This window comes from Nonomuraea roseola (assembly GCF_039535395.1).
Taxonomy (GTDB): domain Bacteria; phylum Actinomycetota; class Actinomycetes; order Streptosporangiales; family Streptosporangiaceae; genus Nonomuraea; species Nonomuraea roseola.
In genome coordinates this window covers 1-54900 of the sequence record NZ_BAAAXC010000001.1, presented here as the reverse complement: position 1 = coordinate 54900, position 54900 = coordinate 1, and the positions used below count along the sequence as shown (strand labels likewise).

Sequence of the window (54900 nt, the reverse complement as noted above, 5' to 3'; positions counted from 1 at the left end):
CGCCGCCTCGGAGTACGTCTGGGCGGCAGGCGCCTCGCTCAACCGGATGCCGGGAGGCAGGTTCGCCCACAACGACCTGGCCAGGTCCTTCGCCACCAAGGTCATCCTCGCCCAGCCTCTCGACTATCTGCGCGAGGTGGTCAAGGACACCTCCCTGGCCTTCACCTGGACACCGGTCGCCCACCCCAAGCGGGTCTCACCCGCGCTGACCTTTCCCCAGGGGGCGTGGGACCTGCCGTGGCACTTCCCCCTCGTCAACAAGGTGCGCGCCGAGTACGACAACGACATCCGCGGCATGGCCTCCGTCGAGCCGTACGGCACGATCCTGTCCCACTACCGCTACCCGTGGTTCCTGCACGGCACGCTGTTCGGGCTGCTCCTGCTGGCCGGCGGCCTCAGCGCCGCGCTGTGGCGCAGGGCCGCGCTGCTGCCGTGGGCGATGTCGATGTTCCTGCTGGTCGGGCCCGTGGCCGCGCTCGACTTCGACCATCGCTACGTGCTGCCCGCCATACCTCTGGCCTGCCTGGCCGCCGCGATGGGACTGCACGGCATGCTCACCGCCCTGCGAGCGGCTCGCCTGCTTCACAGGGAACGGCCATGATGAGCGTCCCGCGCTCCGCCGAAACGACGGTCGCGGCCGTATCGTCGCCATGTGACGCACCAGCATGAGACCTGGGGCCGCCGGAGACGCCTACGAGGCCTACGTCGGGCGATGGAGCCGCCCCGTCGCGGATGCCTTCCTGCGCCGGCTGGAGGTGCCGGCGGGCGGGCGCTGGCTGGATGTGGGTTGCGGCACCGGCGCGACCTGCTGCGGGCCCGGCTGCCGTCGGACCCGGACGGCTCCATCCCCCTCACCGCCAGGTGCTGGGCGCTACGAGGCGTGGAGCTACGGTGACCGCTTCGCCGTCCCGGTACTCCCTCGGGGGGTGAGACCGGCGGCCACGTCCTGAACGTCCTGGACCTGCTCACCCGCGATCAGCGACAAGAGCATCTGCGCAGCGTGGGCGCCATGGGCGGGAATGTCGCGGCCCACCGCGGACAGCGGCGGACGCACCACCTGCGACAGGGGCGAATCGTCCCACGCCACGATGGACAGCTCACCGGGAACGTCCATCCCGAGCTCCTGCGCGACGGACAGCCCGGCCACGGCCATGATGTCGTTGTCGTAGACGATCGCCGAAGGACGGCCGGGCGCGCTCAGCAGCCGCCGGGTCGCCTGCGCTCCCTGCTCGCCGGTGTAGTTCGTGTGCTCGATGACGTGATGGTCGAGGGCGAGCTCCGCGCAGGTCCGGGTGAAGGCCTGGTCTCGCTGGACGGTGTGGACCAGCTCGGGCAGCCCGGCGATCCTGGCGATGCGCCGATGGCCGAGCGCGGCCAGGTACTGGACCGTCTCCCTGACGGCCGCGCTGTCGTCGGACCAGATCGAGGTGAGCGACCCCGCCGCCGATGGATGGCCGATCACGACGACCGGCATGCCGAGCTCCTGCATGACCGCCACGCGCGGGTCGCTCAGATGCAGGTCGACGAGGATCGCGCCGTCGATGCGCCGCTCGCCCCACCAGCGCCGGTGGATCTCGATCTCCTCGGCGTGGTCTTTGACGACCTGCAGCATCAGGGCGTAGGACCGGGCGGACAGCTCGTCCTGGATGCCGCTGATGAGCTCCATGAAGAACGGCTCCATGCCGAGGACCCGCGCAGGACGGCACAGGACCAGGCCGATGGAGCGGGCATGCGCGCCGTTCAGCGCGCGGGCGGCGCTGTTCGGTCGCCAGCCGATCTCCTCGGCGATGGCGATGACCCTGGCCCGGGTCGTCTCCGACACCCCGGACCGGCCGTTCAGCGCGTAGGAGACCGCCACCTTCGACACCCCGGCCCGCCGGGCGATGTCCGCAATCGTCGGTCGCTTCACCGGGCCCTCTGACTGAACCAGTTATCCGCAATGCCTTGCGCCGCGAAAGCTACCACGCCTGCGCGCCGCTGGACGTGCGCCTTCCAGGCCAAGGATGCTCGCCTCGCTGACGCGACGTTGCCACACCGAACGTCGTCAGATGGGCGGCGAGGAGCAGAGAACCCGCCACCGGACGGCCCGGCCGGGCTCGGCGCCGTGAGCCAGTGAGCCGGGAGTCGGTGGCCGGAGGGTCGGTGGCCGGGGGGTCAGGGGCTGCCGGACAGCTCGCCGGACAGGGTGCCGTGCATGCGAGCGCTGGGCTCGTTGAGGCCGACGATCTCCACCGTCTTGCCGCGGGCGGCGTACTTGGCCTGCACGGCGTCCAGCGCGGCGACGCTGGAGGCGTCCCAGATGTGAGCCTCGGACAGGTCGATGACGACGTGGTCGGGATCGCCGGCGTAGTCGAACCGGGAGACCAGATCGTTGCTGGAGGCGAAGAACAGCTGCCCGGTGACGGCGTACAGGGCCTGGCCGCCGTCGGGGTCGACGACGGCGGAGACCTGCGCCAGATGAGCGACCCTGCGGGCGAAGATGACCAGGCCGGTCAGCGAGCCGACGACGACGCCGATGGCCAGGTTGTGGGTGGCGACCACGACGGCGACGGTGACGACCATGACGGTGATCTCGCCGGCGGGCATGCGCCTCAGGGTGGCCGGGGCGATGGAATGCCAGTCGAAGGTGCCGACCGAAACCAGGATCATGACGGCGACCAGCGCGGCCATCGGGATCTGGGAGACCAGCGGGCCGAAGACGATGCAGAGCACCATGAGGAAGGCGCCGGCCAGGAAGGTCGACAGCCGGGTGCGGGCGCCGTTCTTCACGTTGATCATCGTCTGGCCGATCATGGCGCAGCCGCCCATGCCGCCGAACAGGCCGGTGACGATGTTGGCGATGCCCTGGCCGATGGACTCGCGGGTCTTGCTGGAGCGGGTGTCGGTCAGGTCGTCGACAAGCTTGGCGGTCATCAGCGATTCCATCAGCCCGACCAGCGCGAAGGCCAGGGCGTACGGGGCGATGAGGGACAGGGTGTCGAAGGTGAACGGCACCCCGGGCAGGCCGGGGACGGGCAGCGAGGACGGCAGCGCGCCGCGGTCGCCGACCGTCGGCACGGCCAGGTGGGCGCCGACGGTCAGGGCGGTCAACGCGGCGATGGAGATCAGCGGGGCCGGGATCGCCCTGGTCAACCGCGGCAGGAACACCATCAGCGCCAGCGCGCCGCCCGCCAGCGGGTAGACCACCCACGGCACGTCGACCAGCTCGGGCACCTGCGCCATGAAGATCAGGACGGCGAGGGCGTTGACGAAGCCGACCATCACCGAGCGGGGCACGAAGCGCATCAGCTTGGCCACCCCCAGCGCGCCGAGCACCACCTGGATGAGGCCGCCGAGGATGACGGTGGCGATCAGGTAGCCCAGGCCGTGCTCGCGCACCAGCGGCGCCACGACCAGGGCGATGGCGCCGGTGGCTGCCGAGATCATCGCGGGGCGCCCGCCGACGACGGCGATGACCACGGCCATGGTGAAGGAGGCGAACAGGCCGACGCTCGGATCGACTCCCGCGATGATCGAAAAGGAGATCGCCTCGGGGATGAGGGCGAGCGCGACCACCAGCCCGGCCAGGATCTCGGTGCGGGCGACCTTCGGCGACAGCCAGGCGGGGCGGCCCGGCCGCAGACGCGTGGCCAGGGCGGCGGGCGGGCGGGCGGGCGTGGGGGAACTGGGCAACACGACATCCTTCAACATGAGCGGGCAACGTGAGCAGGCGGCAACCCGTGCTGGTGGGCGCGACGACGGCGCGCCGCGCAGGCAGAGGCCTGAGAAGGCGGCTCGACGGGGGCGCGAGGCGCCAGGCGGGCGCCCGACAGCAGCGGGGCGGCAGGCCGGCGGCGGTGCCGGGCTACCGCGAGGAGGTCACGGCGGGCAGCAGGCGGTGGCGGTCAGGGGCATGCGCGCGTCGATGGCCCGTACCTCGTGTTCGTTTCGTCCCGCCGTCAGTCGCCGCCGTGCTGCTTGAGGACCTTGTGCCTGTGGTCCGGTCCTGCCCGAACCCGTCGGCGGCGTGGCCGGGGCCTGCACGGCCGGTCATGGGGGGACGACACCGTTGGCGTCCCGGCCTTCGGCAACTCTACCTTCGATCGATTCTTGAACGCAGCGGGGGGCCGAGACCGTCAGCTCGCATGCTTCTGACGGCATGCTTCGATGGACGCGGGTCCGAGGGCCGTGTGGCGAGAGCATCGCCGGAGACGTGCCCTCGACGGTGCCCTTGGCGATGAGGAGCCCGGGGAGGCGGTGACCCGGCCGACGTCGACGCGGCGGTGGCTAGGCGTCTCGGACGGGCCGGTAGGTGAGGAAGGCCGCTGCGGGACGACCACCGGCTGGCGAACCACTCGTAGCTCCGCCCACCCAGCAGCAGCGCCTCGGTGCCCAGCGCCTCCTCGAACTCGACCCTGGCCCACGCTTCGCGGTCCTTGTCCCCCATCCGGCCGAACCAGCCGCCGAAGCTGAAGCCCTCCTCGCCGGTCGGGTCCTGGATGACTCCATCGAGCGAGATGTTCTCGCTGATGACAAGCTCTCCCATTGCGGTTCTCCCTTGCCGTGGTGTCAGCTACCACTGGTGTAGACGCCGCGACGTCGGGAAAGGGGGCGCCCATCGACCGCCCCCTCCGCCCCTCGGCCGGCGTCCGTACAGGACGGAAGCGCGAGAGGCGGGAAGGGTGGAGTCGGTGAGCGCCGACCTGATCAGCAGGGCGAGGGCAGGCGACGGCGAGGCGTTCCGAGCGCTGACCGAGCCGCACCGCCGCGAGCTCCAGGTGCACTGCTATCGGATGCTCGGATCGCTCCCGGACGCCGAGGACGCCCTCCAGGACACCCTGCTGGCCGCCTGGCGGGGTCTCGGAGGGTTCGACGGTCGCGCCTCGCTGCGCACCTGGCTCTACCGGATCGCCACCAACCGGTGCCTCAGCGCGCTGCGCGCGGCCAGCCGCCGCCCGGCCAAGGAGTGGGACATCCCCGGAGTCGAACCGCCCGAACCGACCCGTATCGGCGATGTCGTCTGGCTCGAGCCGTATCCCGACGCCCTCCTCGAAGGCCCGAGCACTCTGCCGCTCGGCCCGGAGGCCCGCTACGAGCGGACCGAATCCATCTCTCTGGCCTTCGTGACCGCCCTTCAGCTCCTGCCGCCTCGCCAGCTCGCCGTCCTCATCCTGCGCGACGTCCTCGGATTCCACGCCAACGAGGTGGCCGACATGCTGGACACGACCGTGGGATCGGTCAAGAGCGCCCTCAAAAGGGCGCGCGCCGGCCTGCGACACCGGCGGACGGTCGCCGACCGCGAACCGCCTCCCGCCGCCGACTCACCCGCCGAGGATGCGATCGTGGCGAAGTTCGTCCGCGCGTACGAGTCCGCCGACATCGACGCGCTGGTGGCCCTTCTGACCGACGACGTCTTCGTGTCCATGCCGCCGATGCCCCTCGAATACGAGGGCCGAGACGTCGTGGCCCGTTTCTGCGCCGGCATCTTCGGCTCGGGCCGGAGGTTCGACCTCGTGCCGACGCGAGCCAACGGTCAGCCGGCGTTCGGGGCCTACCTGCGCGCTCACACCGGCATCCGCCACGGGACCGGGCTGTTCGTCCTCACCCTCGCAGGCGACCGGATCTGCGCCATGACCCGCTTCGAGAACAGCGTGCTCCCCTCGTTCGGGCTGCCGCGCTCGCTGCCTTGACCCCGGATCGCCTGCTCGACCACGCCGCCGTCCACGGCCGGCAGCACCGCACCCGCCTTTTGAAGGTACATCCTCGTCAGCAGCTGGAAATGCCGCCAAAGCTTACACAGGCGGTTCAACGATACCGTTGAAGGAATGACGACCTCGCTCCGGGACGCCGCCCGTCGCTTCACCGGCGGCGCCCTCACCGCGTTCCTGTCTCCCTCCACCCGCCTGCTCGGCCTCGGCGAGCCCACCCACGGTGTCGAGGCCTTCCTCGAGCTGCGCAACGAGGTCTTCCGGCACCTCGTCGAGCACGAGGGCTACCGCTCCATCGCCATCGAGAGCGACTGCCTGGCGGCCCTGGCCGTCGACGCGTACGTCACCGACGGCACCGGGACCCTCGACGGGGTGATGAGCGGCGGCTTCAGCCACGGCTTCGGCGCCTCTCCCGCCAACCGGGAGCTCATCGGCTGGATGCGGGCCTACAACCAGCAGCGGCCCCCGCACGAGCGGCTCCGCTTCTACGGCTTCGACGGGCCCCTGGAGATGACCGGCCCCGCCGGCCCCCGCCCCGCACTGACCGCGCCGCACCACTACCTCGCCGCCCACCTCGACCTGGCCTGGAGTCGCGAGAGCCTCGACGAGCTGTTCGGCTCCGACGAGCGCTGGACCAACCCGGCCGCCATGATGGATCCCACCCAGTCCCTCGGCCGCACCCCCGAGGCCAAGGAGCTGCGCCTGGTCGCCGACGACCTGCGCGCGCTGCTCACCGCGCACGCCCCCCACCTGACGGCCGCCACCTCCCCCGACGAGTGGTGGCGCGCCGACCTGCACGCCCGCACCGCCGCCGGGCTCCTGCGCTACCACGCCGGCATGGCCGACACCGCGCCCACCCGCATCGGGACGCTCATGTGCCTGCGCGAGGCGATGATGGCCGACAACCTCGACGCCATCGTCGGCCGCGAGGCCCGCCGCGGACCCACCCTCGCCTTCGCCCACAACCGCCACCTGCAGCGGGACAAGAGTCACATGCACTTCGCCGGCCTGCCGCTCCAGTGGTGGAGCGCGGGCGCCATCATCGGCACCCACCTCGGCGACCGGTACGCCTTCGCCGCCACCACCTTCGGCGCCCGCGGCTCCGACGTCCCCCCTTCCGACACCCTCGAAGGGCTCCTGTCGACGCTCCCCCACGCCCGCGCCGTCATCGATCCCGCCCGCCTCGCCGCGGCCCTCGACCGGAAGCTGACGCCCCGCCTCCCGGCCGACCACACCTACTTCTCCCTCGACCCGGCCACCACCGACCAGACCGACGCCATCGTCTTCGTCAAGGACATCTGAACCGCCCACGGCTCAGGAAAGCGTTCAGGGCCTCAGGACGGACCGCAGGTCGCGGGGCAGAACCTGACCTCGGGGTAGCGTGGCGACGGCCTGTCCAGCAAGGGCTGCCGCTGCGACTTCAGGTGCTGGTCGAGGAAGGCCGCCACGTACGTGCGGGTGAGTTCGGCGGAGCGCGCCCCGGACAGGACGCCGTGGGGAGGCTTGACGCCGAGGGCGCCCGCCAGCAGCGAGCCGTCGGTGAAGGACTGGTGTTCCGCGCCCGACAGCACGATCCAGCGCTTCCATCCGGTCAGCAGCTTCCAGTCGCGCTCCCACGAACCGTCGCGGCCGCCGGGGACGTGGTTCGGCGACCCCATGAACATGAAAGGCCGGGTGAACCCGCTCTTGGGGATGCGGGCGTAGGTGGTGCCGTCCATGTCGATTCCGGCGCGCACCCGGGGGTCCTTCAGCATGGCCGCCACGCTGCTGGCCCCGCCGATCGACTGGCCTGCCATCGCGATTCTGGAGCGGTCGATCAGGTCGGAACCGTCCCACTTCGAGGTCAGCTGGTCGAGCACGAAGGAGACGTCGGCCGCCCGGCCCTGGACCACGCCCGTGCCGAAGCCCGGGTCGGTGTCGCTGTCGCATGCCAGGCACTCCGCGACCCGCCCGTCGGGAAAGGTCGTGGCGTAGCTCTCGTAGGTGTGGTCGATGCCGGCCACGACGTACCCCCGGCTGGCCAGGTCCTCGGCCAGGGACGTCAGGGTGCTGATCGGCTTGGTGAAGCCCGGGGAGAGGACCACCAGGGGAAGCCTGCGGCCGGCGGGTTCGGCGTCTTCGACGGCGTTCGTTCGCGTCCTGCTCAGCGTGTCGTAGGGCACGTTGGCGATCCTCGCGCCCTTCATGGTGAGCTCCGATTCCTTCGGCGTCATGTACGGCGCCCGCTGCCCGTCCCGCTGCTCGGTCGGGTACCACAGGGTGACCTTGAGGTGCCTGGCGGCGACGTCGAGGTCCCAGGGATCGGGGCGGGAGGTGTCGGTCAGATACAGGGCGGTGGTGCCGACCGGATGGGGGCCGGTGGGGGCAGGCAGGGTGACGGGGCCGGTCGGTGTGGGCGAGGAGTTGGCAGCCGTCCGTGGCGGCGCGGGTGCGGAGCAGCCGGACACGGCGAGGACGGCCAGTCCTGCGGCGAGCGCCAGGATCTGTCTCATGGAGCGGTCCCTTCACTTGTCCAGCAGGGTCAGGGCCTTGGCCAGGGCGGGGTCGCGCCCGGCAGCCGCGTCCTTCGGCGTCAGGGGCACGTGGTGGTCGGGCGGCACCCCGATCCGGTTGATCTCCTGGCGACGGGGCCCCAGGCCGTGCCTCGAAGGGAAGGCCAGGACGGTGTTGTTGCTGAGCAGGTACGGCTGCGACGGGCCGGACATGAGCCCGGCGGTCCTGGTGCCGACCAGCCGGCCGACGCGCAGGTCCTTGACCGCGGAGCTGAAGTGCTCGCACGCCGAGGCGCAGCCGCGGTCGGTGAGCACGATCAGCGGCAGGTTGAGCAGTTCGACGGTGTCGTCGGTCCGCAGGCCTTCGCATCTGTCGTCCGCGGTGCACAGGTAGTGGGTGACCTTGCCGTGGACGAAGGCGCTCAGCAGCCGGGTCGACTCCTCGATGCGGCCGCCGCCGTTGCCGCGCAGGTCCAGCACGACGCCGGTGAGGGTCCGGCCGGTGCGCAGCCTGGCGATCGCCTTGAGTACCCTGTTCGCGGAGTCGGGAGCGAATCCGCGCATCCGCACAAGGGCGACGTCGTCGTCCAGCAGCTTCGACTGCACCACTTGCAGGGCGGCCAGATCCCGCTGGTAGAGGCCGGGCTTGAGCGTCACGCTCCAGCGGCGGCCGGTGCTCTGCCGCAGGAGCCGCAGCCGGATCGGGCGGGCCTGCGGGTATCGCGGGTGGAGGGCGGCGATCGCGGGGGTGGGCTTGCCGCCGACGAAGGGCGCCGATCCGTTGATCGATTCGATGATGTCGCCGGGGCGCAGTCCGGAGGCCTGCGCGGCGCCGCCCTGCACGGTGGTGACGAACAGCGGGGGGAGGGCGACGCCGGGGTTGCCGGTGGCCTGCGAGCCGGTGACGTTCGCCTGGAGACCCAGGCCGTAGCCGTCGCCGTCGTAGTAGTCGGCAGGTCGCGTGATGTCGTGGGCCCAGCTGGCGTGGTTGTCGTCGAGGCCGGCCACGATGGCCTCGAGGGTGGCGACGGCCAGTTTGTCGCGCAGGTCGGGGACCTGATCGGTGGTCGTGCGGTAGACAGCCTCGAACGCGGCCCAGTCGGCTCTGCGGTCACCGGTCAGCGCAGGCATGCTCGCCTCGGGCACGTCGCGTCCGTTGCGGTTGAGCTCCTGCGTCAGGGCGATGAATCCGGCCGTCAGCAGCGAACCGGCGTCCAGCGTGGCGCCGCTGTAGTAGTTGCCGAGGATGCAGAAGTACGCCTGCTCGATGACGTCGATCGTGGTGGGCGTCTCCGCCCCGGGAGCTTTCTGGGGCGCCGCGCAGACCGTGGCGGCTGCCGAGCTCGACTGGCTGCGCGGCGGCGTCGGCGCGGTGCAGGCCGCGGCCAGGAGGAGGGCGAGCCCGGCGCTCACGGTCCTGATGGCGGTCATGACAGGCGTCTCCGGATCCACCAGAAGCACAGCCAGATGAGGCCGAGGGTGAGCAGGGCGTAGATCCCGGTCTCGATCCACTGGAAGGGCCAGAAGCGCTCGAGGGGCTGGAAGGTCGCCTGCTGCCGGTAGCCGAGCCGGTTGATCTCGACCATGCAGCCGTCCCCGCCGCCCGCCGACGGTGCGCAGGGGCCCGCCGTCGTGGAGACCTTGATGTCGCCTTCGTCGCCGCCGGGGGCCATGGCTCCGGACGGGTCGAGGAGGTTGCTGGACAGGACCCAGGCGCCCGGGTGGCCGGGGACGGCCGACTTCAGAACGATCCGCGGCGTTCCGCCGCCGTCCTGGGGAAGGCCCAGGCTGTCCACGTTCGCCTTGCCGAGCTCGAAGGTCGAGGTGATCGGGGGCATGAGATGGGGACGGACCAGCAGCGGCATGGCCAGCTGGATGGCGGCGAAGACGGCCAGGGTGAGGGCCATGGCGGGCAGCGTGCGGCGTACCAGCATGCCCACGGTCACGCCGAGGACGAAGGCGAAGGCCGCATATCCCATCGGGGCGATGCCGCGCGCGCCGAACACCAGAGGCGCCATCAGGGCCAAGCCCTCGGCGGCCGACTTGTCCAGGGGATCGGACCACCAGGTCACCATGAGGCCGCACAGACCGGCGAAGGCCACGGCGGTCAGGCCGGTGAGCCCGAGCTTGACCGCCAGCCAGCGGCCGCGGGTGACGCTCTGGTTCCACACCAGCAGGTGCGTGCCCGTCTCCAGCTCGCGGGTGATCAACGGTGCTCCCCAGAAGAGCCCGGCGAGGGCGGGCAGGAGCAGCACGACGAGGGTCAGGGCCATGAACGGGGTCTGGTGCGCGTCGAAGAAGCGGTCGTAGAAGCCGTCGCAGCTGTTGTCCGGGATGCAGTCGGCGATCCCGGTGGAGTAGCCGGAGGCCAGGCCGGGGCCGGTCAGGGCCAGGACGACGGCGAGCAGGACGAGCAGGGCGGCCATCATCGCGGCCGAGCCGCGGAACTGGCGCCAGGTCAGCCAGATCATCGCTGCACCTCCAGGGCGACTCGCCGGCCGTCGGCGGTGTTCTTGTCCATGTAGGCCAGGACGAGGTCTTCCAGGTTGAGCTGGGTGACCGTCCAGGCGGGGTCGTGGATCGGGGCGTCGGTGCGGATCACGAACGTGCTCTGCCGGTCGGTATGGCGTGCGGAGATCACCTGCTGGTCGGCGGGCAGCCGGTCGGGATCGCGGCGCGGACCGGTCAGCCGGTGATGGGTGGCCAGCAGCTGGTCGACCTCTCCCGCCACCTGGACGCGCGAGTCGACGAGCACGATCAGGAAGTCGCACGTGCGTTCCAGGTCGGAGACCAGGTGGGAGGAGAGCACCACGCTGAACTGGTGCTCGACGGTCGCCTCCATCAGTCCCTGCAGGAACTCGCGGCGGGCCAGCGGGTCGAGCGAGGCGACCGGCTCATCCAGGATCAGCAGCTCGGGCCGCTTGGCCAGGCCGAGGGTGAGGGCGAGCTGGGCGCGCTGCCCGCCGGACAGCTTGCCCGCCCGGTGGGCGGGCGCCAGGCCGAGCCGCGCGACCCGCTCCCGCGCCATGGTGGCGTCCCAGCGAGGGTTGAGCCGTGCTCCCAGCCGCAGGTGATCGGCCACGGTCAGCCCGGCGTAGACGGGGGTGTCCTGGGCGACGAACCCGACCTTGGCCAGCTGCGCCGGGCCGCCTGCGGGCCGGCCGCCCAGCACCGTGATGCCGCCCGCCGTCGGTTCGAGCTGGCCGCTGGCCAGTTTCAGCAGCGTGGTCTTGCCGGCTCCGTTGGGCCCCACCAACCCGACGACGTGGCCCGCCGGTATGTCGATGGTGCACTCGCGCAGCGCCCAGCGCCTGCCGTACTTCCTGCCCAGTCCCTGGGCCTGCAGGACAGAAGTCACGCGATGTCCTCCTGAGCGGTGGTCCGGAAGGTGGTCTCGAAGAGGGCCTCGATGCTTTCGTCGTCGAGGCCGGCCCGGCGGGCCTTGGCCAGCCAGCGCTGCAGTTCCAGCCGCAGCGGGCCGTGCGCGGCCAGCGAGGCGCCGGTGAGCGTCGCCGTCACGAACGTCCCCACCCCCGGCCTGGCGGCCGCCAAGCCCTCGTGTTCGAGCTCCCGGTAGGCCTTCAGGACGGTGTTGGCGTTGATCGCCAGGTGCGCCACCACCTCCTTGACCGTCGGCAGCTGGTCGCCCTCGCGCAGCACGCCCAGCCGTAGCGCGTGCCGTACTTGCTGGACCAGCTGCAGGTACGGCGACACACCCGACCTGCTGTCCAGATAGAACTCGATCACCGGCTTCTCCATTTATCTAGCCTGCTAGCACTTTAGAGTCCTAGACGTTAGGTGATCATAAGGATCGCTGTACAGAGGTCGTGGTCATATTCCGACGACTTCTCGATAAGCGCTGAGCCGCAGGTCAGCTGAGTGCTGGGGGGTTGCAGCACGTCGAGTCGGTCTCGCAACCTCGGCCTGGCCAGGGGCTATGAACGCGGCATGGAAGGACCAGGTGGGCGCGCTCGGCCTCGGGCTGAACGCCATAATCTGGTGGAATTCGCTCTGTATCGATGCGGCGGTCAAGAAGCTGGACAGCGGCGCGCTGGGTATCAAGGGCGGGCAGGTCACCCCGGAGATCCGCGCCCACGTGCTGCCTCTCATGTTCGAGCACATCAACTTTCACGGCTTTCTACCCGTTCAACCGCCCCGAGGTCGGCGGAGAACTCCGCGAGCTTCACAACCCGGCCGCCACAGAAAACGACAGGTAGCATGCCGGAGATCGCGAGAGCCGCTGGCGTCGGGGTCGCGGTGGACCTGATCTACCGCAGGGTCACGGCGATGCCGCGACCGCCGAAGAAGCTCTCGAACACCTCGATGGGCATGACGGCGCGGCGGGCGGTCGCGGTGTGGCCGGAAGGGTGGCCAATGTGCAGCGTGCCGTGGTCGTGGCCGGTGAGCAGGACCAGGTGCCCGCCGCGGCCGGGAGCCGGCAGGGTGGGGCGGCGGATCTCCTTGTGGACCGAGGCCATGACCAAGTGACCGTCGGCGAGCAGGGCGGGCAGGTCGGCGACGGCCAGGTGCGGGAGCACCCGGGCGGTCAGGTCGTGTTCGGCGCGGACGAACTCGGCGAATGGCGCGTAGTACAGGCCCTTGATCGTCGCGTCGGCCTCTTCACAGTAGCCGTCGTAGGCGCGGCAGTCGCGCACGAGTTCCAGCAGGGCGGGGCGTGGCCGTCGCGGTGGTCGAGGATCATCTGCAGGCAGGCCATGCCGCAGGCGTGCCGGCACCAACGGCCGTACTCGGCCTGGCTGGTGGCGCCGGAAGCTCGGCACTCATGTACTGGGTGAACAGGCTGATGCCGTCATGAAGGGTCCGCTGCGCGCTGCGCGCTCCCGTGCAGGCCAGGGCACCCCACAAGTTCCCCGCTGCCCACCGCGCGGCCGACCAGCGACCGGAACGTGGTCCAGGCGATGTTGCCGCCGGACAAGACCACACCGACATCCGCACCGTTGCGGGACGCCTCGGCCACGCAGGCGGGGGAACGACTACGTTGCGGGTCTACGCCGCATGGGTGGAGGAATCGGACCGACACGCCGCGGAGCTGCTCACAAGTCGGCTTCCCGAAGAATGCCGTGAGGTTGGCGATGCCCAGCCAGCTTTGTCCAGGCCCGCAAGCTGCGGCCGATCAGGTTCTGCGCGAGATGACCATGATGTATTCGCAGGGAGCGTTCGTTCGGTTGGCGAAGCCGTGGTCCGCGTCGGCCTGCATGAACAGGGAGTCGCCTGTGTTCAGGGTCTCGTTGATCCCGCCGATCGCGACGGTGAGGGTACCTTCGAGCACCACGAGTTGTTTCTCCGTACCCGGCGGATACGCGGGCAGCAGCCCGGTAGAGACCTGCGCGGGGAGATAGTGGACGACCATCTCGGCTCCTCCCGCGCCCGGGGCCGCTGACACCATGTGCCGCTCGAAGCCGGTTTCCGGGTCACGGAAAACGGGGCGTTCGTTCTTGCGCATGACAACGGCCACACCAGACGCGGCAGGAGCTGGCGCACCGATCAGGTCCGAGAGCGACGCGTCGAGCGCGTGGGCGATCCTAGACGCGACGCCGATCGTCGGGCTCTTCTCACCACGTTCGACCTTGGACAGCATCGCCCGGCTGACCGACGACTGTGCAGACAACTGCTCCAGCGTCAGGCCCGCCTCCTCGCGGCGTCGCCGCACGTTACCGCCGAACGCGCCGGCCAGGTCGTCACCGTGCTGTAGTTCGGCCGCGTTTCCGTCTTGCTCGACCACCGTGCTCCTCGATCGATGAGTACCTCACTGCCCACAGTGTAGAGTTTCTCCTAAAGAAGATATAGTCTTCTATCGGAGACAGGCGATGTGCGCCCAACACGACGGAGGTTCCATGCGTTTGATCTCGAGTGGCCAGCACCATGCGACGTTCGAATTCGGCGATCTGCAGGTGATCTCGTTGCGAGACGGGTACATCGACATGCCGCCGACACGGCTCCGCGACGAGGATGGGCGCACGCTCAATGAGCTGCCAGCCGCCGTCCCGCTGGCCGGCGACAACTTGCGGCTGTCGGTCAACGCCTTCTTCGTCACCGACGGCACGCGGTCGGTTCTCATCGACACCGGCGCGTCCAACGTCTGGCACGACCCCACCATGGGATTGATCTACGACGCGCTGGACGAAGCGGGAATCGACCGCGCGCAGGTCACCGATGTGGCCATCACCCACAAGCACGAAGACCACGTGAGCGGCCTGATCGCGCCGGACGGTTCAGAGGCGTTCACCAAACTCGAGCGCGTGTGGATCGGCGCGGGCGACACCTCGGTGTTCACGGGGCGGCTCGAGCCGATCCGCGACCGGGTCGTACCCGTGTCGGAGAAGGTCGCGATCAACGACTGGATCACCGCGATGCCGACACCGGGCCACACACCCGGTCACACCGTCTACGACGTCAGGAGCGGCACCGGCCACCTTCTCGTCTGGGGCGACACCGTTCACGTTCCCACGCTCCAATTCGATCAGCCGAACGTGTCCTGGGAGCTCGACGGCAACCAGTCCCAGGCCCGCGCCGCGCGAGCGGCCCTCCTCGAACAACTGACCCAACCACACCACTTCGTAGCCGGCGCCCACCTCGACTCACCCGGCATCGCCCGCGTAACCGCCTCCGGCGACGGTTATGCGCTGGAATACCTCGCACCACCGATCGGCTGATCGAGCCTGTCGGCTCCGGGCCGCGCTCGCGATGGCGGCCAGGGAGGGGTGCCGGTAAGAATCGCGTCATGAGCCCCAAACGGCGTTGATCTTGCTGTGATTCGCCTGGTCAATGCTGGTTGTTCATGACCCGCCCCCCGATGCACATCGACGAGTTGGTTGAGCACTGGACGATCCTGGATGAAGAGCGCGATCTGATCGCAGGAAAACGAGGTGCCACACGCTCGGCTTCTCGATCTTGCTGAAGTTCCATACGCAGTACGGCCGCTTCCCGCGGGGGCGCTCGGAGCTGGCCGACGAGGTCATCGAGCACGTGGCCAAGCAGGTCCAGGTGCCCGCCTCGGAGCTCGGCTTCTACGAGTGGTCAGGCTCCACGATCGAGTACCACCGCAATCAGATCCGCACGCATCTGGGCTTTCGTGCCTGCACGACCGCGGACGCGGCGAAGGTCACGGTGTGGCTGACCGAGAATGTCGCTCACGCCGAGCGGCGGGCCGGGCGGGTACGGGAGGAACTGCTCAAGCACCTGCGCGAGGAGCGGATCGAGCCACCCACTCCGGGCCGGATCTCTCGGATCGTGGCCTCGGCCCTGCACAACGCGGAGGTCACCTGGTCCCTGCGGATCTCCTCACGGCTCACTTTCGAGACCACACAGCACATCTACGCCCTGGTCGGCATCGACGATGACGACGACGCGGAGGAGGAAGCGGCCGAAACGCTGGCCGAAGAGGAGGACGGTTCCGACCTGCTCGCGCTCATCAAGTCCGCTCCGGGCAACGTGAGCCTTGAATCGATGATGACCGAGATCCGCAAGCTGGTGCCTGCGCATCCTGCAGGCCGCGCTCGTCTACATCAACACGCTGATGCTGCAGGACGTCCTGGCCGATCCGGAGTGGGCCAAGCTGCTCAAGCCCGCTGATCGGCGAGGGCTGACCCCGCTGTTCTGGCAACATGTCCAGCCCTACGGCGAGGTACGGCTGGACGTCGCCAAGCGCCTGCCGCTCGGCGGCGCGAGCACCGCGCCTCTTCGTCGTAGAGCGGGTTGCCGTACCCGGAGAGGACGACGGTGGCGCGGCACGCGCGAAGGGCTTGGGCGAGGCCCCGGTGCGCCGCGTCGCTGCCCATCTCGTGACGGTAGTTCCGCTCCCTGGTCCCCGCGAGAGAGGGGGTTGAGGAGCATCGGAACGAAAACCGGCGCTAAGCCTTGATCGGCCCTGGTGGGCGGTCGGTGACGCCGGCGGCGTCGGCCTTGCCACGGATAACGCCCTATTATCTGGGGCATCGTTGATCGCGACCTGCGGCGACGGTTCCGGGCTGCTACGCGAAGCGGCCCTGTTATCTGCGGCAAAGGGGGAAGCGGTGGCCACCGTCGCGCAGCTGCCCGCCGGGAAGGCGCTCACCGTCCGCGGCGCCGCGGACGCCTTCCTCGACGCGCTCGGCAACCCGAACACGGTGCGCAACTACGCGATCGGCGTCGGCAAGACCGCCGAACGGGTCGGCGAGGGCCGGCCGCTCGGGCAGGTCGCGGACGACGAGATCGGCGAGGCCCTCGAAGCGCTGTGGGGCTCGACGGCGGTGAACACCTGGAACACCCGCCGGGCGGCGGTGCTGTCCTGGCTCGCCTGATGCGCCGAGCGAGGCTTCGACGGCCCGGAGGTGCCGGCCTGAGCCAAGCGCTTGACCCCGCCGGACTCCGAGACGCCGGCGCGCTCGAAGATGGCGATCGACCGACTGATCGCCCGCCGCGAGGTGCACCTGCGGGAGAAGTGCTTCTACCGGATGCTGTACGAGACCGTGGCGCGGGCGGAGGAGATCCTGCCGCTGAACATCGAGGACCTGGACTTCGCTGGCCGCCGCGCGCTGGTGAAGGCCAAAGGCGCGCAGTCCAAGGCCCGCCGCCGCGGCCAGGCCCGCGAGGATTTCGTGCTGGAGCCCGTGTACTGGGACGCCGGCACCGCCCGGCTGCTGCCGCGGCTGCTGAAGAACCGCGCCCGCGGCCCGGTGTTCGTCACTCACCGCCGCCCCGGGCCGGGCAAGGTCGTCTCGTCGCGGGACGTGTGCCCGGATTCCGGGCTGGCCCGGCTGTCGTACGGCCAGGCCCGCGCCCTGCTGGACGAGCACACCGCGCTGCACGGGGCGGGCACAGGCTGGGATCTGCGCGAGTTCCGGCACTCCGGGCTGACCCACCTCGGGGAGCAGGGGGCGAGCCTGCTGATGTTGCTGGCCAAGTCGCGGCACAAGAAGGCGGAGAACGTCCGCCGCTACTTCAAGCCGTCGCCGGACGCCATCGCCGAACTCACCAGCCTGCTCGCACCCGGCGACACACGCCGAGGCGGCGGCACGTGACCGAGTCGGCCGACCCGTCGATCCTGATCATCCCGACCGACCCGAAACCACCGAGCCCTGGAGTTGACATGACTGACATGATCGTGCCCGACCCCGCCACGCGGGACATTCTCGCGATCTTCGAAAACGTGCGATACCGGCTGTTCGAGCGCCTGAAGGATCTGACCGACGCCGAGTACCACTGGGAGCCGGTCAGCGACTGCATCAGCATCCGCCCCGGCGACGACGGCGTCTTCCGCGTCGCCACGCTAATTCCGGAATCGAGTCCGGAGGCGCCGGACCCCGTCACGACGATCGCCTGGCGCATCTGGCACATCGGCAGCCTCTGCCTGCGCGGCTATGTGATCCACTTCTTCGAGGACGTTCCCGAGTTCGGCGACCGCCACGAGTGGCCGGGCACCGCGAAAGAGGGCGTCCAGGCGCTCGCCGAGGACTGGGAGCACTTCATCTCCCGTATCGCAGCCCTCGGCGACGAGCGCCTGTTGGCGCCGATAGGCCTGGGCCCCGGCGGTTGGGCCGATGAGACGTACCTGAAGCTCGCGCTGCACGCTCTGAAGGAGGTCGCGCATCACGGCGGCGAGATCGGCCTGCTGCGCGACCTGTACCTGCGCGAAGCCGTCTGATTTCGGCGGTGGGCGACCTTGTCCGGCGGCCGTGTGCCGCCAGACAACGGCCGGGGTCGGCGGCTGTCTCCTTCCTCCCGGTCTACTCATCGGCCGCGTCTGGGTCACGCAGGGGCCTCATACCGCCGGGCAGATCGGGCAGCCGGAAGGAGTGGCGGCCCAGCACGTTGACGTGGTGGCGCACGAACGGCGACAGACGGGCCACGTCCTCGTCACGGACGTCGAAGCCGGGACGTACGCCTAACCTGGCCGGGCGCCGCCACCCAGCGAGCCCCGTTCCTCAACCGCCGCGGCGGGCGCCTGTCCACCCGCGCCGCCTCGGCCATCTTCACCGCCATCGCCCAGGCCGCCGGTTTGGAGGACCCCACCACCGCCCACAGCGGCCGCCACACCTTCGTCACCCAGCTGATTCGCGGCGGCGAAGACCTCGTCACCGTCGCTGAACCGGCCGGCCACTCCCGCCTCGACACGCTGCGCATCTACAGCCAGCCCACCGATGACGACAAACAGGCCGCCCTGCGCCACCTCACCGTTGACCGCTAGCCAACATGGGCGAGATGACCACCGACCCAGACGACACCAACCCGCCGAGCGGAATCAACAAGCTCAAGGCCCCAGCACCCACACCGTGCCTGTCCGGCCCGACGGCTGGCCGGACTGGCACGGACGACGTCCCATGACCAGAGACGACAGAGCCAAGATCCGCAAAGCCCTCGAAGCCGGGCTTCCCGAAGGGCCGCTCACCGAGTGCGGTCCGTTCCTGTGCCACCTCACCATCGACGGCCTTGAGCACAGCGATCCACGCAAGCTCATCGCGCTGCGCGGCCGCATCCACGCCGCCGCCCGCACCGCTGCGGAAGGACGCCAGACCGTCTACTGACCTGCGGCTCGGCGCTTATCGAGAAGTCTCGTTGGAATATGACCACGACCCCGTACAGGCCGCGCCCGTCGGCGCCCGAGGCGGGCCCATCACTAGCCGGCCGTCAACCGTTGGCAGACCCTCGCCCCGCCCGGGAACCCGGAGGCCTGAGGCACTCCGATCCGCACCTCAGCAGGCCGTGACCCGGTCGGGTTGCGGGGCAGGCACGGTCGCACGGTCCTGCGGGTGGCCGCCCGCGGTGGGCCCCGGGCGGACCGGCCACCAGACGGCCCGGCCGAAGAGTGCGGCAAGGGCGGGGACCAGCACCAGCGACACGATCAGCGCGGAGAGCATGATGCCGAGCGTCATCGCGAAGGCGATCTGCTCGTTGCCAGGGGAGGTGGCGAGGCCGGCGAAGGAGGCTGCCAGAACCAGTCCGGCCGTCGCGATGGCCGGCGTCGTGTGCCGTACGGCGCGGGCCACGGCGGCGCGGGCCGGACCCGGTCGCTGCATCTCCTCCCGGATCCGGTCGGCGATCAGAATGTTGTAGTCGGTGCCCAGGGCCACGACGAACAGGAACAGCACCAGCGGCAGGGTGAAGCTGACCCCCGGCCTACCGAGGGCGTGCTGGAACAGCAGGGTGACGGCGCCGAGGGTGGCGGCGAAGCCGAGCCCGACAGAAAGCATAAGGATCACCGGGGCGAGCAGGCTGCGCAGCAGCAGCAGCAGGATCAGCGCGATCAGCGCGGCCGCGACAGGGAACACGATCGTGAGGTCGTGGTCGACGGCGGTCGAGATGTCGGCGATGATCGCCGGCGTCCCGCCCACATGTGCCGTCGTCCCGGCGGGCGTGTGCTGGGCGACCGCGGCCCGGATCGGTCCTGAGGCCAGGTCGCGAGCCTGCTGGCTCTGCGGGTCCGCGGTCGGGTAGAGGTCGATCCGGGCGGCACGGTGGTCCTTGTTCAGGACGGCCCTCGCCACCTGGCCCACGCCCTTGACCCGGGTGAGCGCACGGGAGAGACCGTCGAGCCTGCCGGCGGTGAGGGCTGCGCCGTCCGCGGAGGTGACGAAGACGCTCGTCGGGTCCGACACGCCGGCAGGCAGCGTGCGGGAGATCTCGGCCGCGGTGGCTGCGGCGGGGGTCCGGGCACCGGGGTCGCCCTGGCCGTAGTCCATGCGGATGCCGATCAACCCGGCGGCCAGCGCGGCAAGCAAGGCGATGGAGGCGGTCAGCATCATCAGCGGTCGTCGCGTGACCAGCACGCTCAGGCGGGCGGCACGGCCCTCGCGCGCCTCGGGGCGCAGGGCCGCCCTGGAGGGCCAGAACATCGCCCGCCCGGTGGCCGCGAGCAGCGCCGGCAGCAGGGTGAGGCTGCCCAGCAGCATCACCAGGACCGCGACGGCGATCGCGGGGCCCATCGAGCGGAACTGCCCGAAGGTGGCCAGGCCCAGCGTGGCGAAGGCGGCCACGATGGTCAGCGCCGCCGAGGTGATCGCGGCGCCCACCCGGCCGGAGACCTGCGCGGCCACCTCGCGGGCGGACTGCTCGGGCCTGGCCCGCAGATGCTCGCGGAAGCGGAACAGCAGGAACAGCAGGTAGTCGATGCCGATGCCGAGCAGGACCACGTTGATCAGCCCCGGGGTGCTCGCGTCGAGCTTGAGCCCGGTGAGCATCGCGGCAGCCGCGACGGCTCCCGCAGCCACGGAGCCGATCACGGCGACCGCGAGCAGCGGCAGCAGGGCCGCCAGCACGCTGCGGAACACCAGGACGTTGAGCAGGACGATGAGCCCCATGACGAGGGCGCCCCCGACCGTCGTGGCGGTCTTGTGGGAGTCGACGGTGTCGACGGTGTCGGCGAGAGCCCCGGTGAAACCGGTGCGCATCCCCGCCTCGGCGAACTGAGTCCGGGCGGCGTCCCTGAAGGTCCGGTAGACGCCTTGGACCCCCTTGTCCGCGCGATTGCCGATCAGCTCGACGGACAGCAGTTCGAAACTCCGGTCGGGCGCCGTCATGACCGGGGCGATCCGGGGAGTCTGGGAGCGGTCCGGGATCAGGAACTGCTGCGGGCCGTCATCTTCCCTGGGCATGATCACCCGGCGCTTGCCCAGCTTCGCCGCCTCGGACTCCACCCGCTTCCGGTCGGCGGCGCTGAGAGCCTTGCCGTCGGACCGGGCCACCAGCACCGTCACCGTGGTGGCGTCGGGGTTGACCCCGAACTGCTCCTTGGCGATGTGCAGCGCGGCGGCCGAGTCGTAGCTCAGGGGCAGGAAGTCCCCGGCCTGGTTCTGGGTGACGCGGTCGAACAGCGTCGGGGTCAGGGCGCTCAGTGCGACACCCAGCACCGCCCAGAGGGCGATGACCTTCCATGGGTGTCTGGTGGAGTATCCGGTCAGGGCGCGGATCACGATGTCCTCCGGCGGACGGACTTGCATGCGGATGTCTGCCGGGGGCTCCCGGCCGGTATCCAGACCATCACCGCGAGAGGCGGCAAACCTCCTGGCAGCGGATGATCCGGACCGGGGCCCTGGGGCCTTCCCCCGGCCGGCGACCAGGCCCCTGGTCCTGGTCCTGGTCGGCGAACCACCGTCGCCGTCGCCGGCACCGCGGCTGCTGTGCAACCCTGTTCCGGGGGCCGGAAGGCCGGATACAGGGGGAACAGACATGCCCAGGAGCCGACACGTTCGGCCTGGCGATGCCCGGGAGCTGCCGCACATCGACAGCGCCGAGCCGCCTTGGACCCGTAACGACGCGCTCGTGACCGGCGGGGCCTGCGTGATGAACCTGCTCAGCTACGTGTTCTTCAACGCCCCCGACGGCCGCCACGCCGTGAGCGTGGCCGGGTTCCTCTTCGTCGCGCTGGCGGCCCTGCCGCTGCTCGCCCGGCGCCGCCACCCGGTGGCGGCGCTCACCGCCGTCCTGATACTCGATGCGACGGCCACCCTGACCGTGCCACTGCCCAGGCACTTCGGTGCCGTCCTGGTGGTCGCCCTGTACTCGGTCGCCAGGGCCTGCCCCGGCCGGGTGACGGCGCTCGCGGCCGCCGCAACGGTATCGCTGACGCTGCTGAGCCAGAGCAACGGCCGCATTCCGCCCTGGCAGGACGCCGTCACCTCGCCCCTCACCACCCTGATCGTCGTCGGCACCGCCATGGCGGTCAACCGCTGGCAGCGGGAGGTGGCGGCCAACCGCAGACTCCTTGCCGACCGCGCGGTGGCCGACGAACGCCGCCGCATCGCACGGGAGTTGCACGACATCGTGGCCCACCACATCACCACCATGCAGATGATGGCCGGCGGAGCCCGCGCCAACATCGCCGAACCGGAGGTGGTCCTGGACGCCCTGCTCACCCTGGAGTCCTCCGGGCGGCTCGCACTGCGCGAGATGCGCCAGCTCCTCGACGTGCTGCGGGACAGCGACGAACCGGAGAGCGCGCCGTCACAGCCGCAGCCGGGCGCCGACGACCTCGGCCTCCTGGTGGCCGAGTCCCGCCTTGCCGGACTGCCGACCGAGTTCGGCGTCCACGGGCCGCAGCGACCGTTGCCGCCGACCATCGGCCTCACGGTGTTCAGGATCGCCCAGGAGGCCCTCACCAACGCCCGCAAGCACGCGGGGCCCGCCCGCGCGTCCGTACAGCTGACCTACCGTCAGGATCGGGTCACCGTCGAAGTGCGAGACGACGGCGGGGGCACACCGCCGCAGGAGGGGGCGTCGGCGGTGGGCGCCGGCGGATACGGCCTGATCGGCATGCGCGAGCGCGTCGCCCTGCACGGCGGCACCCTCACCGCCGGCCCGCAGGCCGACGGGGGGTTCGCCGTGGTGGCCGACCTGCCGCTGAGCACGGACGAGGCGGCCGAGGCGGCCGTCCAGCACGAGAGGGCACGCCGATGACCGGGACCGGGCCGACGACGACAACGCCGCCGACGCCGACGCCGACGCCGAGGATCAGGGTGCTGATCGTGGACGACCAGCTGCTGGTCCGGCGCGGCCTGTCGCTGATCCTCTCCCCCAACCCGTCCTTCGACGTGGTGGGAGAGGCCGAGAACGGCGCGCAGGCCGTCACCCTCGCCCACCAGCTGCGCCCCGACGTCGTGGTGATGGACATCCGGATGCCCGTCCTCGACGGGGTCGGCGCGACCAGGCAGCTCGCCGCCACCCTGCCCGGCTGCCGGGTCCTGGCCCTCAGCACCTTCGACATGGACGATTACCTCGTGGGTGCCCTGCGCGCAGGAGCCTACGGGTTCCTGCCCAAGGACAGCTCCCCTGAGGACCTGAGCGCCGCGATCCACACCGTCCACGCCGGCGACGCCGCCGTCGCGCCGCGCCTGCTCACCCGGCTGATCTCCACCTACGTACGGGCCCCTCACGGCGCGCGGCCGACCCCCACCGGCCTGGACGAACTCACGCCCCGCGAGGTCGAGGTGTGGCGTCTGATGGCCACCGGCCTCGACAACACCGAGATCTCCCGCGTCCTCGACATCAGCCTGTCCACCGTCAAGAACTACATCACCAGCATCTTCGGCAAGCTCTCCGTGCGCGACCGCGCCCAGGCGGTCATCGTGGCCTACGAATCCGGCCTGGTCACCGCCCGCGCGGCAGCCGGGGACCCGCCCGGCGACGGGCACACCCGATAGCGGGGACCGGCGCTCCCTTCCCCAGCTGACACACTGCTGGCCATGGCAGATGCGATCGAGGCGTGCGGCGACAGCGGAGGGGTGCGCGTCGGCGTCCTCGGCCCCCTGGAGCTGGACACCGCTACCGGCCCGACGCCGGTCGGGGGCGCGCGGCTGCGGGCGTTGCTGGCCCGGCTGGCACTGGAGGCCGGGCGAGCCGTCCGGCCGGAGACCCTGGCCGAGGCGCTGTGGGAGGAGGAGGCACCGGCCGACCGCCTGCACGCGCTGCAGTCGCTGGTGTCCCGGTTGCGGCGCGTCCTGGGCGATCCGGGGCTGCTCACCTCGGGGCCGGCCGGTTACCGGCTGGCTGTCGAGCCGGACGCGGTCGACGCCGTCCGGTTCGAGCGGCTGGCCCGCGCCGGCCGGCGCTCGCACGCGCAGGCCCGGCCCGCCGAGGCCGCCGCCACCTTGCGCGAGGCCCTGAGCCTGTGGCGCGGCCCCGCACTGGCCGACGTGCGCGAGGCGCCGTTCGCCGCCGCCGAGGCCGAACGGCTCGAGCGGGCAAGGCTGGCCGCCCTGGAGGACCGCATCGAAGCCGAGCTCGCGCTGGGCGCCGACCTCGACCTGCTCGCCGAGCTCGAATCGCTGACCGCCGCGCACCCGTTGCGCGAACGGCTGGCCGCCCAGCTGATCCGAGCCCTGGCGCTGAACGGCCGCGGCGCCGAGGCGCTGGCCGCCTACCAGCGGATCCGCGACCTGCTGGCGGACAGTTTCGGCAGCGATCCAGGACCGCAGCTGCAGGAGGCCCACCTGGCGGTGTTGCGCGGCGAACTCCCCCGTTCCCGCCGATCGCACGGCAACCTGGACGTCCCGCTCACCAGCTTCGTGGGCCGCGACGACGACGTCCGCCGCGTGGTCGACCTGCTCGGCCGAGTACGGCTGGTCACCCTGGTCGGCCCAGGAGGAGCGGGCAAGACCCGGCTGGCCAACACCATCGGCCGGCAGCTCACGCCGTCCAGCGGGGTGTGGTTCGTCCCACTGGCCCCGGTCAGCGCCGACGACGTGCCCCGCGTGGTGCTCGAGCTATTGCGGGTGCGCGAAGAGGGCCCGCCGCCGCGGGCAGTCACCCCGGAGACGGTTTTGGACCACCTGGTCGAGACACTCGCCGACGACGACCTGGTGCTGGTGCTGGACAACTGCGAGCACGTGATCGAGGCCGCCGCGACGCTCGCAGGATCCCTGCTCGGCCGGTGTCCGAGGCTGCGGGTGCTGGCCACCGGTCGCGAACCCCTGCGCATCGACGGCGAGACCTTGCACCCGGTGCTCCCCCTGGAGCTGCCCGAACCTGGAGCGACGGTCGAGCGGGCCCGTGCCTGCGCCGCGATCCGGCTCTTCCACGACCGGGCCGCCGCGGTGCGGCCGGGCTTCACCACGGAAGGCGGCGCGCTGACCGCGGCGATCGAGATCTGCCGCCGCCTGGACGGCCTGCCGCTGGCGATCGAGCTGGCCGCGGCACAGGTGCGCGCCCTGCCGGTCGAGGCGGTCGCGGCACGGCTGGACGACCGCTTCAGGCTGCTCACCGGGGGCAGCCGCACCGCACTGCCGCGACACCGGACCTTGAGCGCCGCGGTGGCCTGGAGCTGGGACCTGCTCGACACCGACGAGCGAGCGCTGCTGGAACGGCTGTCGGTCGTGCCCGGCAGCTTCACCGAGGACGCGGCGGAGGCCATCGGCCGGTTGGGCGAGGTCCGGGAGCTGCTGACGGCGTTGGTCGACAAGTCCCTGCTGCACCCGGTGGAGACTGCCGACCCGGTCGAGCCGCGCTACCGCGTGCTGGAGACCATCCGGGAGTACGGCCTCGAGCGACTGGCCCGGCGGGACGAGGCCGACGACGCCCGTGGCAGGCACGCCCGGTTCTTCCTTCAGCTGGCCGAGAGCGCGGACCCGCACCTGCGCACGTCCGACCAGCTGCGTTGGCTGGTGCGCCTGTCCGCGGAACGGGACAACCTGTCGGCGGCGATCCGCTGGGCGGCCGGGTCCGGCGACGCCGACCTGGCGGTCAGGTTCGGCGTCGCGCTGTGCTGGAACTGGTTCCTGCGCGACAACCCGCCGGAGTCGCTGGACCTGCTCGGCCGGATGCTGCAGGCGCGCGGCTCGACCGACCCGCAGGCGCGCGCGCTCGTGGTCGCCGCGCACGCGCTCGCCACCGTCGAGACCCTCAGCCGGCCGGACGAGGCCGAGGCGGCCTTCGACCGGATCGCCAAGGCGCTGGAGCACCTCGCCCCCGGCACCCACCCCATCGTGGAGATGGCCCGGCTGGCGCTCGCCGTGGGCTCGGCCGATCGAGCCGCACCGGACGTGCCGGCCTCCCCTGACGAGCGGACCGATCCGTGGAGCCGGTCGTTGACGCTCCTGGTTCGAGGCGTGCTGGCCATGAACACCGGGCACGCCGCCGAGGCGGCGCACGTGCTGTCGCGCGCGCTGACCGGCTTCGAGGAACTCGGCGAGCGGTGGGGCCTGGGCATCACGCTGAGCACCCTGAACGCGGCGTTGCAGCGGGCCGGCGACCCGGCCGGTGCGGCGGGACTGGCCGAGCGGGCCGGCCGGTACTTCCAGGAGCTCGGCATGCCCGAGCACACGATGGAGAGCGAGGTGGCGGCCGCGCTGCACCGGGCCCAAGCAGGCGACGTGAACGGCGGGCGGCGGCAGCTGACCGACCTGCTCGACCAGGTCGAGCAGGTCGGGTCGGCCGAGTCGCGGGCTCAGGTGTGCCTGGGCCTGGCACGACTGGAGTGGCGCGCAGGGCGGCCGGGGCCGGCCCGCGAACACGCCAGGGCCGGCCTGGCCGAGGCGCCACCCGGCCGGTCGACCCCGCACCTGGCCGCGTTGCTGCTGGGCGTGCTCGCCCAGGCGGACGTCGCGCAGGGTTGCCCTGACGAGGCGGTACGCAGGCTCGACCACCCGGCGGTGCACATGACGCTGACCTGGCAGACGCCGGTCGCGGCCTCGATCGCGGTCGTGCTCGCCGCGATCGAGCTGTGCCGCGATCGGCAGGAGCGGGCGGGACGGCTGCTCGGGGTCGCCACCGCGCTGCGGGGTTGGAACGACCTCGACGACGTCGACGTACGGATGATCACACAGCGGGCCACGGCGGCCCTGGGCGCCGCAGGGTTCGCCGCCGCGCACGCCGCGGGTGCGGCGATGTCACGGGCCGAAGCCGAAGACCTGGTGTCCGCGATCATCACCGCACCCGCGACCGACCGCGCCGGTCAGCCGGCCTGAGCGGCGGCCGGGACGGGCTTGCCGAACATCGTGCAGGTCACGGCGCTCTGGAGCGCCTGGGCGGCCTTGGCGATCTTCGGGTCGGCCTCGAACTCGGCCCAGAACTCCGTCGCGATGAGGACGGTCGCCGTGCGGCTGCCGGTGCGGTCGGCGAGGTTGGTGGTCAGGTAGCCGGGCATGCCGCCGTCGTGACCCCAGAACGTGCCGCACGGGGTGGCGCCGGTCTGGATGCCCAGCCCGTAGCCTGGCCCGTCCGGCTGCCGTGAGTCCACCGGCACCGTGGTGCGCAGCTGTGCCATCTGGGCGGCGGGCAGCAGCTTGCCGGACAGCAACGCGGTGTGGAACCGCGACCAGTCCTGCGTGGTGGACACCACCGCCCCGGCCGCCCCGCCCCACCCCGGGTCGTTGTCGGAGACGTCCACGTGACCGTTGCGGCGCTCGCCTGCGAGGTGCCTGAACTCGGCCGGCACGCTCGGCGGCATGTGGGCGGCATCCCGTTCGTAGCCGTGGGCATGAGAGCCACGCCAGGTGGAGCCCGTGGCGTAGTAGGTGTGCCTGAGGCCAAGCGGCCGGGCGATCCGGTCCCGGACCAGCTCGGCCAGGCCCTCCCCTGTGACCCGCTCCAGGACGGCGCCGAGCGCGGCGTAACCGGTGTTGCTGTAGGACCACTTCGTGCCCGGCGCGAACAGCGGATCGTGCTTCACCCCCCACGGCGAGCAGCTGCGCCGAGGTCCACCGCCGCCGATCCTTGCCGAGCATCGAGGGCCGGATCGCGGCGTCATCGGTGTAGTCGAACAGGCCGCTGGTGTGGTTCAGCAGCATGCGCAACGTGATCGCCCTGCCGCCCGGCACCTTGCCCGGCAGCCACTTCTCCACCGGGTCGGTCAGGGAGAGCTTGCCCTCGGCGACCAGCTGCAGCACGAGCGTGGCCACCATGGTCTTGGTGTTGGACCCCATCCGGAACTCGTCCCCCACCTTGAGCAGGTGATCCCGCCTGGTCCAGGGGGCCTGCGCGGCGATCTCGACCGGACGGCCGCGGCCGTCGTCGACCCGCACGATCACGCCGGGCGCCCCGGCCTCCACCAGCCTGCGCGCCAACTGCTGTAGCTGAGCGCGCTGCGCGGCGGCCTCGCTCGAGGCGGCGGACGGCGTGGCCGCGGCGGCAGCCGGCAGCGCCGCGGCCACGGACAGACTCAAGGCCAGCGCCGACGCCGTGACCGTGCACAGCCAACGCGGCCGCACAGCGCGATCCGAGGAAAAAACATGTGATGACATCGACCCGTTCCTCCGGGTTATAGGCGACGCGGACGACCTCACCCTCCAGCCCGCCGCTCACAAACCGCACTCAGCACGCTGTCAGCCGCCCCACGGGCATCGCCCCGCGAAGATCGCTTCCGTCATAAATGATCTTAGAACACATAGAGTATTTGATCAGCGACTACGGGTAACTATCGCGACGGAAGATCGGATCATCACCCACAGAGGGACACATCAGCATGTACAAGCACGTCATCCCAGTGCTGACCGCAGCCACCACGGGCCTGCTCCTGTTCGCGGGGCCCGCCGCCGTGGCCTCGTCATACCAGACGCCCGTCAACGCCGCCGGGCGGCCGGCCGCCGACTTCCCGGAGCCGGACAAGGGCCACAAGGGATTCTCCGGATGGGAGCGCGTGGTCTCACCGCTCACGAGCGTGGCCACGGGGCAGCTGGGGAGAGTCGTCGAGGTGTCGTGCAGCGAGGGCAAGCGAGTCCTCGGCGGCGGCCACCTCATCGAGTCCGGAAACCGCGTCCAGGACCGGGACGTGCATGTGGTCGCGAGCCGGCCGAACGAGTCAGGCACCGCCTGGCAGATCGGGATCACGAACCTGTCCGCCATCAGCTACAGCGTCAAGGCCTATGCGATCTGCGCCAACGTGGGCCAGTGACGTGAGACCGCACCACCCACGCGCCTAGGCATGTCCACCAAGCCCACGACATGGGCTGAGCAGGACCGTCGCCTCGCAGGCCGGGAATGCCCGGCCTGCGAGGCGACGCCCGTTTCGACGGAAACCGCCTGGTCAGGCCGGACACGTCGACCGAGACACGGAACATCGCTTCCGCGGTGAGCGCCGCGGCCCCACCCAGGAGAAGTTAAGAATCGTTGACATCATGTCTATCCTGCTTTACGTTGAACCATGTCAGGTTTGTTTTACATGGAAGCAGGCACAGACATGTCATTCGAAGAGAAGCACGCATGGATCTACGCCGCGATCGCGGCCGGCGTACCGGTGATCTACTTCGCGCTCCTCCTGCGCCAGGTCCCCACCACCGACGTCACACAGATCGCCTACGTGACCCCCATGCTCGCCGCCATCGGCACCGCCATCGCCGCCAACATCATCACGACCATCGCCGCCGCACTCGCCTCCCCCAAGGAGGCCGACAAGAAAGACGAGCGCGACAAGCAGATCAACCGGCTCGGCGAACACATCGCGTTCTACGTCATGAGCATCCTCGCCCTCATCCCACTCGGCCTGACAATGGCCGAATTCGCCCCCTTCTGGATCGCCCACACGCTCTACCTGGCATTCGTCCTGTCCGCGCTCACCTCGTCGATCGTGAAGATCGTCGCGTACCGCCGAGGCCTCTGACCGTGCCCAAGCCCACCAAAGTCACCAACTCGATCCGAGCCCTGCGCTTCACCCACGGCGAGATGACACAGGCCGACCTGGCCGAACGCATCGGCGTGACCCGCCAGACCATCATCGCCATCGAACAGGGCCGCTACTCCCCCTCACTGGAAATGGCATTCCAGATCGCACGGGTCTTCCAAGTGCCGCTCGACGACGTCTTCCAGTACCCCGACACCCAGACATAGCCGCCACACCCCACCCGGCGCCCGAGCACACCGCCTCGTCGCCGTCGCCGTGGCCATCACCTGCCTCAACATGGTCCACCACCTCGCCGCCCTCCTCCTCGCCACCGAGACCCCCTACACCAACGCCCTCGGCCCCCACGCCTCCGACGCGCTGGTACTGCTCATGTTCGACCTCCACCACCACGGCTACCTCATCGCACAGATCTTCTTCGGCCTGTGGCTACTCCCGCTGGGATACCTCACCTACACCTCCCGCCTGTTCCCCCGCGCCCTCGGCGTCCTCCTCGTCGCCGGATGCGCCGGCTACCTCCTCGACACCCTCGCCCTGTTCCTGGCCCCAGACCTCGGAACGGCCCTGAACCCCTACCTCGTCGCCCCCGCCGCCATCGCCGAGATCACGATGCTCCTCTGGCTGCTCGTCAAAGGCGTGAAAACCCCGCAGCAGGACGGCCGAGCCCCCCTCCCAGCCTGAACCACACACCGAAAGGCACCCCATGACCCACGTGACGACCATGAAGGCGATCTTCCGAGACACCTACTGCTCACCCGACGCGCTGCAACTCGGCGACATCGACAAACCCACCATCGGACACGACGACGTGCTCGTCCGCGTCCACGCCGCCGGCGTCGACCAAGGCGCCTGGCACCTGGTCACCGGCCTGCCCTACCTACTCCGCCTCGCAGGCTTCGGACTGCGCACCCCCAAGACCCGCGTTCCCGGCCACGACGTCGCAGGACGCGTCGAAGCAGTCGGCCAGAACGTGACCCGCTTCCAACCAGGCGACCAAGTGCTCGGCACCTGCGACGGCTCCTTCGCCGAGTACGCCGGCGCCCACCACGACGCATTCGTGCACAAGCCGTCCACCATCACCTTCGAACAGGCAGCGGCGCTCCCCGCCTCCGCCTGCGCCGCCCTCCAAGGCCTCCGCGACAAAGGACGACTCCAAGCCGGACAGAAAGTACTGATCACCGGAGCAGGCGGCGGCGTAGGAACGTTCGCCGTACAACTGGCCAAGGCATACCAAGCACACGTCACAGGGGTCTGCCGCACGACCAAGACAGAACTGGTCCGATCCATCGGCGCCGACGACGTCATCGACCACACCCGCGAGGACTTCGCCGACAGACCAGGCCGCTACGACCTCATCCTCGACACCGCAGGCAACCGCCCCCTCTCACACCTACGACGCACCCTCACCCCCACGGGCACACTCGTCATCGTCGGAGGCGCGCAGACAGGACGATGGACAGAGGGCGCCGACCGCCAACTCCGAGCCGGAATGCTGTCACCGCTCATCCGCCAGAACCTCACCGGGCTGATGTCGACACCCCGCCGGCAAGACCTGCAGACCCTGACAGAACTCATCGAAACCGGCAAGCTCACGCCGATCATCGACAGAACCTACCCCCTGAGCCAAGCCCCACAGGCCCTCCAGTACCTGAGAAGCGGCCACGCGACCGGCAAGATCACCCTCACCCTCTGACGCCCGGCCACAGAAACCGAACCACGTCAGTCCAGGCAGAACTCGTTACCCTCAGGGTCCGCCATCACGATGAAACCCGCGCTCATCGGAGGAGCAGGCTCATGGCGACGCACCCGCCTCGCACCCAGCGCGACGAGCCGGTCGCACTCGACCTCCAACGCCGCCATCCGCTCCTCCCCCTGCAACCCAGGAGCCGCACGAACGTCGAGATGAACGCGGTTCTTGGCGACCTTGTCCTCCGGCACCTGCTGGAAGAACAGCCGCGGCCCCCTCCCGTCCGGATCCTCGAGCGCCGAACTCGAATTACGCTGCTCCTCCGGCACACCCACCCGCGCGAGAAAGTCATCCCACGCCGCCAGCGGGTCGCCATCCCCAGGCAGATCGACCCCAGGCGGACCGGGATGGACATAGCCCAGAACGTCGCGCCAGAAGCACGACAACGCCCGCGGGTCATGCGCATCGAAAGTGACCTGAATGTGGCGGCTCATCGATCTTCTCCGTTCGTCACAGACTTCGTGTGCACGTAGAGGTCCCGCAGCAGGCAGACCTCGGACAGATGGTGAATCAGCTCCCGATGAACATGCAGCACCAGATCAGCCATGGGCGCCTCGGGAAAAGGCTCCTTCTCCCCCACCGGAACCCGGAGCCCGGCCTCACCCAGGCCCCCCACCCCCGCCAGCCAGACCTCCAGCTGAACCTCGAGCTGGCCGAGCGCGGCGGCCGCCCCACCGGCGTACTCCCACGACTCATACGACGCCGCCGACGCGCCGAAATGCGCCGCATTACGCGCGGCGAGCACACCGACGATGACATGACCGAGCCGCCAGGCGATCGTCGTGAAGGCCGCAGGAACCGGCTCGGGAAAGGCATAATCCAACGTGAAGTCCCCGGCACCCACCTGCACAGGCGCCGCCGAGCTCCCACGCGGCCGCACACTCCAGGCATCCGGCACCGGCGACCAGAAATACTCCTCGTCGGTGAGGCCCTCCAGCCGGGCCCGGACCTGATGATTCCAGTGGAACTCCCACTGCTCGCGCAGCGTCCGGTTCCAGTCCGGTTCGTCTCCATCCATGGAACCACCCTGACACCCCTAGCGGACAGCATCGGTCCGCTATCTGGCAGGCTGGGCCACATGGACGCGGCAAGCAGCCAAGAACGAGGAACGACGGAGCGAGTACTCACCCTCCTCGGGCTCCTGCAGCAGCGCCAGGTCTGGACCGGCCCCGAACTCGCCGACCGGCTCGGCGTCACACCGCGCACCGTACGCCGAGACATCGAACGACTCCGCACACTCGGCTACCAGGTACAAGCCAGCCAAGGCGTCGGCGGCGGCTACCAACTCGGCCCAGGACAAGACCTGCCACCACTGCTCCTCGACGACGAAGAAGCGATCGCCACCGCGGTCTCCCTGCTCACCGGCGCGGGCGACGCCATCACCGGCGCCGGCGACGCCGCACTCCGGGCACTCACCAAACTCGACCAAGTCCTGCCCACCCGGCTGCGACACGAAGTACGCGCACTCTCCGGCTCGGTGGAGTCCTTCGGCGGAGGCCGCACACCGGCCGACCCCGACACACTCATGACACTGGCCAAAGCCTGCCGCGACGAGGTCGAAGCCGGCTTCGACTACCCGTCAGGAAACCAGACCCGACAACGACGCGTCGAACCCTACCGCCTGGTCGCCTCCGACCGACGCTGGTACCTCCTCGCCTACGACCTCGACCGCGACGACTGGCGCAGCTTCCGCGTCGACCGCATGACCCAGGTGTCCGCACGAACCTGGCGCTTCAACCCGCGCCCTGCACCCGACGCGGCAACATACGTCCAGGAAAGCGTGGCGAGCCGGGTCTACCCGCACCAGGCACGCTTCCTCGTGCACGCCCCGGCCGACACGGTGCGCGCACAGATTCCACCATCGGCGGCCGTCGTACGACAACGAGGGAGCGAACTCTGCGAAGTGATCAGCGGCGCCGGCAGCCTCGACTTCGTCCTCATGCACGTACTCCTCCTGGGCCACGACTTCGAGGCACTCGACCCCCCGGAGCTCAGGAAACGCTGCCGCGCACTGGCGGAGAAACTGCTGTCAGCCGGTGCGACCACCTCACCGGCGCCGGACCCTGAGCAGCCATGAACCGCGACCACGCCGACGCCGGAGCAGCGCCCCGACGCGACGAGATCACCCGCTACATGCAGATGGGAACGCAGACCCACCTGCCCTGCCAGAACCAGCACCGCTCACACACACTGAACCCACGCTCACCCTCCGCCACCACCGAGGCCCGCTCCATCCCCAAAGGCGCCAGCAGACCCGAGAGCTGCCCCTCGTCGCCCGCCTCAACAGCGGCACTGAACCTGCCCTCGAAGTCCTTGTCATATTTCAGCAGGACGGCCAGCTCATGGAACTGCCGAGCGTGACGCAGCAGATCATCGGCCGTCGGCCGCGCATCGTTGGTCATGCCGCGAGCCTCCCCCGGAGGAAGCGACCGAAGCCTGCCCTGGACAGATATTTGCCAAGGTCAACGACTGTATGAGGCCACCATGGTGCTCACCGGGGCGACGTCACCACACACCCGGACCCCACCCGGCCGATCAGGCAGGGCCGACACCCGAGATCTCATAGCGAGCCACATCAGCGGCGCGAATCACCGCCGCCTGGTCGTCGCTCGGCCCTGAGCCGCGGAAGGCTTCGAGACTCTCCCCGGACTCCCACCGCTCATAGACATTGATCCGGTCGGCCTCGACGAGGTCGGCGCTGAGCGCGAAGTCGAGACAGCCGGACGAGGCCCGCGCCTGCTCGACCACGCTCACACAGCCCCGCAGGTAGTCGTCGCGGCTACCGGGATCGACGCTGATCCAGCCCGAAATGATGATCACGCCGCCATCATACGAACCGCCCGCGTCCGCCTGCGCCTTTGTTGCGGGGGTCGGTGTTGGTGTGACTTGGAGGCGCAACAGCCGGACGCCTTTACAAAGTAGATCAACTCATCCGTCACGCCCTGCGGTGTCGGCGTTGATCTACCTTCCGGTTCAGCCTGGTTGCGGGCCACGGTCCTGCCCCATGCCCTTCTCGCTGCTGAGCAGGTGCCCCCGTAGCCGCCCCCCTCCCCCGAGAAGCCGCCGGCTCTTCCGGCTGGAAGAATCCCCCGGCCACCAAGCCCCCCTGGGCCCGTGTGATGGGGCACGGCGCAGGTACCACACGGGCCGACCAGTCACGTCTCTGTCATTCCGGTCGGTCACTGAGCGTAGAGGTCCCGGTGATTGGTGATGAGTGGTCAAGGGCGGCGGCTTTGATGCGTGCGAGCAGGGGTGGGCTCCAGTGGGTGCCGTAGGTGGCCTGCAGTCGTGACAGTCGCCAGTCGTTGCCCGTGACGACGCCACGACAGAAAGGCGTGTCACAACGGCAGGCCATCGACCACGCTTCGACGCCGGTGTGCGTGGCGTAGTCGATGGTGAGCTCCTCTCCTGGACCGATACCGCGTCGTGCGATCACCGTTGCCGCGTCGCGGTGCCAGAGAGTGGGGTCGCAGGAGTGGTTGCCGTAGCGCACCGGATGAGCGGGATCGAGAAGCAGGTGGACGCCTTCGGCAACGGTGAGGCTGCTGTAGGGCGGTGTGAGGCGGGCCAGAGCTTGATCGCGAACAGGCCGGTGCCGTGGATCGGGGAGCGCCGGGGCTGAGCGCTCGGAGTGAGCCAGCAGTCAGCCTCGTATGTCCCGCTCATCATGAGGCGTCCTCCCCAGGCGAGATTCCCTCGACCAGTCGATCCGATCAATGGGCATGGTCGGCCCGTTACGGCCCGGCCGCCAAGACACCCACCCTGCGGGGTGGCGACGAGCCGCGCAAGGGGGCGACGCCGCCGTGCTGAATCTGTTGGCCAAGGCGGAGCGGGCGGGCAAGGCCGCTTGAGGGAGTTCCCTTGACCGTCCGCGCGCCAGGTCCGGTGGATGGCGATCGCGACGCCACCACCAGATCAAGCCTTCTACATCGCGAGCGGGTTCTTCCCGTACGTGCTCGGCATCGAAGGCGACAGCACCGACCCCGGCGCCCGCGTCATCATGTGGCCCAGGAGACCACCGGCACCCAGAGCCAGCCGTGGACCATGACCACTGAAGGCCGCGTCGACGCCAACCGCACCGATCCCGACACCGTGGTCATCGTCTGGCCGCTGGAGGGAGGTTGTTGCCCAGGGCGCTCAGGATCCGCCCGTCCGGCGTTGTCGTCCTCACGCTGTGCGACCCGATAGACGACGCGAACACGACTCGAGTGGAGGGCGTAATCGTGTAATCATCACTCCTAGGAGTGATGCTTTGGGCCACTCTGAGGTATAACGCCACCTACGCCGGAATCGCCTAAGATGGGTAAGTGATCTTGCGCGACGGCCTCCGGCAGCTGACACGGCCGATCATCCAAGCCCTCGTCAAGGGAGAAGCCGGACCGTCGTTCCCCCGGTCACGCCGTCTGGGGCCATCCATGCCCTCTTTCCTGGGCCTGCTGCCGTTCCGGACCATCGATCTGGTCCTGCTGGCCGACATCCTGATCGCCTGGAGCTTGTTCAGCACCGGGCTCTCGGACCTCCTGGAGGGGCAGAGGCGGCTGGTGGCGTCTTCTTCCGGCGGCACCCAGGAAGGGTTCCCCGAGGCGTTCCTGTGGTTCGCGGCGGCGGCGTCCTCGTTTCCCCTGCTGTTGCGCAACTGGTGGCCGCTGGCGGCCTGGCGGCTGGCCACGGCTGGCATGCTCCTGAGCGTCCCGATCGTGCAGACGTTGATCTCCACCCCCTACTCCGTGGCAGCGGTCATCACCTACCCGCTGGTCGTCTACTCCGTCGCTGCTCGCTGCGAACGGGAGACCACCCTGGGCGTGTGGGTCCTCTCAGTGCTGGCCGCGGGGGTCCTCGACCCCTCCCATGCCCCTGATCTCCTGTGGAGCGGTGCGGCCCTGCTGGCCGTCGCCGCGATCCTGGGCTACAACGTACGCGCCCGGCGGCTGGCCGCCAGGCGCCTGGCTGAGGAGGAGCAGCGCAGCGAGCGGGCGCTGGCCGGGCAGGCCGCGCTGGAGGAACGGGCCAGGATAGCCCGGGAACTGCACGACGTCGTGGCGCACCACATGTCGGTGATCGCCATCCAGGCGGAGGCCATCCCGCTGAAGGCGGGCGGGGAGCCCAGGCAACTGGAGGAGGGCATGGCGGAGATCCGCACGCTGTCGCTCGCGGCCATGACCGAGATGCGCCGCGTGCTGGGCGTGCTGCGAGACGGGGAAGGGCGCACGGACACCGCGCCGCAGCCCGGCCTCGGCCGCCTGGAGGAGCTCGTCGGCACCGCGCGCTCCGCCGGGCTCACCGTGACGCTCAAGCTGGTGGGCGACCTGCTCGGGCTGCCCACGGCGGTGAGCCTGTCCGCCTACCGGATCACGCAGGAGTCGCTCAGCAACGCCATGCGGCACGCGCCCGGATCGGCCGTCTCGATGAGAATCGCCCGTTCCGGAGGCGAGCTGCACATCCAGGTGACGAACGGCGCCGGGCGCGGTTCCCCGGCGAAACCGGGACACGAGGGACACGGCCTGATCGGGATGCGGGAGCGGGTGTCCATGCTCGGCGGAAGCCTGTGGGTGGGGCCGGTCGGGACGGGGTTCGCGGTCACCGCCATACTTCCGATCGTCGAGAACGGATGACGATCCCGGCATGGCGCGGACCGGCTTCACCGTGTTCCTGAGCGCACAGCCGGACATCGATCGTGGGTGAGGCGGCCGACGGACGCCTCCACGCCTACGAGACGGGCCTGATGCGCCCAGGCGGTTAGACCTCCTCCCTCCGTGGAGGGATACGGAGGTGGGCACCCCGGAGTGATGTGATCGACGATCATGAATTCTAGCGTTCTGACTGGCTCTTCCACCCAGTCAGAAAGGCTCGCATGTTCCGCCGCGCACGAACAGTGGCCGCCGCCGCAGCGTTGACCTACCTCATCGTCCCTGCTCCCCAGGGTGACCGGATCATCAAGGTCTATGGGGATCTGGGCACGGCGGAGCACGTGGCCGTCATCGTCCCGGGTTCCGACACCACGGCCGCCACCTTCGACGGCGGCAGGGCCAAGCCGTACAGCACGCCGGGGGGAGGTGCCCGCGCGCTGCTGGCCGAGGCCCGGGCGCTGGACCCCGGCTCCAGCCTGGCCGTGGTCGCCTGGCTCGGCTACGACAGCCCGGCGACCGTCAGCCTGGCGGTGGCGACGGACACGTCCGCCGTCGCAGGGGGCGGGGCGCTGCGGCGCTATGTCACCGAGACCCTCAGGGGCAAGCGGGTCAGCCTGCTGTGCCACAGCTACGGGTCGGTCGTGTGCGCCAAGGCCGCTCCGGGGTCGGGCGCCGCCGAGCTGGCCGTCTTCGGCAGCCCCGGCCTCGGCGTCTCCTCCCCCGCCGACCTGGGCGGCCCCCGGCTGTGGGCGGGAAGCGGCGACCAGGACTGGATGCGCAGCGTGCCCAAGCTCCGGCTCGGACCACTCGGCTTCGGTCCGGATCCTGCGGGCCCCGCCTTCGGCGCCCACCTGTTCGAGACGGGTGAGTCCGGACACAGCGACTATCTCAAACCGGGCAGTGAATCGCTGCACAACCTCGCCCTGATCGCCATCGGCCGGACCGGCGAGGTGTCCCGTGGCTAGCGTCGCGACCCGGATCGAGACGGCCACCCCGGCGGACAGGGACCGGGGGGTGGACGCACTGCGCGCGCTGGCGATCCTGGGGGTGGTCCTGGGGCACTGGATGGTAACGGCGTGGGCGCGCGGGCCCGGCGGAACGATAAGCGTCTCCAGCCCGCTCATCCGCCTGCCGGAGTTCACGCCCGCGTCATGGGTGCTGCAGACACTGGCGGTGTTCTTCTTCGTGGGCGGCTACGCGGCGGCGCGGAGCCTGCGCGCGGCGAAGGGGTGTCCGGCCTGGGTGCGGGCCAAGATGGGGCGGCTTCTGCGGCCGGTCGGGCCGCCTGCGCTGATCTGGGCGGGGATCGCGGCCGGGCTGATGCTGAACGGCATGCCGCCGGGTTCGATCAGGGCGCTGGTGCTGCCGGTGGCCGCGCCGGTGTGGTTCCTGGCGGTCTTCGCCGCGCTTACGTCAGCCACTCCCCTGCTGATGCGTGCACGGCCGGGCGTTCTGGCCGTCTCGGCGGCCGGGGTCGTGCTCGCGGTGGACGTGGGCAGGTTCGCCCTCGGCGGGCCGGCCTGGCTGGGGTGGGTGAACCTGGCGGCCGGCTGGCTGGTGCCGTACGCGCTGGGCATCGCCTGGGGTCAGGGCGCGTTCACCTCCCGCCGGGCGGCGGTGGGCTTGCTGGCGGGTGGTGCGGCAGGGGCCGTGGCGCTGGTCGCCGGGTTCGGCTATCCGGCCAGCATGGTGGGGGTGACCGGCGCCAAGGTCTCCAACCTCAGCCCGCCCACGCTCGCCGCGGTCTGCTTCGGGATCGCCCAGGTGGGGCTGGCGCTGTTGGCGCGCGGGCCGCTCACCCGCCTGATGCGGCGGCCCCCGCTGTGGGCGGCGGTGGCGGTGGTCAACCTGTCCGCGATGACCATCTTCCTGTGGCACCAGACCGCGCTGCTCGTGACCGTCCTGGTGGCGCTGCGCTTCGGCGACCTTCCCGGCCTGCTGACATCTCCTGCCGAGCCGGTCTGGCTGCTGCAGCGGCTGGCTTGGCTCCCGGTCCTCGTCCTGCTGCTGGGTCTCGGGCTGCTGCCGGGCATGCTCCGGGGCTTCTTCAATGACCGGGCATCGTCATCGGGCTGAGGAAGCGCACCAGGTGCCCTCCGGCCGGCGGTCGCCGAGGCGGCATGGGTGGTTTCGCATGGTGAGGTCCAACCTCGAATGGGGCGCTTTGTCCTCCCGGGACGCGACTGCATGATCGGCAAAAGGTGCGGCTCGACCTCCTGCCCGGAGGGCAGGCCGGCCCCCATCTCGACACCACCCGGCTCACCCACGACACCGGCTTCACGCCGACCTTCGACGTCGCCAAAGCGGTCGCGGACTACGTCGCGTGGCGCGCCGCCAACCCTCGCTGAACGCCACCGGCAGCTCCAGCCCTCCAGGGTGACCAAGCTGGTCTCCGCTGCACCGGTTGCCGCGAGGTTGCGGCGGCGGCTCGGCAGCGTCAAGGTGGGGTGCGCTCTCCGGTGTGAGGCGGGGCGTGCTGTATTTCCTGGCTGTGACACAGGCGCTTGGCTGCGGCGAGCTTCACTTCGACGAGTTCGAGCACTCGGCGCTGCTGGGGGTTGAGGAGATCGTACGCATGCTCGGCGAGGGCGTGTGCGGATCTGTCGACGGGGACGGAGAAAGTGCTGTCGCCGAGTTCGTTCAAGAGTGGCCGGTAGATCGCGGCGAGACGCTGCGCGAGTGCTTCGATGTCGTCGTCCGTGCTGTCGCCGCCGAGCGCAGCCCAGGCCGCGAGGCTCTCCGCCGTCGCGTTGGCGTGTCCGGAGTCGCTGAGCCGCTCGTACGCGCGGATCAAGCTCCTCGCGCCTTCCTCGCCGATCAACTGCGTCAGCAGCAGCGCTTGGTCCCTGTCCAGCGCCGCGACCTCGCTCGGCAGGCCGACCTGTTGCAGGATCGCGTGGAACGGTGCCAGTTCCGGTGGCAGGTCCGGCAGCGTGCCGTGCTGTCGTAGTAGAGCCAGCATCTCACGCTGGCGGGTGAGCCGTTCGATCTGCTGAGCGAGCTCTGTGTCCAGCGCGTTCAGGATTTCAGGTCGAGTGTGGCCCGCTGCGTCGAGGATCGGCGGGATGTCCCCGAGCGGGACGCCGAGGGCGACGAGGCGGCGGACGCGCAGGATGCGGACGAGGGCGTGCACGTCGTAGTCGCGATAGCCGTTGCTCGAGCGTTCGGGCTCTGGCAGCACACCGATCTGCTGATAGTGGCGGAGGGTCCGGACGGTGACGCCGGCGAGGCGGGCGAGTTCGCTGCTACGCATGATCAGCCACGGTGCTGCCCTCGATTCGTGCGTCTTCGTGAGCGATGGGTTCAAGGTTACGCATCGACCGTGCGCACAGGGCGATGATCAGTGCGATGAGCCAGGTGGTGGCGACGGCGATCGCTGCGATATTGAGGCTCGTGAACTCGGTGAGCGCCCCTGCGAGGAACACGCCCAGAGGTGACGCGGCGGTGATGAACGCGTTCTGTGTCCCCATGACCCGACCACGCTTGTGCTCGGGAATGCGCTCGATCGACAGGACTCCGATGAGACTGCTGAACAGGCCGACTGACACACCGAGGATGAACGCGCCGGCCACGAGCATCCAGACCGAGGCGAGCGTGGCCAACACGGCGAGACCGACGGCGTTGCCGACCACTCCGACGACGAACCAGGACCTGCGGCGTCCGCGTCTGCCGGCGGCTGCGTATATGGCACCGCCGACGAGGGTGCCGCCGGCGATCGTGCTGAGCACGACTCCGAGCAGACCCGGCTGCTCGGCCTCGGTGAAGTACACGGGCAGGATGATGCCTTGGAGCGCGCCGGTCACGATGACCGCTGTCGTTCCCATGAGCGTCACCACGAGGACGAACCGATTACGGATCAGCTCCGCCCACCCGTCTCGCAGCTGACGCCACGCATTCCCCACGGGGGTCGCGGCCGTGCCGTCCGCGGTGACGATCGCGCCGACACGGTGCGGGATGAGCAAGGTTACCGAGGCCGCGGCGAGCGAGGTGCCCGAGGTGATCCACAGTGCGGTGGTGCCGTCGAACAGGGCAACCAGAACGCCCGCCCCGGCAGGCCCGACCAGCAGCGCGATCGCGCCCAGCGACTCCCGCAGACCGGTTATCCGCTCCGGTGAGACGCCGCCGTGGCGCACGATCGCCGGCAACAACGCTTCACGCGCGGTCGTCCCGGGCACGTCTCCAAGCGCGCCGATGACGCCGAACAGCACGAACCATCCCAGCGACAGGCCCGTGATCATGTCCACGATGGGCAGCGCGGCAACCGCCGCAGCGGACACGAGGTCGGTGACCACCGAGGACGTGCGCCGGTTGATCCGGTCAATCACAACACCCATGAACAGTCCCGCCAGCACGGCCGGCACGACGGTGGCCGCTGCGACCGTCCCGGCGCCCAGCGCGCTGCCGGTGGTCTGCAACACCACCAGCGGCAACACGATCGCCGCGACCGAGTTCCCAAGCACGGACAAGGAATACGACGCGAGGTACGCGACCGGAATCGACTTCATATCCCGCCATGCAAAACTATGACGCTACGTCGTAGTCAACTCGTCGCGCCCGCTGTTGCAGGGGCGGTGCGCCGCCAAACGCAGCAGCTGGTGCAATGCCGGCTCGCGGACGCCCTTGATGTTGCGGCGGTAGGGCGATCATGTGCAGTGAGTCACGGACGGTGCCGGTGACGACCTTGACGCCCAGCCCGACCTCTAGGTCGGACCTACACGCCTGGCTTGGCGGCCGGGTCATGGCGGGCTGCACGCAGGGCAAGCACCCCGATGGCTGTCAGGAGCACGCCTCCAGAGACAGGCTGGATGATCGTCATCGGCACGCCGGCGGCCAGCAGATAGCCGCCGATCTGGGCGGGCATGCGGCCGGTCCTCTTGACGGCCCACCGGGCGAAGGTGCCGAAGGCGAGGAATCCCATCCCGGCCATGAAAAACCATAGCGTCGACATGCGGACGTCGTTGTCGGGGACGGCAGCGTCACCGACGGTGTTGACGAAGCCGTTGCCGACGATGCCGCGCCAGTCGGCAACCGTGAAGGCAACGATGAAGTGCAGTGCGGCAGCCGCGATCGCCAGTCGCGGGACCCAGCGGTTCAGCCCCGTCTGTGGATGCGCAGTCGTGGCGGCCGACGCCGTCATGGCCATGGAACCCTCCTCGCTATTTACGGAACTGCAGTTTCGGAACTCAAGTTCCGTATACTGCCGCCATGCCGAAGGAGAGGCAAGGGCGACCGCGCGACAGTCAGATAGATCACACCGTGATCGAGACCGTGAGAGAGCTGCTGGCCGAATCGGGTTATGAGGGCCTGAACATCGACGTGGTCGCCGCGCGAGCAAAAGTAGGCAAGGCGGCCATCTACCGGCGTTACGCGTCCAAGGCGGAGCTGGCCTTCGCCGCGACCGTGCATGACGTCGATGATCTGCCGCCCGCACCGGACACCGGGTCGTTGCGCGGCGACCTATTGGTGATCGCGCACCGGGTCTGGCGCCGGATGAACGATCCAGCCGCCCGCCAGGTCGGCCCGGCGATCATCGCGGAACTCAGCCGAAGTCCAGGACTGGCGGCCAGATTCCAGCAGGGTCTTCTGGCTGCCGAAAGGCAGTCGTACGCCGCGGTCCTCAACCGAGCCGCCGGCCGCGGAGAGCTTCCTGGCCCCGTGGATCCGGAGCTCGTCCATCTGCTCGTCAGCGGTCCGATCTTCTTCTCGGCATACGGCTACCAGATCCCGATGGATGATGAGCGCCTCGAAGCCATCGCCACGACGGTCACGCTTGGCCTGACCGAAACCACACGCTAGGCAGCGTTCCGAGGGTCAGGAGGTGTCCGGTCCCCCGATCCACAGGCTCCGAACCTTACGCGGCGGCGGCGCGCTCGAAGGCGAGGCCGCGGAGCGATCGCCCCGCAGGCCGGGCACCCGCGCAGTCCCAGGAAGCCAACTGGTGCGAGCAGCAGGCTGACCAGCCGACCGCCGGGATGAGCGCGACGGGGACGCGCCAAGACCCCGGCGGCCTGAGCCGACGGGGTCTTGAGTGCATGGCCGTCTCAGCGGCTCAGGACCGCGGTCCTGAGAGGGCGGTCTCCGAGGCCCCGGTGTAGGAGACGCGCCGGTACCACTCGTTCGCCAGCATCTGGGCGCGGGCCTGCTCCGGCAGCGCGGTGAGCAAGGTCATCGACGCGCCGCGCCCGACCTCGGACTCGTGCGCATGCATGGCAGCCCACTTGCGCTCGGCCCACTGCCCGACATCGAGATGGGTGGTGACATGCTCGTCGGGGACGCCTGGCAGCGTCTGCCCCGGCTCGGGAGGCGTCCCGAACACCGCCTGCCAGTGCGACGCCACGACGGATCGCGGGATGGTCGCCAGGTACAGGGCGTGCGGACGCCACGGATCGCCCGCGTCCCTGTAGAGCTGGTCGTACCCGGCCGCTTCGACCGCGGCCATGGTCACCCGGTGCACGTGCACGTGATCCGGATGGCCGTATGAACCGTACGCGTCGTAGGTGAGCACGACATCGGGCCTGAACTCCCTGATGTGCTCGACGACCCGTCTCACCGCCTCGTCGAGCGGCACGTCCAGCAAGCGCGGGCTGCCGGGCGCGGACTCGGGCTTGCTGGCGTCGGCGTAACCGAGCAGCCTCGGCTTGCCCGCGCCGAGGATGTCCAGCGAGCGCTCCAGTTCTCCGGCCCGTCGGGTTCCCTCCGCCCACGTGCACGTGACGACGGCGGTCCTGGCGCCCTCGTCGGCGTACCTGGCCAGGGTCCCGCCGGTCCAGATCGCCTCGTCGTCCGGATGCGCATGCACACACAGCACCCCGAAATCCATGCGAACACCTCCTCAGTGATCAATGGCCGGTCATCGTCATGCTCGTGCATCCCTTGCCGTTCGTGGGCAGCGACTGCTGGGAGTGCGGGTCCAGAGCGCCTGAGAGAGGTCAGTCGCGGGGGGCGTGCACGCCCTCGCGGTAGCTGGGCAGCGTGGGCGCCCACCCCACTTCGGCCTTGGCCTTGGCGTTCGACACGCACGCCCTTGTCCATGGCGGCCACCGTGGCCGCCGCGGCGTCGGCCAGGTGGATCCACGACATGGTGCCGCCGCCGTTCCTGGGCACCGGCAGCTTGCCTGCGCGCAGCGCGGCGACGAAGCCCTCCGAGCCGGTCAGACCGTAGAAGGCGCCGTAGCGCAGAGCGATGCCCTCGATGCCGTCGGCGGTGCACACCTGCTGCTCGGTCGCCCGCATGGCCTCTACGGCGCGCAGGGCCGCGGGCGCCTTCTCCTGGCCGGGCCAGTGCGCCCCCGCACTGGAAGGAACTCCGAGCAGCCCAAGTCCCCGAGAGATCATGAAGCCCTGCTGCCCGTGAGCGTGGGGTCCAGTCGGGGTGGCGGCCGCTCGAACAGCGCGAACGCGTGCCGTCAGGGTGACGGACTGATCAGGGCGTGCAGGTGCATGTCGTGCCACCCGTCGGCGTGGAGATGAGCGCTGCGCCTGGTCCCCTCCAGGGCGAACCCGGCTTTCTCCGCGACCCGGCAGGACGCTTCGTTCATGGTCGAGTGGTTCAGGTACAGCCGATGGAGGCCCACGCCGAACGCCCATGCGCTGAGCGTCCGCACTCCGGCCGTGGCCGCGCCTCGGCCTCGGGCCGCGGCGCGCATCCAGTAGGCCACCTCGGCCTCTCCCGCTGCGCGGTCGATGCCACGCAGCGCGACCCTGCCGAGCACCTCGTCCGCCGCCGTGACAACCGCCCAGGTCGCGCTGGACTCGCTGCGCCAGCCCTGGGCGTAGCCTTCGATGAGTTCTTCGGCCTCGCCGATCGAGTCGACGGTGCGCGCGTGCCAGTGGCGCGTGCCCGGGTCCTTGAAGGCGTCGAGGATCATGGGAGCGTCCTCCCTCCTCCAGGGCCTCAGAAGAAGGCTCCTCTCTGACGTCAGGACCGGCTGCGGGGTGTGACTCAGCGAACCGGGCGCGATGACCGGGAGGACGAGTTGGGGCATACGGTTTCTCCATCATGTGGGGGCACGGAGTTCCTATTCTCCGCCCCCTGCGCGGGCCAAGAGCGGCGGTGGTCTCCGGTCAGCGGCGCTCAGATCGATCAGCGGCCGGCGCGCAGCCTCACGTTGCGCAGGACTGCGTCGTCGTACCGACAGAACCCGCTGAGGAAGGAAACCGATCACGGAACCCGTGAACGTCGCGATCATTTACTACAGTGCCACAGGCAACCTTCATGCCTTGGCGCAAGCCGCCGGGCGCGGAGAAGGCCGGCGCGCAGGTGCGGCTGCGCAAGGTCGCCGAAACGGCCCCACGGGAGGCGATGTGAGGTGACCTTGCAGGGGTGATGAGGCCGTCGTCGATGCGCACCGCCATGACGGTGTCGATCTCGCCGTTGAGCCGGAAAACCAGCGCCGGGCAGCCGTTGACCTGTGCCGGCTGCAGCAACGTCGCCGCGGCGATCCTGCCCAGCACGTCGGTCACCCGGTCGGCCCCCACGACAGGCTCCAGCGCGGCCCGCACGACGCCGCCACCGTCACCCAGGAGGACGACGTCCGGCGCGAGGACGTCGATCAGGACCTCTCGACTGTGTCACCCACCAGACGCCGAGCCAGGCCGTTTTGTGACACCGTGTCGTCCGCTGTCGCTTGAGGTGGCGCCGAGGCAGCGTCGTGAGCGGCGGTGCGTCAGACATCTCCGGTGGAGCTCCCTGTGTGTGGCGCACGTCACACGGCTGCGCTGTCACAGGGATCAGGTCGCCGGCATCTTGTGTTCGTTCAGTGCAGCACGCTGCCGGGCGGCGACTGTCGGCCCGGTCGGTTCGGACAACCAGAATTCTCCTGTTTTGGAAGGAACATCATGACTTCAGCGCTTGAAACCCTTCGCCGTGACTTCGGCGGCGACATCATCGAACCGGGCGGAGCGGAGTACGAATCGGCCAGCCGCTCGGTCTTGTCTTCGGGTAGTCCGGCCTATGTCCTGCGACCCGAGAGCGTCGGGGACGTGCAGGCGGGTGTCAGGTTCGCTGCCGGCGCAGGGCTTGTGCTGTCCGTTCGTGGCGGCGGCCACGGCTTCGCGGGCTTCGGCACCAACGACGGCGGCATCGTGATCGACCTCAGCAGGCTCGCGAACGTGGAGGTCATCGACAAGGATCGCCACCTCGTGCGGATCGGCGGCGGCGCCACCTGGGGTCAGGTCGCGGCCGCCCTGGCCCCGCATGGCCTGGCGATCTCCTCGGGCGACACCAAGAGCGTCGGTGTCGGGGGGCTGACGTTGACCGGCGGCATCGGCTGGAAGGTCAGAAAGTACGGCCTGGCGCTGGACAACGTGGTCGGCGCAGAGGTGGTCACGGCGGACGGAGAGGTCGTGCACGCCAGCGCGCAGGACAACCCGGAGCTGTTCTGGGCGATTCGCGGTGGCGGCGGCAACGTCGGGATCGTGACCGCCTTCGAGTTCGCGGCACACCCGACGACAGACGTCTTCTACGGCAAGATCTCTTTCCCGGCGTCGGAGGCGGCCGCCGTGCTCCAGGGCTGGGCGGACTACCTCCGCACCGCCCCCGAAGAGCTCACCTCCATCGCGAGCTTCGCCAATCCCTTCGCCGGCGGACCCGAGGCGCCGGTCGAGATCCATCTCGCCTTCGACGGCGACGACACGGAGCTCGCCACGAAGGCCATCGACCCGATCCGTCGCCTTGGCACGGTGATCGACGACGACGTCGCGCTGAAGCCGTATGCGGACACGCTCGTGGATGGTGTGACGCCGCCGCCCGGCATCCGGCTCGTCACCCGAAGCGCATTCGTCGACAGGGAATCGGTGCCAGAGGCCCTTCGGATCCTTGCCGAGGTCGGGGCATCGGTGGGGTCGCCGTTCATCGCCGTTCGCAGCGTCGGCGGTGCGGTGTCCCGAGTCCCCGACGACGCCACCGCCTACGCGCATCGCCGAGCGGAGTTGATGTTCGTGACCACCACCGCGGGTCCGGCTCCGGTCGTCGAGGCCGCTCGTCCTGCCCTGGAAGCGATCTGGGCGAGGCTCGCACCTCACGTCAACGGCGCCTACGCCAACTTCCTCGCCTCTGCCACCGAGGACGATGTCGCCGCGATCTATCCGGCGCAGACCTACAAGCGGCTCGCGGCGGTCAAGCGTCAGTACGACCCCGGCAACCTGTTCGCCCGCAACCACAACGTCCGGCCCCAGTAGGCCTCGCGGACAAGCACAAGCCCCGACCGGCGCCGTGCACCGCAAGTCCTGGACGAGACAGCCCCGCGGTCGCCACGTGCCAGGACTGACCCACGCCTCGTCCTCACCGCCACCCAGAAGACCTGCTCGGCGCTCTCGAGGAACTGAGCGAGACCGGTTGGAGACCGATCTGGGCGCGGTGTGGGTCGTCCAGGCCTCGCTCCCCACCTGTGTGAGCACTCCTCAACAGGTGGCGACCACGCGCAGCGCGCCGGGACGGCGGCCGGTGAGCCGGTCGAGCGCGGCCGAAGCGGCCTCGTCAGCGGGCAGATAGACCAGCAGACGCTGCTCGTCGGCGTCGGGCAACTCCAGGCACTCGAAGGCAAGACGCAGCTCGCCCGCTTCGGGATGGTGCCACCGCTCGATGCCGATACGGCGGGGCAGGCCGGGCTGGGCCTGCATGCGTTCGGCGAACGCCGCCCCGGCGGTGAAGGCCAGCTCGTCGGCGAGCTCGGCGGCGAGCGCATCAGCGCGCGAGGACTCGAGCTTGAGCAGCGCAGCCTGCTGGTCGGCGATCTGCTCCCAGTCGGGGAAGGCGGTGCGGGCCCGCGGGTCGGTGAAGACGAAGCGGGCCAGGTTGGGGTGTTCGGCGTCCAGCAGGCCGAGGGGTCCGGCGAGCCGCTGATAGCCGGTAGTGGTGGCCAGGACGTCGTTGAGCCGGTTGAGCACCAGGGTGTCAGGTATTCCACACTGATCCCGGCCACCGCGGCCAGCTCGGCCCTGTGCAACCCGGGCGTGCGCCGCCTGCTCCCACCGGGCTGCGAGTTCGGCGCTGCTGGCTGGGCGAGGAGCGGCCGTGCGCCTGACCGGGCACGGCTGTGACGAGGTCACCCTGCTGCCCGACTGCTACTTGCACGACCTGGCTTATCGCCACCCGGCGGCGCTCTGGCCCCACCTGCGCGAGCAGCGCTCCAGGGCCCGGTGGCCGCTGTGGGCGTGCGCCCGCGCGCTGGCCGACCGGCGTCCCTATGCCGCCTGGCCGGCGGATCAGGCGGAGACGCTCAGCGCGCCGCTGTCCCGCTTCCGTCCGGACTTCGGATGGGAGCAACCGCTCCGCATGCCTGACTGGACGACCGAGGCCGCGACGGACGCGGTCCGCCGGCAGCTCGTCACGTGCTCGGCCGAGCCGTACTCCCCCCTGCGCGCCCAGCACCAGAGCCTGTCGAGCACCGTTCCATCGCCGCCTCCGTCGACGGCGTGCGGGTCCTGACGGGCCGCGTGGGCGCCCCCGTGCACGCCCCCTATCTGGACGATCACGTCGTCGCCGCCTGCCTGGCCGTACGGCTGGACCAGCGGGCGATGCCCGGCGCCTACAAGCCGCTCACCCGGGGCGCGATGCGCCCGGTCATGCCGGCCGAATGCCTGGAACGCACCACCAAGGGCGAATTCTCGGCCGACATCTACCAGGGGTTGCGCCGCCACCGCGACCAGCTCCTGACCCTGCTCGACTGTTCGCTGCTGGTGGAGCGCGGCCTGGCCGACGCCGCCGCCCTACGCCGGGCCTGCGCGCGCACCCCGGCCGAGGGCGGGCCGGGCGTGCTGGCACTCGACGTCTTCATCGCCGCCGAGTCTCGGCGGTGTAGTCCTTCAGAGAAGTAGCAGCACACTCTGCGCCCAGGACACTCAGGAACGGCCCAACGAACCTTTCCCAGAGTTGAGACGGTGTGGCCCGCTGCCCTTCTCGCCCAGCCGATCCTGCGGATTCACCAGCGCACACTGCTCGAACGACAGACACCCGCACCCGATGCACTCGGTGAACAGATCACGCATCCGCTCCAACCGCTCGATCCGAGCGTTGAGCTCCTCACTCCAACAGTCGGACGCCCGCCCCCAGAACTGCTCGGTCGGTGCCGCACCCTCCGGCAGAATGGCCAGAACCTCGCCGATCACCGACAGCGGAATCCCCACATTCTGCGAGGCGCGGATGAAAGCCACCACCCGCAACGTCGACCGGTGGAAACGACGCTGATTCCCCTCCGTACGCCGACTGTGGATCAGCCCCTGACGCTCGTAGAACCGCAACGCCGACGCGGGCACACCGCTGCGATCGGCGAGCTCGCCGATCGTCAGCTCCTTCGCATTCCAGGGCACACCACTCATACCCCCCGATCATAGGAGTTGACTTAAACATTGCTTCAAGTCCCAGCATGAACAGAGTGAACCGCAACCTCCTCCTGCTCAGCGGGGTGATCGGCCCAGCGCTCTTCGCCGTCGTGTACTCCATCACCGGAGCCCTCCGCCCCGGCTACAGCGCCTGGCATCACACCATCAGCACCCTCAGCCTCGGCGACCATGGATGGATCCAGATCGCCAACTTCATCCTCTACGGAATCCTCACTCTGGTCTTCGCCACAGGCCTCAGACACGCACTGCGCGGCGGCCCCGGAGCCCTGTGGGGACCCATCCTGCTCGCCGTCGCCGGACTCGGCCTCATCGCCATCGGCCCCTACGTGACCGACCCCGTCCTCGGCTACCCCACAGCCACGCCTGCTGTACCGAGCGCCGACGGCACCATCCACAACCTCGTCAGCCTGATCGTCTTCATCGTCTTCCCCGCCGCCGCCCTCGTCCTGGCGCGACGCTTCGCCCGCGACCAGTGGCGTGGCTGGGCCCCCTACTCGATCGCGACCGGCATCCTCTCCATCGCCTTCGTCCTGCTCTTCTTCACCGCCGTCACCGCCGCCGGCGGCGGTGACGGCGGCAACTCCCCGGCCGGGATGCTCGAGCGGATCCCAACCCTGATCATCGGCCTCTGGCAGGCCCTGCTCGCCCTCCGGCTCATGAACCAGACACCCGCCACCGCCGGCGCCCCGAGCCTCACAACCCGCTGACTTTCCAGTACGGCAAGCCGCCAGGGGAGGGGGCGGCTCGCCGATCCCGGCTGATTGTCGGCACGGCCTGCCACCATCGCCGTGCGAGGTGGGGCGCCCTGGCATGCCTGGAGGCACCTTTATGCCGGTCAGTTTCCTGTCCGCGGAGGACTGCACCTGCGCGATGTCGCCGCCCGGTTCGTCATCACTCAGGGTGCCAAGAAGGGCAGCGCCTCTCCCCCGCCACCGTTCTGCGGATGCTGCGCGAGCATGATGCGGCAACCCAGACAGCCGAAGCCACCTCGGTGTCTAGTGCCGGATCGGGCAACGTTTGCCCTGTTGCGGTGTGACGCGCCGTCCGGGTGCTGTGCCGGGCGGCGCGTGGCCGTCACCCTGGCTGGGTGGCAGCATGATCCGCCGCTACATGATCTGGGGGAACCGCCATGCCGACGACCGCCGCCTCCGAGCCGTCGTCGCCAAGGCAAACGTGGCCTGAGACGGCATCAGTCGGCCTGAAGGACGAAGAACAGGAAGCACAAGAACTTCCCCGAGGGCCTGTCCCCGAAGGCCTCGGGGAACACTTCGCGGGCGCTCGGTGCGGGGGCCGGTTCGCTGATGGCGTGATCCGGAAGTCGGCCCCGGTGAAGGCGTCGGCCATCGCGTGCAGCGGCCGGCTCCAGAAGGTCATCAGGGCGGTGTGCCCGCCGAGGGTCCATTCGTCGGAGCTCTTGCGGGTCGCGAAATAGCTGGTGCCGTAACCGGCTTGCAGGAAGTCGGCGAAAGGGTGATTGACGGACACGATCAGCCGGCCGCCGGGCGTCAGACGGTGGAGGTTCCGGGGCAACGGCGACCACTGTGAATGGTGGCAAGGAGACGGACGGCCGGTAGTGATCACCGGCAGCGGTTCCACCTCCGACGGGGCCAGCGGCCTTCGATTGCGCGCCCAGTACCGCGCCACCCCGGAGACTTACACCGTCCGCTCACTCGACGGCTAAGCGCCGACTTGTTGCGCCCTGCACTGTTCGGGTAGACCGTGGCGTGTGGCGGACGGCGACATGGTCGGCGCGGGCGTGAGAGTCCGCACGGTCACGCTCGACGCCGGCGAGGAGTTGACGGCGATCGTGGATCTGGCCGAATGCCGGCGCGACCGGCCGCGCGAGCGCGCCGCAGTTCGAGCGCTGAAGGCAAGAGCCCAGCCTGAGACAGGCTGGGCTCGGCTACTTCTACGGGTGGATGGCGGCGCTCCACTGGCCGCGCCGGAGGCGGATCGTCCGCGCCGATCGCGGCCTTCGGTGACGCGTTGCGTAGTCTGCTGGAGGTATTGATGCTGCCGGAAACGGCCGATCTTCCGCAGATGGCCGAAACCTACTCCGCCACAATCGAAGAGTGGGACTCTTATCCGAGTCATACAAGAAGCCCGGGACCATACGCTATGCACACCCGAACACCAACATCCTGGGATCCAAGGGAGCCAGTCCGGGGAGCCAACGGCTTCAAACTGGCTTCGACGGCTTGCGACCTCTCCAGAATGTCGCCGCAGGTGGAAGGCTCCCCGTTCGACTCCGTCAGACCGGTCTAGACCCTTTGCTCGTGGCTGCGCGTCAAGGACGTCAAGGGGATCCTGATCCCGGCGGTGCTCCCGGCCGTCTCCATGGCCCCGCTGCTGCTCGGCATCGCGACGTGGTGAACCGTCCCACTTGATCCACGAGTGGCTGGTCCGGCCGTGGCCGCGTCACCCACACTCGCCAGAGGCTTTCCTCGGCGGCTACTCCGCGTAGGGCTGGTCCGCTCCCTGGGCGCTGTAGCCGAGACTCCAGATGTAGCCGTCCGGGTCGGCGAAGGAGCCGCCGTACCCGCCCCACGGCAGGGCGCCGGCGGGCTTGAGGATCGCGGCGCCGGCCTTCGCGGCCTCCGCGATGATCTCGTCGACCCGCGCCTCACTGCGGACGACGTAGGTGAGGACGAGCCCGCTGAAGCCGCTGCCTTCCGGGCTGGCGCCCACCTGGTCGGCCAGGCCTTCGCGGCCGTAGAAGCCGACGGGCGTGGCTCCGTCCGACTCGAAGAACACCGAGACGCCGTAGTCGTCCTTGATCTTCCAGCCGAGCCCCTCGGTGTAGAACTGCTTGGCCCGGTCCATGTCCCGGACGCCGAGGAGGATCGAGCTAACGTGCGCTTTCATACCTTGTCTCCTTTGTGCTCTAGGGATGCGGCACATGCGAGTCACGTTACAAACGGCTCGGTATCCAGCGCTTCTTGATTCGTGACCGGTTTGGTCACCTGTACTCCGCACCGCTCCGACGGTAGACGCCGGCGCCGGGACCGGCGTCCTCGTGGCGCAGAAGGTCGAACGGTTGACGGGTTACCCCCGCTTCTCGTAGACAGCGCCCGTCATCCCCCACATGAACACCGCGCCGAGGGGGTTGTCCGGGAAGTCCGCCTTCAGCACCCTGGTGAGGAACTGGGCCATGCCGCAGTCGTAGCGGCTCCACAGCGCCTCACCCCTGTTGTAGACCAGGACGGGCCACGCGGCGGCATCCAGGTCCGTGGTGTCCCAGCACAGCAAGTCGGCGGTGGCGCTGACACCCCAGGTGATCAGCAGCGGACGGGCGCCCTCCAGATCGGGCGTCTTGTCCTCGGTCAGCCAGTCGGCCTCGGCGTTGGCCGTCTCCATCACCATCCCGTCCCGCCGCGCCTCAGACAGCGCCACCCTGGGTTCCGGCTCACCGATCGACAGGTAGTCCTGCACTGATCCGGACCCGTACACCTGCATGAACCGCTGATAGTCGGGCGGGAACGACCGCCCCCACGACTCGGTCATCCGAGCCCAGTCCACCAGCGTTCCGTCACCAGCCGGTGGCGGCATGAGCCGCTGTAGGACATCAACGTCAGCCGCCGCACTCATCGGCACCTCTCTTCCACGTGCCCCATCATCACAGCGAACTTCGCGGGCTGATAACCCGGCAGGGCCCGAAGCACCGGCGCCACCCGAGTCCGCATGACGATCTCTTCGCTGCCCGCCCTCCTGATCACCTCGGCCAGCGCCGTCGCCCCCGGCCGCAACTCCTCACGAGCCCTCCGTTCGCAAGGGACGACAACGGCGGCCCTGGCGGGCACTCCTTGCCGAACACGACCGCCCGCCAGGGCCGGCGCGGTGTCGATGGCGAAGGCGTCGAGGGGTCGAGCCCGCCGGGCCCGTCCCGGCTGCGGGTTTGATCACGGCACGGTCCCGACGGCGGGCATCGGCCAGGGTGAGCGAGCCGGCGTATTCCTTGGTTCTGTTCTGAAGTCCACTTGCATGGACGGATGGTGGAACGCGGTCTCGTCGGTGCCCGGGGTGTCTGGGGTGCTCAGGCGAACAGGGCCAAGACGGTTCGATTCACTGTCAGTCGTCGATTGCCTGGTAGAGCGTGGTCCAGAAGTCGAGGATGGCCCGCGTCGAGTCCGGGTTGGTCGTCCCGACCTGGGTGAGCAGGATTCCGATGAGCTGCTTGTCCGGGTCGCCGTAGGTCGAGGTGCCGGCTCCGCCGTCCCAGCCGAACTGACCGATGGACGCGTAGTCCGCACGATAGGTGCGCACCGCCATCCCGAAACCCCAGCCGCCGTGCTGCCCCTGGCCGAACGACACATGGACGTATTTCTTGGCCAGGGCGGTTCGGAGGGCCGTCTCCTCGGGCGTCATACGGTTGGTGGTCATCAGCTCAACAGCGGGCCGCGACAGGATCCGCTGGCTGCCGTGCATCCCGCCGTTGAGCAGCATCCGGAAGTAGGCGTGGTAGTCGTCGACGGTGGAGACCAGCCCACCGCCGCCGCGGACTGGAAGGCCGGAGGCCGGCTGACCCGTCCGCCCGCCGCCTCGTCCCACACGATGAGCTTGCCGGTCTTCGGGTCGGGCGCGTAGAGGGGCGGCAGCCGGTCGATCTTGCCGGCGGGCACGTGGAAGCCGCTGTCCTTCATCCCACAGCGGATCGAAGATGCGCTCGCGCAGAAAACGTCTCGAACGGCTTGCCCGTGACCCTGGAGACCAGCACGCCGAGGACGTCATGGCTGATGTTGTACTGCCAATGTTCTCCAGGCTGGTAAATCAGCGGAAGCGTGCCCAGGCGGCGCATCCACTCATCCGGCTTCAGGATCGGGACCCCTTCCTGGGGGTAGAGCCCCCGCTCGAAGATCGCGGCCGTGATCGGAAAGGTCAGCACCGTCGGGTCGATGCCGAGCCCGAACGTGGCGGTCATCAGGTCCCGTACGGTGATCGGCCGCTGCGCCGGCACGGTGTCGTTCAGCGGGCCGTCGGGCCGCTTCAGCACCTGCCGGTCGGCGAGTTCGGGCAGCCACTGGTCTACCGGGTCGTCCAGCCGCAGCCTGCACTCATCGATCAGGACCGTCGCCGCAGCCATCGCGACCGGCTTGGTCGTGGAGGCCATCCGGAAGATCGTGTCCCGGCGCATCGGCGCGCCACCTTCAGCGCGCATCGTCCCATCGCTTCGACGTGCGTCTGCCCGTCACGGCTGACCAGGGCCACCAGTCCGGGAATCTTCCCGGACTCGACATGCCGGGCCAGCACCTCGCGCACCCTGCGCAGCCCGGCTTTGGACAAGGAGGCCCCTCCAGAGCTCAGGTTCTTGGGGGATCGGGCCGGTGGCCTGTCGAGACAGCGGTGGGCCGAGACAGCGGCGCTCGCCTCGGCGCTTCCCGACGCAGCCACCAGACCGCCGACCGCCAGCGGAACGGCGCCCAGCGCTCCGAGGATCGAACGGCGGGAAGGGCCATGGTCAGCGGTGGTCAGGCGAGGGATGCGGCGAGTTCATGGAGCCGCCGCTGCTGTTTTCCATCATGAATCCCCTTGCGTAGGTGTTCGATCTGGTGAGCCCGCCCCGGACGTGGCGCTGATGGCTTCGATAGCGACGCACGGGGGTCGAGGTTGAGCACGGCAGGCTCTGGCCGGCTCCCCTGCTCTTGCTCGGGGCGGACTGGCCCGCGCTCTGCCTGACAAGCGGTAGCTGCGCGGGTCGGCTTGCCGTCAGGCGGGCGTCGAGGGCCGCGGTGACCTTGCGGATCATGTCCGCCAGGGTGGGGATGGGCGCGCCGCGGTGGGTGCGGGCGGCTGCTTCGACGGCGACGAGGACGGTCTTGCGGAAGCCTGCTGCTTGACCAGGCTCATGGCCGCAGTCAGGGCCGGCAGCACGGAGGTCGGCGAACGGCCGGATGGCGGCTTCAGTGACCGAGACGCGGGTGCCACCGGAATACGGGCGGAAACGGGCTGCCAACGCGATCGCGCG

Annotated in this window: 56 protein-coding genes and 5 pseudogenes (1 of these 61 only partly in view); 31 read left to right on the top strand and 30 right to left on the bottom strand. The window is 69.8% G+C overall.

Annotated features, from left to right (window positions below):
• Window positions 1–601 carry the final stretch of a hypothetical protein gene (locus ABFX55_RS00295; protein WP_346116456.1) on the top strand. The gene continues 791 nt to the left of window position 1, outside the view, so 601 of the gene's 1392 nt are visible here — the last part of the coding sequence; its start codon lies beyond the left edge, outside the window; it ends in the stop codon at window positions 599–601.
• Window positions 602–886: 285 nt separating this feature from the next.
• Here the strand turns inward: ABFX55_RS00295 and ABFX55_RS00290 are convergent, their stop codons facing one another.
• Window positions 887–1909: a LacI family DNA-binding transcriptional regulator gene (locus tag ABFX55_RS00290; protein WP_346116454.1), complete on the bottom strand. Its 1023-nt coding sequence runs from the start codon at window positions 1907–1909 to the stop codon at window positions 887–889.
• Window positions 1910–2154: 245 nt separating this feature from the next.
• Window positions 2155–3690, bottom strand: a complete 1536-nt coding sequence (locus ABFX55_RS00285) for a SulP family inorganic anion transporter (RefSeq protein WP_428834752.1) — start codon at window positions 3688–3690, stop codon at window positions 2155–2157.
• 980 nt (window positions 3691–4670) lie between these two features.
• On the opposite strand from ABFX55_RS00285, the gene ABFX55_RS00280 reads away from it, so the two are divergent.
• Window positions 4671–5669 (top strand): sigma-70 family RNA polymerase sigma factor, encoded by a 999-nt coding sequence (locus tag ABFX55_RS00280; RefSeq protein ID WP_346116452.1) that lies wholly within the window; start codon window positions 4671–4673, stop codon window positions 5667–5669.
• A gap of 135 nt (window positions 5670–5804) precedes the next feature.
• A complete protein-coding gene (locus ABFX55_RS00275; RefSeq protein ID WP_346116450.1) occupies window positions 5805–6989 on the top strand; it encodes an erythromycin esterase family protein in 1185 nt (394 codons plus the stop codon).
• Window positions 6990–7021: 32 nt separating this feature from the next.
• Here the strand turns inward: ABFX55_RS00275 and ABFX55_RS00270 are convergent, their stop codons facing one another.
• The 5 genes from ABFX55_RS00270 to ABFX55_RS00250 are packed head-to-tail and all read right to left on the bottom strand — an operon-like array spanning window position 7022 to window position 11938.
• Window positions 7022–8179, bottom strand: coding sequence for an alpha/beta hydrolase family protein (locus tag ABFX55_RS00270; protein ID WP_346116448.1), 1158 nt, complete (start codon window positions 8177–8179; stop codon window positions 7022–7024).
• Window positions 8180–8191: 12 nt separating this feature from the next.
• A complete protein-coding gene (locus tag ABFX55_RS00265) occupies window positions 8192–9610 on the bottom strand; it encodes a S41 family peptidase (protein WP_346116446.1) in 1419 nt (472 codons plus the stop codon).
• Complete coding sequence (locus ABFX55_RS00260) at window positions 9607–10650, bottom strand: ABC transporter permease (protein WP_346116444.1); 1044 nt, start codon at window positions 10648–10650, stop codon at window positions 9607–9609. The genes ABFX55_RS00265 and ABFX55_RS00260 overlap by 4 nt, the downstream gene beginning before the upstream one ends.
• Window positions 10647–11537, bottom strand: a complete 891-nt coding sequence (locus tag ABFX55_RS00255; RefSeq protein WP_346116442.1) for an ABC transporter ATP-binding protein — start codon at window positions 11535–11537, stop codon at window positions 10647–10649. The genes ABFX55_RS00260 and ABFX55_RS00255 overlap by 4 nt, the downstream gene beginning before the upstream one ends.
• Window positions 11534–11938: a GntR family transcriptional regulator gene (locus tag ABFX55_RS00250; protein WP_346116440.1), complete on the bottom strand. Its 405-nt coding sequence runs from the start codon at window positions 11936–11938 to the stop codon at window positions 11534–11536. Before ABFX55_RS00250 ends, ABFX55_RS00255 begins: the two co-directional genes overlap by 4 nt.
• A gap of 178 nt (window positions 11939–12116) precedes the next feature.
• On the opposite strand from ABFX55_RS00250, the gene ABFX55_RS49610 reads away from it, so the two are divergent.
• Window positions 12117–12446, top strand: a complete 330-nt coding sequence (locus ABFX55_RS49610; RefSeq protein ID WP_379479251.1) for a Tn3 family transposase — start codon at window positions 12117–12119, stop codon at window positions 12444–12446.
• A gap of 1 nt (window position 12447) precedes the next feature.
• Here ABFX55_RS49610 and ABFX55_RS00245 read toward each other — a convergent pair whose 3' ends face one another.
• Window positions 12448–12834, bottom strand: coding sequence for a cysteine peptidase family C39 domain-containing protein (locus ABFX55_RS00245; RefSeq protein ID WP_346116438.1), 387 nt, complete (start codon window positions 12832–12834; stop codon window positions 12448–12450).
• 479 nt (window positions 12835–13313) lie between these two features.
• The gene (locus tag ABFX55_RS00240) at window positions 13314–13922 is read right to left on the bottom strand and encodes a helix-turn-helix domain-containing protein (protein ID WP_346116436.1); all 609 of its coding nucleotides are present in this window, start codon (window positions 13920–13922) and stop codon (window positions 13314–13316) included.
• Window positions 13923–14034: 112 nt separating this feature from the next.
• Here ABFX55_RS00240 and ABFX55_RS00235 point away from each other — a divergent pair, with 112 nt between their 5' ends.
• The 8 genes and pseudogenes from ABFX55_RS00235 (at window position 14035) to ABFX55_RS00205 (ending at window position 18702) form a co-directional block, all read left to right on the top strand.
• Entirely contained in the window at window positions 14035–14853 is an 819-nt protein-coding gene (locus ABFX55_RS00235) for an MBL fold metallo-hydrolase (protein ID WP_346116434.1), read from the top strand.
• A gap of 208 nt (window positions 14854–15061) precedes the next feature.
• Window positions 15062–15430, top strand: a pseudogene (locus ABFX55_RS49605) (DUF4158 domain-containing protein); the annotation flags it as partial.
• Between the two features lie 244 nt (window positions 15431–15674).
• A pseudogene (locus tag ABFX55_RS49600) lies at window positions 15675–15863 on the top strand (Tn3 family transposase); the annotation flags it as partial.
• A 349-nt stretch (window positions 15864–16212) separates the two neighbouring features.
• Entirely contained in the window at window positions 16213–16479 is a 267-nt protein-coding gene (locus ABFX55_RS00225; protein WP_346116432.1) for a hypothetical protein, read from the top strand.
• A 90-nt stretch (window positions 16480–16569) separates the two neighbouring features.
• The gene (locus ABFX55_RS00220) at window positions 16570–17199 is read left to right on the top strand and encodes a site-specific integrase (protein ID WP_346116430.1); all 630 of its coding nucleotides are present in this window, start codon (window positions 16570–16572) and stop codon (window positions 17197–17199) included.
• Window positions 17200–17267: 68 nt separating this feature from the next.
• The gene (locus tag ABFX55_RS00215) at window positions 17268–17822 is read left to right on the top strand and encodes a DinB family protein (RefSeq protein WP_346116428.1); all 555 of its coding nucleotides are present in this window, start codon (window positions 17268–17270) and stop codon (window positions 17820–17822) included.
• A gap of 282 nt (window positions 17823–18104) precedes the next feature.
• Window positions 18105–18365 (top strand): annotated as a pseudogene (locus ABFX55_RS00210) (tyrosine-type recombinase/integrase); the annotation flags it as partial.
• A 133-nt stretch (window positions 18366–18498) separates the two neighbouring features.
• Complete coding sequence (locus ABFX55_RS00205; protein ID WP_346116426.1) at window positions 18499–18702, top strand: hypothetical protein; 204 nt, start codon at window positions 18499–18501, stop codon at window positions 18700–18702.
• Window positions 18703–18870: 168 nt separating this feature from the next.
• Here the strand turns inward: ABFX55_RS00205 and ABFX55_RS00200 are convergent, their stop codons facing one another.
• Window positions 18871–21087 carry an MMPL family transporter gene (locus tag ABFX55_RS00200; protein ID WP_346116424.1) on the bottom strand — a complete coding sequence of 739 codons (2217 nt, stop codon included), beginning with the start codon at window positions 21085–21087 and terminating at the stop codon, window positions 18871–18873.
• Between the two features lie 256 nt (window positions 21088–21343).
• Here ABFX55_RS00200 and ABFX55_RS00195 point away from each other — a divergent pair, with 256 nt between their 5' ends.
• From ABFX55_RS00195 to ABFX55_RS00185, 3 genes are read left to right on the top strand one after another with little or no spacing between them, the layout of a single operon-like run.
• On the top strand, window positions 21344–22570 hold the full coding sequence (locus tag ABFX55_RS00195; RefSeq protein ID WP_346116422.1) for a sensor histidine kinase: 1227 nt from the start codon (window positions 21344–21346) through the stop codon (window positions 22568–22570).
• Window positions 22567–23313 carry a response regulator gene (locus ABFX55_RS00190; RefSeq protein ID WP_346116420.1) on the top strand — a complete coding sequence of 249 codons (747 nt, stop codon included), beginning with the start codon at window positions 22567–22569 and terminating at the stop codon, window positions 23311–23313. Before ABFX55_RS00195 ends, ABFX55_RS00190 begins: the two co-directional genes overlap by 4 nt.
• A gap of 42 nt (window positions 23314–23355) precedes the next feature.
• Window positions 23356–26574, top strand: a complete 3219-nt coding sequence (locus ABFX55_RS00185) for an AfsR/SARP family transcriptional regulator (protein WP_346116418.1) — start codon at window positions 23356–23358, stop codon at window positions 26572–26574.
• On the opposite strand, the gene ABFX55_RS00180 is transcribed toward ABFX55_RS00185, so the two are convergent.
• Window positions 26562–27278, bottom strand: coding sequence for a serine hydrolase domain-containing protein (locus tag ABFX55_RS00180; RefSeq protein WP_346116416.1), 717 nt, complete (start codon window positions 27276–27278; stop codon window positions 26562–26564). The genes ABFX55_RS00185 and ABFX55_RS00180 overlap by 13 nt on opposite strands.
• Before the next feature lie 130 nt (window positions 27279–27408).
• Window positions 27409–27849 (bottom strand): annotated as a pseudogene (locus tag ABFX55_RS00175) (serine hydrolase); the annotation flags it as partial.
• Between the two features lie 221 nt (window positions 27850–28070).
• On the opposite strand from ABFX55_RS00175, the gene ABFX55_RS00170 reads away from it, so the two are divergent.
• The 5 genes from ABFX55_RS00170 to ABFX55_RS00150 all read left to right on the top strand — a co-directional run bounded on the left by ABFX55_RS00170 (window position 28071) and on the right by ABFX55_RS00150 (window position 30915).
• Window positions 28071–28499 carry a hypothetical protein gene (locus ABFX55_RS00170; protein WP_346116414.1) on the top strand — a complete coding sequence of 143 codons (429 nt, stop codon included), beginning with the start codon at window positions 28071–28073 and terminating at the stop codon, window positions 28497–28499.
• A 285-nt stretch (window positions 28500–28784) separates the two neighbouring features.
• Window positions 28785–29204 (top strand): hypothetical protein, encoded by a 420-nt coding sequence (locus tag ABFX55_RS00165; RefSeq protein WP_346116412.1) that lies wholly within the window; start codon window positions 28785–28787, stop codon window positions 29202–29204.
• Between the two features lie 2 nt (window positions 29205–29206).
• Window positions 29207–29431, top strand: a complete 225-nt coding sequence (locus ABFX55_RS00160) for a helix-turn-helix transcriptional regulator (RefSeq protein ID WP_346116410.1) — start codon at window positions 29207–29209, stop codon at window positions 29429–29431.
• A gap of 49 nt (window positions 29432–29480) precedes the next feature.
• Entirely contained in the window at window positions 29481–29903 is a 423-nt protein-coding gene (locus ABFX55_RS00155; RefSeq protein WP_346116408.1) for a DUF4386 domain-containing protein, read from the top strand.
• Window positions 29904–29943: 40 nt separating this feature from the next.
• On the top strand, window positions 29944–30915 hold the full coding sequence (locus ABFX55_RS00150; RefSeq protein WP_346116495.1) for an NAD(P)-dependent alcohol dehydrogenase: 972 nt from the start codon (window positions 29944–29946) through the stop codon (window positions 30913–30915).
• 26 nt (window positions 30916–30941) lie between these two features.
• Here the strand turns inward: ABFX55_RS00150 and ABFX55_RS00145 are convergent, their stop codons facing one another.
• Together ABFX55_RS00145 and ABFX55_RS00140 are read right to left on the bottom strand one after the other, a co-directional pair.
• Window positions 30942–31403: a VOC family protein gene (locus ABFX55_RS00145; protein WP_346116406.1), complete on the bottom strand. Its 462-nt coding sequence runs from the start codon at window positions 31401–31403 to the stop codon at window positions 30942–30944.
• Window positions 31400–31987, bottom strand: coding sequence for a DinB family protein (locus ABFX55_RS00140; protein ID WP_346116404.1), 588 nt, complete (start codon window positions 31985–31987; stop codon window positions 31400–31402). Before ABFX55_RS00140 ends, ABFX55_RS00145 begins: the two co-directional genes overlap by 4 nt.
• Before the next feature lie 60 nt (window positions 31988–32047).
• On the opposite strand from ABFX55_RS00140, the gene ABFX55_RS00135 reads away from it, so the two are divergent.
• The gene (locus ABFX55_RS00135) at window positions 32048–33046 is read left to right on the top strand and encodes a helix-turn-helix transcriptional regulator (RefSeq protein ID WP_346116402.1); all 999 of its coding nucleotides are present in this window, start codon (window positions 32048–32050) and stop codon (window positions 33044–33046) included.
• Between the two features lie 52 nt (window positions 33047–33098).
• On the opposite strand, the gene ABFX55_RS00130 is transcribed toward ABFX55_RS00135, so the two are convergent.
• From ABFX55_RS00130 to ABFX55_RS00120, 3 genes are all read right to left on the bottom strand, one after another.
• Window positions 33099–33371 carry a hypothetical protein gene (locus tag ABFX55_RS00130; RefSeq protein ID WP_346116400.1) on the bottom strand — a complete coding sequence of 91 codons (273 nt, stop codon included), beginning with the start codon at window positions 33369–33371 and terminating at the stop codon, window positions 33099–33101.
• A 133-nt stretch (window positions 33372–33504) separates the two neighbouring features.
• The gene (locus tag ABFX55_RS00125) at window positions 33505–33789 is read right to left on the bottom strand and encodes a putative quinol monooxygenase (protein ID WP_346116398.1); all 285 of its coding nucleotides are present in this window, start codon (window positions 33787–33789) and stop codon (window positions 33505–33507) included.
• A gap of 346 nt (window positions 33790–34135) precedes the next feature.
• The gene (locus ABFX55_RS00120) at window positions 34136–34462 is read right to left on the bottom strand and encodes an SET domain-containing protein-lysine N-methyltransferase (protein WP_346116396.1); all 327 of its coding nucleotides are present in this window, start codon (window positions 34460–34462) and stop codon (window positions 34136–34138) included.
• A gap of 922 nt (window positions 34463–35384) precedes the next feature.
• Between ABFX55_RS00120 and ABFX55_RS00115 the strand changes: the two genes are divergently transcribed.
• From ABFX55_RS00115 to ABFX55_RS00100, 4 genes are all read left to right on the top strand, one after another.
• The gene (locus ABFX55_RS00115) at window positions 35385–36581 is read left to right on the top strand and encodes a sensor histidine kinase (RefSeq protein WP_346116394.1); all 1197 of its coding nucleotides are present in this window, start codon (window positions 35385–35387) and stop codon (window positions 36579–36581) included.
• Window positions 36582–36820: 239 nt separating this feature from the next.
• Window positions 36821–37561 carry an alpha/beta hydrolase gene (locus ABFX55_RS00110; protein ID WP_346116392.1) on the top strand — a complete coding sequence of 247 codons (741 nt, stop codon included), beginning with the start codon at window positions 36821–36823 and terminating at the stop codon, window positions 37559–37561.
• Window positions 37554–38672 carry an acyltransferase family protein gene (locus ABFX55_RS00105; RefSeq protein WP_346116390.1) on the top strand — a complete coding sequence of 373 codons (1119 nt, stop codon included), beginning with the start codon at window positions 37554–37556 and terminating at the stop codon, window positions 38670–38672. The genes ABFX55_RS00110 and ABFX55_RS00105 overlap by 8 nt, the downstream gene beginning before the upstream one ends.
• 125 nt (window positions 38673–38797) lie before the next feature.
• Window positions 38798–38944, top strand: a complete 147-nt coding sequence (locus ABFX55_RS00100; protein ID WP_346116388.1) for a hypothetical protein — start codon at window positions 38798–38800, stop codon at window positions 38942–38944.
• 89 nt (window positions 38945–39033) lie between these two features.
• On the opposite strand, the gene ABFX55_RS00095 is transcribed toward ABFX55_RS00100, so the two are convergent.
• The 3 genes from ABFX55_RS00095 to ABFX55_RS00085 form a co-directional block, all read right to left on the bottom strand.
• The gene (locus tag ABFX55_RS00095; protein WP_346116386.1) at window positions 39034–39849 is read right to left on the bottom strand and encodes a MerR family transcriptional regulator; all 816 of its coding nucleotides are present in this window, start codon (window positions 39847–39849) and stop codon (window positions 39034–39036) included.
• On the bottom strand, window positions 39842–41101 hold the full coding sequence (locus ABFX55_RS00090; protein ID WP_346116384.1) for an MFS transporter: 1260 nt from the start codon (window positions 41099–41101) through the stop codon (window positions 39842–39844). Before ABFX55_RS00090 ends, ABFX55_RS00095 begins: the two co-directional genes overlap by 8 nt.
• A gap of 206 nt (window positions 41102–41307) precedes the next feature.
• Complete coding sequence (locus tag ABFX55_RS00085) at window positions 41308–41739, bottom strand: DUF6463 family protein (RefSeq protein WP_346116382.1); 432 nt, start codon at window positions 41737–41739, stop codon at window positions 41308–41310.
• A 62-nt stretch (window positions 41740–41801) separates the two neighbouring features.
• Between ABFX55_RS00085 and ABFX55_RS00080 the strand changes: the two genes are divergently transcribed.
• Window positions 41802–42392, top strand: coding sequence for a TetR/AcrR family transcriptional regulator (locus ABFX55_RS00080; RefSeq protein ID WP_346116380.1), 591 nt, complete (start codon window positions 41802–41804; stop codon window positions 42390–42392).
• 253 nt (window positions 42393–42645) lie between these two features.
• On the opposite strand, the gene ABFX55_RS00075 is transcribed toward ABFX55_RS00080, so the two are convergent.
• Window positions 42646–43416, bottom strand: coding sequence for a PIG-L family deacetylase (locus ABFX55_RS00075; protein WP_346116379.1), 771 nt, complete (start codon window positions 43414–43416; stop codon window positions 42646–42648).
• Between the two features lie 210 nt (window positions 43417–43626).
• Between ABFX55_RS00075 and ABFX55_RS00070 the strand changes: the two genes are divergently transcribed.
• Window positions 43627–43758, top strand: a complete 132-nt coding sequence (locus tag ABFX55_RS00070) for a hypothetical protein (RefSeq protein ID WP_346116377.1) — start codon at window positions 43627–43629, stop codon at window positions 43756–43758.
• A gap of 244 nt (window positions 43759–44002) precedes the next feature.
• Here ABFX55_RS00070 and ABFX55_RS00065 read toward each other — a convergent pair whose 3' ends face one another.
• Both ABFX55_RS00065 and ABFX55_RS00060 read right to left on the bottom strand, forming a co-directional pair.
• Window positions 44003–44581: a GNAT family N-acetyltransferase gene (locus tag ABFX55_RS00065; protein WP_346116375.1), complete on the bottom strand. Its 579-nt coding sequence runs from the start codon at window positions 44579–44581 to the stop codon at window positions 44003–44005.
• Window positions 44582–44699: 118 nt separating this feature from the next.
• Window positions 44700–45098, bottom strand: coding sequence for a sigma-70 family RNA polymerase sigma factor family protein (locus ABFX55_RS00060; protein WP_346116373.1), 399 nt, complete (start codon window positions 45096–45098; stop codon window positions 44700–44702).
• Between the two features lie 336 nt (window positions 45099–45434).
• Between ABFX55_RS00060 and ABFX55_RS00055 the strand changes: the two genes are divergently transcribed.
• Window positions 45435–46775, top strand: coding sequence for an FAD-binding oxidoreductase (locus tag ABFX55_RS00055; RefSeq protein WP_346116371.1), 1341 nt, complete (start codon window positions 45435–45437; stop codon window positions 46773–46775).
• A gap of 222 nt (window positions 46776–46997) precedes the next feature.
• Here the strand turns inward: ABFX55_RS00055 and ABFX55_RS00050 are convergent, their stop codons facing one another.
• On the bottom strand, window positions 46998–47483 hold the full coding sequence (locus ABFX55_RS00050; protein ID WP_346116369.1) for an MmyB family transcriptional regulator: 486 nt from the start codon (window positions 47481–47483) through the stop codon (window positions 46998–47000).
• A 127-nt stretch (window positions 47484–47610) separates the two neighbouring features.
• Between ABFX55_RS00050 and ABFX55_RS00045 the strand changes: the two genes are divergently transcribed.
• Together ABFX55_RS00045 and ABFX55_RS00040 are read left to right on the top strand one after the other, a co-directional pair.
• Window positions 47611–48024 (top strand): hypothetical protein, encoded by a 414-nt coding sequence (locus ABFX55_RS00045; protein WP_346116367.1) that lies wholly within the window; start codon window positions 47611–47613, stop codon window positions 48022–48024.
• Complete coding sequence (locus ABFX55_RS00040; RefSeq protein ID WP_346116365.1) at window positions 48012–48413, top strand: asparagine synthase-related protein; 402 nt, start codon at window positions 48012–48014, stop codon at window positions 48411–48413. Before ABFX55_RS00045 ends, ABFX55_RS00040 begins: the two co-directional genes overlap by 13 nt.
• Before the next feature lie 24 nt (window positions 48414–48437).
• Here the strand turns inward: ABFX55_RS00040 and soxR are convergent, their stop codons facing one another.
• Window positions 48438–48914: a redox-sensitive transcriptional activator SoxR gene (gene soxR, locus ABFX55_RS00035; RefSeq protein ID WP_346116364.1), complete on the bottom strand. Its 477-nt coding sequence runs from the start codon at window positions 48912–48914 to the stop codon at window positions 48438–48440.
• A gap of 47 nt (window positions 48915–48961) precedes the next feature.
• Here soxR and ABFX55_RS00030 point away from each other — a divergent pair, with 47 nt between their 5' ends.
• Window positions 48962–49645: a DUF998 domain-containing protein gene (locus ABFX55_RS00030; RefSeq protein ID WP_346116362.1), complete on the top strand. Its 684-nt coding sequence runs from the start codon at window positions 48962–48964 to the stop codon at window positions 49643–49645.
• Between the two features lie 1744 nt (window positions 49646–51389).
• Here ABFX55_RS00030 and ABFX55_RS00025 read toward each other — a convergent pair.
• From ABFX55_RS00025 to ABFX55_RS00005, 5 genes and pseudogenes are all read right to left on the bottom strand, one after another.
• A complete protein-coding gene (locus ABFX55_RS00025; protein WP_346116360.1) occupies window positions 51390–51803 on the bottom strand; it encodes a VOC family protein in 414 nt (137 codons plus the stop codon).
• Window positions 51804–51983: 180 nt separating this feature from the next.
• On the bottom strand, window positions 51984–52457 hold the full coding sequence (locus ABFX55_RS00020; protein ID WP_346116358.1) for a hypothetical protein: 474 nt from the start codon (window positions 52455–52457) through the stop codon (window positions 51984–51986).
• A gap of 549 nt (window positions 52458–53006) precedes the next feature.
• The gene (locus ABFX55_RS00015; RefSeq protein WP_346116356.1) at window positions 53007–53666 is read right to left on the bottom strand and encodes a serine hydrolase domain-containing protein; all 660 of its coding nucleotides are present in this window, start codon (window positions 53664–53666) and stop codon (window positions 53007–53009) included.
• Window positions 53575–54069: a serine hydrolase domain-containing protein gene (locus tag ABFX55_RS00010; protein ID WP_346116354.1), complete on the bottom strand. Its 495-nt coding sequence runs from the start codon at window positions 54067–54069 to the stop codon at window positions 53575–53577. Before ABFX55_RS00010 ends, ABFX55_RS00015 begins: the two co-directional genes overlap by 92 nt.
• 324 nt (window positions 54070–54393) lie before the next feature.
• Window positions 54394–54900 (bottom strand): annotated as a pseudogene (locus ABFX55_RS00005) (hypothetical protein); the annotation flags it as partial.

Bases quoted from the DNA above. Each gene is read 5' to 3' on its own strand.
- ABFX55_RS00285 (WP_428834752.1), bottom strand. From the start codon at position 3,690: ATGTTGAAGGATGTCGTGTTGCCCAGTTCCCCCACGCCCGCCCGCCCG.
- ABFX55_RS00275 (WP_346116450.1), top strand. From the start codon at position 5,805: ATGACGACCTCGCTCCGGGACGCCGCCCGTCGCTTCACCGGCGGCGCC.
- ABFX55_RS00270 (WP_346116448.1), bottom strand. From the start codon at position 8,179: ATGAGACAGATCCTGGCGCTCGCCGCAGGACTGGCCGTCCTCGCCGTG.
- ABFX55_RS00265 (WP_346116446.1), bottom strand. From the start codon at position 9,610: ATGACCGCCATCAGGACCGTGAGCGCCGGGCTCGCCCTCCTCCTGGCC.
- ABFX55_RS00260 (WP_346116444.1), bottom strand. From the start codon at position 10,650: ATGATCTGGCTGACCTGGCGCCAGTTCCGCGGCTCGGCCGCGATGATG.
- ABFX55_RS00250 (WP_346116440.1), bottom strand. From the start codon at position 11,938: ATGGAGAAGCCGGTGATCGAGTTCTATCTGGACAGCAGGTCGGGTGTG.
- ABFX55_RS49610 (WP_379479251.1), top strand. From the start codon at position 12,117: ATGAACGCGGCATGGAAGGACCAGGTGGGCGCGCTCGGCCTCGGGCTG.
- ABFX55_RS00235 (WP_346116434.1), top strand. From the start codon at position 14,035: ATGCGTTTGATCTCGAGTGGCCAGCACCATGCGACGTTCGAATTCGGC.
- ABFX55_RS00220 (WP_346116430.1), top strand. From the start codon at position 16,570: ATGGCGATCGACCGACTGATCGCCCGCCGCGAGGTGCACCTGCGGGAG.
- ABFX55_RS00215 (WP_346116428.1), top strand. From the start codon at position 17,268: ATGACTGACATGATCGTGCCCGACCCCGCCACGCGGGACATTCTCGCG.
- ABFX55_RS00205 (WP_346116426.1), top strand. From the start codon at position 18,499: ATGACCAGAGACGACAGAGCCAAGATCCGCAAAGCCCTCGAAGCCGGG.
- ABFX55_RS00195 (WP_346116422.1), top strand. From the start codon at position 21,344: ATGCCCAGGAGCCGACACGTTCGGCCTGGCGATGCCCGGGAGCTGCCG.
- ABFX55_RS00190 (WP_346116420.1), top strand. From the start codon at position 22,567: ATGACCGGGACCGGGCCGACGACGACAACGCCGCCGACGCCGACGCCG.
- ABFX55_RS00185 (WP_346116418.1), top strand. From the start codon at position 23,356: ATGGCAGATGCGATCGAGGCGTGCGGCGACAGCGGAGGGGTGCGCGTC.
- ABFX55_RS00170 (WP_346116414.1), top strand. From the start codon at position 28,071: ATGTACAAGCACGTCATCCCAGTGCTGACCGCAGCCACCACGGGCCTG.
- ABFX55_RS00165 (WP_346116412.1), top strand. From the start codon at position 28,785: ATGTCATTCGAAGAGAAGCACGCATGGATCTACGCCGCGATCGCGGCC.
- ABFX55_RS00150 (WP_346116495.1), top strand. From the start codon at position 29,944: ATGAAGGCGATCTTCCGAGACACCTACTGCTCACCCGACGCGCTGCAA.
- ABFX55_RS00145 (WP_346116406.1), bottom strand. From the start codon at position 31,403: ATGAGCCGCCACATTCAGGTCACTTTCGATGCGCATGACCCGCGGGCG.
- ABFX55_RS00140 (WP_346116404.1), bottom strand. From the start codon at position 31,987: ATGGATGGAGACGAACCGGACTGGAACCGGACGCTGCGCGAGCAGTGG.
- ABFX55_RS00135 (WP_346116402.1), top strand. From the start codon at position 32,048: ATGGACGCGGCAAGCAGCCAAGAACGAGGAACGACGGAGCGAGTACTC.
- ABFX55_RS00130 (WP_346116400.1), bottom strand. From the start codon at position 33,371: ATGACCAACGATGCGCGGCCGACGGCCGATGATCTGCTGCGTCACGCT.
- ABFX55_RS00115 (WP_346116394.1), top strand. From the start codon at position 35,385: ATGCCCTCTTTCCTGGGCCTGCTGCCGTTCCGGACCATCGATCTGGTC.
- ABFX55_RS00110 (WP_346116392.1), top strand. From the start codon at position 36,821: ATGTTCCGCCGCGCACGAACAGTGGCCGCCGCCGCAGCGTTGACCTAC.
- ABFX55_RS00095 (WP_346116386.1), bottom strand. From the start codon at position 39,849: ATGCGTAGCAGCGAACTCGCCCGCCTCGCCGGCGTCACCGTCCGGACC.
- ABFX55_RS00090 (WP_346116384.1), bottom strand. From the start codon at position 41,101: ATGAAGTCGATTCCGGTCGCGTACCTCGCGTCGTATTCCTTGTCCGTG.
- ABFX55_RS00085 (WP_346116382.1), bottom strand. From the start codon at position 41,739: ATGGCCATGACGGCGTCGGCCGCCACGACTGCGCATCCACAGACGGGG.
- ABFX55_RS00080 (WP_346116380.1), top strand. From the start codon at position 41,802: ATGCCGAAGGAGAGGCAAGGGCGACCGCGCGACAGTCAGATAGATCAC.
- ABFX55_RS00075 (WP_346116379.1), bottom strand. From the start codon at position 43,416: ATGGATTTCGGGGTGCTGTGTGTGCATGCGCATCCGGACGACGAGGCG.
- ABFX55_RS00070 (WP_346116377.1), top strand. From the start codon at position 43,627: ATGGCGGCCACCGTGGCCGCCGCGGCGTCGGCCAGGTGGATCCACGAC.
- ABFX55_RS00065 (WP_346116375.1), bottom strand. From the start codon at position 44,581: ATGCCCCAACTCGTCCTCCCGGTCATCGCGCCCGGTTCGCTGAGTCAC.
- ABFX55_RS00055 (WP_346116371.1), top strand. From the start codon at position 45,435: ATGACTTCAGCGCTTGAAACCCTTCGCCGTGACTTCGGCGGCGACATC.
- soxR (WP_346116364.1), bottom strand. From the start codon at position 48,914: ATGAGTGGTGTGCCCTGGAATGCGAAGGAGCTGACGATCGGCGAGCTC.
- ABFX55_RS00030 (WP_346116362.1), top strand. From the start codon at position 48,962: ATGAACAGAGTGAACCGCAACCTCCTCCTGCTCAGCGGGGTGATCGGC.
- ABFX55_RS00025 (WP_346116360.1), bottom strand. From the start codon at position 51,803: ATGAAAGCGCACGTTAGCTCGATCCTCCTCGGCGTCCGGGACATGGAC.
- ABFX55_RS00015 (WP_346116356.1), bottom strand. From the start codon at position 53,666: ATGACGTCCTCGGCGTGCTGGTCTCCAGGGTCACGGGCAAGCCGTTCG.
- ABFX55_RS00010 (WP_346116354.1), bottom strand. From the start codon at position 54,069: ATGCGCCGGGACACGATCTTCCGGATGGCCTCCACGACCAAGCCGGTC.